The following is a 56,940-nucleotide window of genomic DNA, read 5'->3' as shown; positions in this document are numbered from 1 at the left end:
CGCTTCGCGAATTTGAGTATCTCGACTTTTTTAACTGATTGTTCGCCGGCTTACTTTCTCTCCGCTGATAAGGCGGCAGTCCTCTCGCCTCTCGAGAAAATGCTCGTTGTGTATGCCAGGGGCGGTATGGTTGTGTCAGCGCGAAACGAATTTCGGCACGACGATCCGAAATGTCGCCATAGAGATAGACGGCGGCGCTGCCGAACTTGGCCAGTTCGCGCTTGGTGACAACCAGCGGGACGGCGTCTTCGCAGACATCCTCGGCAGTCGCGTCGTCGATCACGATGAGGCTGGCATAGTCGCACGCGCGTCGCGCGGAACGCCAATCGGCAGCGTGAGCGATGATTGCGCCCGATCTGTGCGTCGCCAGACACAGACCGTTATGGCAATCGAAACCAGCAGCGAGCGAGTTCACCGGCTTTTCGCGAGATTGTCCCGACGAAACGGCCGTATCGCTTGATGCAAGGTCGGCCGCTTCAATTTCCGCGGAATCATCGAAGGACGCGTCGGTTGGTGAATTACGGCGCCCAGCCCGGCTCGACCTTTTCTTGCCGGCATCATTGATCGTATCGACCGGCTTGATCAGATATTCCGACAACAGCGCCCGCTTCCAGTTTTCGATGGTGAATTCGTTCGGCCGCGCGCGGTTGACTGCGAGATTTTCATCATCGACCGGTACGGCCACCAGTCTCGCATCTTCCGAGACGAGAATGTCTGGCGCTCGCACATCTGCCAGAAGCAGCATTCCTGCGAGCGCGAAAGGCACTGCGAGCAACCGCAGCCACGTCGAGGCCATCGTCGCAATCACCAGCGCGACGGTGAGCAATACCAGGGATCGCCCCGAAACCAGCCCGACGGCGTCGATGGGCGAGCGATCCGATATCCATTGTGAGATGACGATCATCGCCGTCAGCCCTTTGCCCATAACGTAGAAGAACGGGCCATCCAGGCCGAGCGGCATCGCCAATGAACCGGCGACAGCAAAAGGCATGACGAGGATCGATACGGCGGGCATGACGCCGAGATTGGCGAGCAGGCTGAGCGGCGAAACCCTTTGAAAATGATAGGCGCCGAATGCGGTCGTCGCGAGACCGGCGATGATCGAGGTCATGGCGAGTGCACCGACCGAGCCGATCGTGCGCTTGGTCAAACCGGCAATCAGTGACGCATTGCCCGGAGGAACAAAAGGCTTTGACCTTTGCGAACGCCTCTCCGCCCACAAGGCATAAGCGCCGACCAGAGCAGCCGTTGCCGCGAAAGACATCTGGAAGCTCGGGCCGATAACCTCATGCGGCGAAATTACAATGACGACGATGGCCGCGATCGCCAGATTGCGCATGGTCAGCGCACCGCGGTCGAACAGCAGCGCAGTCAGCATGATCGCGAGCATGATGAAGCTGCGTTGGGCCGCGACCTCGCCACCGGAGATGAAAAGATAGGAGGCAATCGCGACCAAAGCAGCGGCGGCGGCATATTTCTTGACCGGCCAGCGCGACGAAAAGCCGGGAAACAATGCGAATACCGCGCGCAATGAGCCCATCACGGTGCCGGCGACAAGCGCCATGTGCAGCCCGGAGATCGAGATGATGTGGTAGATGCCGGTGCGGCGCATCGATTCGTTGATGTCTTCGGGAATGCCGGCGCGTATGCCGACCACAAGGGCGGCTGCGATCTCGCCTTCCGGGCCGCCGATCTGACTTCTGATGCGATCCGCGATGAGGTTTCGGGCATTTTCGACCCAGATGGAAAACCGGTCACCTACCGACGGCGCTTCACCCGCCATGACGAGTTCCGGGCCGCGCAGAAAAAATCCGCTTGCGCCAATCCTGTCAAAATAGCTCTTGAAGGAAAAATCATAGCTGTCGGGCCGCACCGGCCCGGAAGGCGGCATCAGCTTGACCGCACCGCTGATTTCCGACCCGACCGCCAGCCCCGGCGGGATTTTGCGAGCCGAAACGCGAACGCGGTCCGGCGCGTAGCGCAACGTCGGCCTTGCTGTTGCCAGCACGTCGATTGTCAGTCGCACGCGGCCATTGGCCATATGGTCGATGCCTGCGACACGCCCGGTCAGTTGGGTCGAGATTTCCGAGCCGATGATCTTGGTTCCCGCACGCCATGTCTCGATCTTGGCAAGCCCCATGCCGACGACGCAGATCAACACCCCCACCGCCGCAAAACGGAGCAACTGTTGATGCGAAGGCAGCAGCAGAAGCAAAGCTGACAGGACGGCGCTGCCACCAAACATCGGCAGGAAATCCGGCTCAGCCTCGAGCCCGTAATAGATGATGGCACCGAGCGCCAGAAACACCGGAACGAGAAGAAACGGCGTGCCGCGCTCAAGTTCCAGGACGATTGCCGACGCGAAGGAGCGCGTGGCGCGTGCACGCGACGGGACAACCTGAAGCTTCCTGCGCCAGGCTGCCGGCAGAAGCGGCGGTCGAGATTTCCAAGGTGCCAGCGGTGTCGGAGCCGGTTCGGCTGATGGTAATCGCGAGGGAGGCGAAACAAGCGGCGCGTCGAGCGGATAGGCAAATTGCGCCCGCTCGCTCACCTCGCCTGTGGATGTCTCGCGCGCCATCCAGGTTTCCCCAATTCGGGGCCTGGCCGGCACGCGCGCGCCTCGCGCCGATCTCGGCTTGCCCCTGCCCCTTGCACCCCTGACCAGCCATGCTACATGAACGCTACCAAATTGCCATGCGTGCCATCTTCGGCTCTCGCCGGCCCGTCCCTGCCTTCTGGAAATCCTATGTCCGACACAGTCATTACCCGCTTCGCCCCCTCGCCCACCGGCTATTTGCATATCGGCGGCGCCCGCACGGCCCTGTTCAACTGGCTCTACGCGCGCCACACCGGCGGCACGATGCTGCTGCGCATCGAAGATACCGACCGCGAGCGTTCCACGGATGCGGCGACCGCAGCCATTCTGGACGGCCTTTCCTGGCTCGGCCTGCACTGGGAAGGCGAGCCGGTATCGCAGTTCGAGCGCGCGCCGCGCCACCGCGAGGTAGCGGAGGAACTGGTGCGCGCCGGCAAAGCCTATTATTGCTACGCCTCGCCCGAGGAGCTTACGGAAATGCGCGAAAAGGCTCGCGCCGAGGGCCGCCCGCCGCGCTACGACGGCCGCTGGCGCGACCGCGATCCTTCCGAGGCACCGGCCGGGGTGAAGGGTGCGATCCGCATCAAGGCGCCTGCCGAAGGCGAGACGATCGTGCGCGACCGCGTGCAGGGCGATGTTCGCTTTCCCAACAAGGATCTCGACGATTTCATCATCCTCCGCTCGGACGGCAACCCTACCTACATGCACGCAGTCGTGGTCGACGACCACGATATGGGCGTCACCCATATCATCCGCGGCGACGACCACCTGACCAACGCTGCGCGCCAGACGGTCATCTACAACGCCATGGGCTGGGATGTGCCTGTCATGGCGCATATCCCGCTGATCCACGGCGCGGACGGCGCCAAGCTTTCGAAACGCCACGGCGCGCTCGGCGTCGAGGCTTACCGCGCCATGGGCTACCTGCCGGCGGCGTTGCGCAACTATCTCGTCCGCCTCGGCTGGAGCCATGGCGACGATGAGGTGATGTCGCTCGACGACATGATCCGCTGGTTCGACATCGACGACGTCAACAAGGGCGCGGCGCGCTTCGATTTCCAGAAGCTGGAGGCGCTGAACGGCCTCCATATGCGCAAGATGGACGACGCAGAACTGCTCGACATCTTCATTGCGACGCTGCCTTACCTTGAGAATGCCGCGGCGATTTCCGAGGGGCTGAACGAAGACCGCAAGAAGCAGCTTCTGGCAGCACTGCCCGGCCTGAAAGAGCGCGCCAAGACATTGGTCGAGCTCGCTGACGGTGCGGCATTCCTGTTTGCCGCGCGCCCGCTTGCGATGGACGAGAAAGCTGCCGTTCTGCTCGGCGAAAAACCGCGCACGACCTTGCGTGGCGCGCTGGACGCTCTCAAAAATGTGAATGACTGGAATGCGGCCACGACAGAGGCTGCGATCCGCGAATTTGCCGTCGCCAACGAGCTGAAACTCGGCGCTGCAGCGCAGCCTTTGCGAGCCGCCTTGACCGGAAAAAGCACCTCTCCCGGCGTGTTTGACGTGCTTGCCGTGCTGGGTCGCGAAGAAAGCCTGGCACGCATTTCGGATCAAATCGATTAAGGCGTTCTGGCCTCATCGACGGGCATTGAAACCCGTCTGCTGCGGTGCAACATTAGCATCACTGCCTAACTTGGCACGCCTTGAGAAATGCGATAGCAAAAGCGCGCATTTCGATATGCCTTACATATTGCGTTGCAAGAAACCGCGTTTGACGCGGGATGGAAACGAAGGGAGTTTGCAATGACCGAATCGACAGCGAAACTGGAATTTGGCGGCAAAACCCACGAATTCAAGGTGCGAAGTGGCTCCGTCGGACCAGACGTGATCGACATCGGCGCACTCTACAAGGATACCGGCGCTTTTACCTACGACCCCGGCTTTACCTCGACGGCGAGCTGCGAGTCGGAAATCACCTTCATCGATGGCGATGAGGGCATCCTGCTGCATCGCGGCTACCCCATCGACCAGCTGGCCGAGCACGGCGACTTCCTGGAGGCCTGCTATCTACTGCTTTACGGCGAATTGCCGACCAAGGCGCAGAAGGACGACTTCGATTACCGCGTCACGCGCCACACCATGGTGCATGAGCAGATGTCACGCTTCTTCACCGGCTTCCGCCGCGACGCGCACCCGATGGCGGTGATGTGCGGTGTGGTTGGCGCACTGTCGGCCTTCTATCACGACTCGACCGACATCTCGGACCCGCACCAGCGCATGGTCGCTTCCATCCGTCTGATCGCCAAGATGCCGACCATTGCGGCCATGGCCTACAAATACCACATCGGCCAGCCCTTCATTTACCCGAAGAACGAGCTGAATTTCGCGGCCAACTTCCTACATATGTGTTTCGCGGTGCCGTGCGAGGAATACAAGGTCAATCCGGTGTTGGCGCGCGCCATGGAGCGCATCTTTATCCTGCACGCCGACCACGAGCAGAACGCCTCTACCTCGACCGTTCGCCTCGCCGGCTCTTCGGGCGCCAATCCCTTCGCCTGCATCGCTGCCGGCATTGCCTGCCTGTGGGGTCCTGCACATGGCGGCGCCAACGAAGCTGCGCTCAACATGCTGGCCGAGATCGGCCATGTCGATCGCATCCCCGAATTCATCGCCCGCGCCAAGGACAAGAACGATCCGTTCCGCCTGATGGGCTTTGGCCACCGCGTCTACAAGAACTACGATCCGCGCGCCAAGATCATGCAGAAGACGACGCACGAGGTTCTGGGCGAGCTCGGCATCAAGGACGATCCGATGCTCGACGTGGCGATGGAGCTGGAAAAGATTGCCCTGACCGACAGCTATTTCATCGAGAAGAAGCTCTATCCGAACATCGACTTCTATTCCGGCATTACGCTGAAGGCGCTCGGCTTCCCCACCACCATGTTCACGGTGCTGTTCGCCGTTGCACGCACGGTCGGCTGGATCGCCCAGTGGAAGGAAATGATCGAGGATCCGCACCAGAAGATCGGCCGCCCGCGCCAGCTCTATACCGGCTCGCCGGAGCGCGACTACGTGCCGATCGCCAAGCGCTGATCGTCCAGATATCCAGCATTAAAAAAGCGCCCTACCGGGCGCTTTTTATTTGGCTTTTTTTCTGGCGATCTCAGCCAGAACTACATCTGCGGCAATGTCGCCGGACGGTCGTTCGGTCGCCATGCGCTTTGCCACTTCGGCAAAACCATCCTTCTGCCAGGTCCGGAATGCGGTATCCGAAAACAGCGCCTCGATATGCCGGGCGAGGTTTTGCGGCCGAACATACTTGTCGTAGAATTCCGGCACGATGGGTCGATCAGCAATAAGATTTGGCAGAAGTGCCGACCACACCGTGACCATGCTTAGTATCAAACGCGCGATAGCGTCGAGCTTGTAGCTGGACACCATCGGCACGCCTGAGAGCGCAAGTTCCAGTGAAACTGTTCCGGATGCTATCAAGGCAGCGTCGGCTTCAGCGAATGCCCGCCATTTTCCGGCCGGATCGAGAATGATTTCGGGCTGCTGTTCCCAGCCGGCGACCGAAGCTTTCACCATATCCGCAGCATGCGGAACCGTCGGCAGCAGGATGCGCAATTTATGGCCACGCGCACGCAATGCAGAGACGGTCTGGCCGAAAGGCTCGATGAGCCCCTTCACCTCACCCCTTCGTGAACCGGGAAGAAGCAGCAGTGTCTTTTCGCGACCGTCCGAAAGATCGCGCGGATGCGCCTGCGCGCTGGCGGTTGCCTGAACGTTGGGGTCCTGCGTCAGCCGATGCCCGACATAGGTGCCGGGCGGGCCACCGAGGCGTTCAAGTTCGGCAGTTTCGAAAGGCAGGATGCACAGCACATGATCGACATGTGGCCGCATGGCGCGTGCCCTGCCCGGCCGCCAGGCCCAGACGCTCGGGCAGACGTAATGGACAATCGGGATGGTCGGATCGGCCGCGCGGACTTTTTTGGTGACGCGCAAGGCAAAGTCCGGGCTGTCGATCGTGATCAGGCAATCCGGCTTTTCGGCAACGATCATCTGCGCTGTCTGGCCGATGCGCCTGTACAGACGCGGCAGGTCGCGAAGAATCGCCGTGACGCCCATTAACGCGATATCACTGCCGTCGAACAGCGGCGTCAGCCCGAGCGCCTGCAGGTGCCTGCCGCCGATGCCGACAAGCTCGATTTCACGGCCAGTCGCCTTCCGCAAGGCGTGGATGATGTCCGCACCAAGGAGGTCGCCAGACTCTTCACCGGCAACGATCGCTATCTTGAGCGGTGCAGCGGTCATTTGCCTGAACCCTTGGGTAGGCCGACGACGAAGAGGCCGAGTGCGTCTGCCCGCTCGATCATCTTTGCATAATCGAGCACCAGCGAGCCGCCTGCCTCCACACCGATGCCGGCAAGGCCGGCCGCATGCGCGCCTTCGACTGTTGCCGGCCCGATCGTCGGCAGGTCTGCCCGCATCTCCTGGTCTGGCTTGGCGCATTTGACCAGAACGCCGCGCTTCTTGCCGGCTATGCGCCCATGGCCGCGCATACCGGCGACGCGGGCAAGGAGGCCGTCGGTGCCCTCTATGCCTTCCAGAGCGATGACACGGCCACCGATAGCAATAGCCCCCTGCCCAACGTCCAGCGCGCCGATAGTGCGCGCGGCCTCAAGTGCTGCATCCAGATCGCGCCAATCCGCCTTCAATGGAGCCGCGCGCGTCATCGCACCTTCGACCGCCAGCAGGTCAGGTACGATCTCATGCGCGCCCACGACCTTCATGCCGTAGGCCTCCAGCCCGCCGACCAATGCCTTCAAAAGCCCATTGTCGCCACGTGCAAGCCCTGTCAGGGCTCTCGGCAGGATCGCAAGGAGTGCGAGGCGCGGTTTGATCTTGCGCCATTCAGGACGGCGCGCGATGCCCCCAGCCAGAACGACATGGGAGACACCGTGGCGCTTCAGTGTCGGCACCAGCACTGCAAAGTCTTCAAGCTGAAGATACTCGTGTTCGCAGGATGTCAGCGCCGGATCCTGGTCCGCCTCACCCTCGATCATGGCCACGAATGGCGCGTGACCTACAGCCGTGAGACGTTCGGCGACATTGATCGGCAGTCTGCCGCTTCCCGCGACGATGCCGACCCTGTCGCCGGGCGCAAGCTTTATCTGGAGTTTTGGCTCAATCCTCGTCGGCGTCGTCATCGACGGCACCCTTCAGCGGCGGAACGGCATAGTGACGCTTGCCGCGCGCGCTGAGAAAATCGACGATTTTCATCGCGGTCGGAGAATCGGCGAACTCGACGCGTGCAATCTCCAGATTTTCACTGAGCGGGCGCGCGCGATCGAAAATCGTCTTGTAGGCCCGCCGAAGCGTCATGATGTCGGCCTTGGACATGCCCGACCGCCTCAGCCCGACGACGTTGAGGCCGCGCAGCTTGGCGCGATTGCCCATGGCAATCGCATAGGGAATGACATCGCCAACAAACATCGAGCCGCCGGCAAGAAACGCATTCTGGCCGATTCGGACAAACTGATGCACGGCACTCAAACCGCCGATGCCGACATTGTCGCCGATTTCGCAGTGACCGCCGAGAGTAGCGCCATTCGTCAGCGTGACGTTATTGCCGACGGTGCAGTCGTGGGCGACGTGCGAATAGGCAAGGAAGGTGCCGTTGTCGCCGACGATGGTTGCGCCGCGCGCATTGTCGGTGCCGACATGCATGGTCACGAATTCGCGGATGGTGCAGTTCTTGCCGATCGTCAGCGTGGTGCGGCCGCCCTTGTGGCTGGTGTTCTGCGGCGGTCCGCCAAGCACGGCCTGGGGCCATACGGTGCAACCCTCGCCTATGGTCGTTGCGCCGATGACCGTTACGTGGCTGACGAGCCTGACGTTTTCACCGACGACGACATCGCTCCCGATGTAACAGAGCGGGCCGATATGCGCTCCTGCGCCAATGCGGGCGCCTTCTTCAATGACGGAGGACGGATGAATGAATGTTTCAGTCTGCATGTATTCTCGCTGGTCAGGCCACGGGCGGCGACATCATCGCGGAAATTTCCGCTTCCGCTGCCTTTGCGCCGTCAACCATCGCTTCGCAAGCGAAACGCCAGATATTGCCTCTTTTTTTCAGCTTTTTCACATGGATGTGAAGGCGGTCGCCAGGCACGACGGGCCGCCGGAACTTCGCATTGTCTATGGTCATGAAATAGACGAGCGACGGCTTGTCGGTGTTCTGGCTCTTGATGCAGATTGCGCCCGCCGTTTGCGCCATCGCTTCGATGATCAACACGCCGGGCATGACCGGCTGCTCGGGGAAATGTCCCTGAAAGTGCGGTTCGTTGATGGTGACGTTCTTGATTCCGATCGCCGAATTGTCCTCATCGATCTCGATGATCCTGTCGACCAACAGGAATGGGTAGCGATGAGGCAGAAGCTTCATCAATCCCAGAATGTCCACGGCTTCGAGCGTGGTCGGGGCGTTGTCAGCCATTATGGTCTCACCCCTTCTTGGGCTTTGAGGACAATTTTCGAATTGCGGCAACGTCGCGCATGAATTCCATCATTGGCCGCGCCGGTAGACCGGCCCAGACTTCACCGGCCGGCACGTCATTCATGAAGCCGCTGGCAGCTGCAAGACGTGCGCCGCTGCCGATAGTGAGATGATCGGCCAGGCCAACACGCCCGCCCATCATCACGAAGTCGCCAATGGTAACGGAACCTGAAATGCCGCAATGTCCGGCAATGACGCAGCCACGACCGATGCGAACATTATGCGCGATCTGGACCAGATTATCGATCTTGGTGCCTTCGCCGATGACGGTGTCGGACATCGCGCCGCGGTCCACGGTGGTGTTGGCGCCGATCTCGACGTTGTCCTGGATGATGACGCGGCCGATTTGCGGAATGCGCTCCGGACCATTCGCGCCGCCGACGAAACCGAATCCTTCGCGGCCAACGCTCGCGCCGCTATGAATGACCACGCGATTACCCACGAGCGCGCACTGCACGCTGACATTCGGCCCGATGAAGCAATCCCGGCCGATCTGCACGGACCGCGCAATGACTGCGTTCGGCGCGATGATGGTGCCGCTGCCGATGGCGACATCCGCACCGATCACCGCACCCGGTTCGACAATGACGCCGGACTCGAGCCTGGCGCTAGGGTCAATATGAGCGCGGGGTGAAATGCCGGTCTCACCCGTCATGGGCGGCGGCGATGCCGCAGCCGGGAACAGCAGGCGTCCGATCTGAGCGAAGGCTGCCTGCGGCCTTGGCGTAACGAGAACAGCGACGCCAGGAGGCGCCTGGTCGGCTATATCGGGTGTGCAAAGAAGTATGGCGGCGTTGAGCGTTCTCAGCGGGCCGGCGTTCTTCCGGCCCTCGATAAAGACAAGCGCATCCTTCCCGCCCTCGCTCGCTGGAGCGATGGTGGAGATGGACGTTTTACCATAGCTGGAATCGACAAGCTCCGCGCCCGTCAGGCCGGCTATCTCAAGTGCCGTATAGCGGCGTGACGGCGCGAAGAAAACCGGATCGGACATGTGCACCTTCTCTTCCGGGCACGATGGCCCGGAAGTGTCGGCCCGCTTGATCAGAAGCGGGACGAGATACCGAAGCTGAAGTTCTGGACGTCGTCGTTATCTTGCTTGACGACTGGAACAGCGTAGTTGACGCGAAGCGGTCCGAACGGCGAAGCCCAGATAAGACCGGCACCGACCGAAGCGCGCCACTCCATGCTCTTGCCGGCAACGGTAACATCCGCAGCATCGATCTTGCTGCCGTAGAGCGTCGCCGCATCGGCAAAGACTGCGCCACGCAGACCGAAGCTCTCAGGAATGACCGGAACCGGGAACTGCGCTTCCAGAGAGGCGTTGAAATAGGTGGTGCCGCCGAGATGATCGCCTGTAGCGGCATCATACGGGCCGAAACCATCATATTCAAAGCCGCGAATCATGCGCTCGCTGCCCTTGAAGTGATCGAATATGCGCAGGCCATCGTCTCCGTAGCCTGCAATATGGCCACCGCCGACGCTGGCCAAGCCAACGATATCCATTTCTTCCGAAAGGGTCTGATAGTAGGAACCACGCCCCGTCAGCTTGACGAACTTGGCATCACCGCCGAGACCGGCAACTTCCGTCGTGAAGGTCGCATAGAGACCCGCATGCGGGTTCTTCATATCATCAATGGTGTTGTAGAGAATTGTTCCGGAAACCGACGACTTGTTCCAAGGACTTTCGGCAATGCCTTCTTGAATCGCGTTGGATATATCATCGCAGTTGTTCTTGGTCGGATCGTATTCGCCATCCGTCAAGCAACGATCACGGTATTTATATTTTTCCTGCGTGAAGTTGTAGGCAAGCTGCGTCGACAGAGCTTCTGTGATTGGCAGGCCGAAACGAATGGTCGCGCCGTTCGCCTCGCTCTCATACTTGTCGTAGGTTCGCGTCTGCCGGAAGATGTCGAAACCGGCGGCGATGCGACGGCCGAGAAAGTATGGCTCGGTGAACGAGACCATGAAGTCACGCGACTTGCTGCCGCCACCGGCAGACACCTTGATGTACTGACCACGACCGAGGAAGTTGCGCTCGGTGATGGAGCCTTCAACCGACGGGCCAGGCGTTTCGCCGCCCGACGTATAGCCGGCGCCGATCGAGAACTCGCCGGTCGACTTTTCAACAACATCGACGACGAGGACAACCTGATCAGGCTCAGCGCCAGGTGCCGTCGAGATCTCGACGGTTTCAAAGTAGTTGAGTGCTTCCAGCCGCTTCTTCGCGCGCTGGATGAGAACCTGGTTGAAGGCATCGCCTTCGCTGACGTCGAATTCGCGACGGATGACATAGTCGCGGGTGCGTGCATTGCCACGGATTTCGATGCGCTCGACATAGGTCTTCGCACCCTGATCAACGGTGTAGACAACCGAGATCGTGTGGTTTTCGAAGTTGCGGTCGCCGCGCGGCGTAACCTGAGCAAAGGCATAACCCTTGCCAGCCACATCTTCAGTCACGGCGATGATGGAATCTTCGACATTCTTGGCGCTGTAGACGGCGCCCTGCTTGGTCTTGAGCTGCGACTGGAGTTCAGCCGTATCGACTTCCGGGATCGAGCTTTCGACCGAAACGTCGCCGAACGTGTACTTCTCGCCTTCCTCAACCGTGATGTTGACGGTGTAGGTATTCGAGGCCTCGTCCAATTCGCCAGAGGCCGACACAACGCGGAAATCTGCATAACCACGGTTGTAATAGAAGCGGCGGAGCGCTTCCTCGTCGGCACGGAGACGCTGCTCGTCATAGACGTCGTCGCGCATCAGGAAGGACAGGATGGTCGACTTCTTGGTCGAGATAACATCGGCAAGGCGGCGATTGCTGAAGGCGTTGTTGCCGACAAAGTTGATCGCAGCGATCTTGGTGCGATCGCCTTCCTTGATGTCGAACACGACGTTGACGCGATTCTCGCCAAGATCCATGACCTGCGTGTTGACCACAACGTCGTTGCGGCCGATGCGGCGGTAGGATTCGCGAATCGCCTCGGCGTCCGCTTCCATGGTCTGGCTTGAGAACGTTCCGCGCGGCTTCAACTGAACCGTGCCGGAAAGCTGTGCGTCCTTGATCTTCTTGTTGCCCTGGAACAGGACCTGATTGACGACCTGCAGCTCGCTGACCTGCACCACCAGCGTGGAGCCGGCCTGATTGATGCGGACATCAGAGAAAAGGCCAGTTGCGAAAAGGCGCTTCACCGCCTCGTCGATATCGGCATTGGAAAATGCCTTGCCGGGACGGATCTGCACATAATCGCGGATCGTCTGGGCTTCGACGCGTTGATTGCCCCGCACGTCGATGCTGCTGATGACAGCCGCCGAAGCGACAGACACGGTGGCGAACTGCGCAACCACGGCCGCCGGCACTGCCAGCGACGCGGACAAAGCCACCGCAGACGCGGCGTTTAGAAAACTCGATGCTGCCTTCATAGGGCTATATAACCTTTTTCTCGAAGTCCCCACGGCGAGAAAACCGGACGTGCGGCTAATTTCCCATACCGTATTAACCGGATTTTCCCTACACGCAAGGCTTCTGGTTAATTTGCGTTTACTTAGCCATTCAGCGTGACATTCGCGTCACTCATATCGCCATTGATGGTAAACGCCGTCTCAATACCGCCCCTCATCGAGGCAAATTTCTTCATGATTTCAGCATCCAAAGAGATCGTTCCAGAACACGAACCCCATAAAGCCCAGAACCAGCAGCATGCCGAGGCGATAGAAGGCTTCCGTCACCCGCTCCGACACCGGCCGTCGGATGACGGCCTCAACTCCATAGAAAAGCAGATGCCCGCCGTCCAGTGGCGGAATCGGCAAAAGATTGAGAAAACCGATTCCGACCGACAAAAGCGCCACGAGTTGCACCAGCCATTCGAAACCGAGCTTGGCCGCCTTGCCGGCCATGTCGGCGATTTTCACCGGTCCGCCGAGCTGGCACTTGTCCTCACGCCCCACGACGAAGCGCTGAAAGAACTGGCCGGTTCGCGCGATGATGTTACCGGTCTCATAGACCGCCTCCAGCAAGGCGCCGGGCGGGCTGTAGCTGATGACACGCGGCTGACCCACCTGCTCGTTGTTGACCACGCCGATGACGCCGACCTTGACGTTGTTTCCAAGCGCGTCCTTCTGTTCCATGACTTCCGGCGTGGCATTGACGGTGACTTCCTTGCCATCACGCAGCATCACGAACTCGATCGCGTCGCCGGTGCGCCCTGAAACCAGGCGCTGGACATCCGCGAAGGTTTCCACGCGCGTGCCGCCAACCCTGACAAACCGATCGCCCGGCAGGATGCCTGCTCTTGCAGCCGGACTGTCGGGGCGCACTTCAGCGACCATCGGCTCGGCGACGAAGCGGCCATAGACGGAAAACATCACGGTAAAGACGGCAATCGTCAGCAGAAAATTGAACGCCGGCCCGGCGAATACGGTGAGAGCCCGCTTCCAGATCGGCTGGGTGTGAAAGGCTACCTTGCGTTCAGCGTCGGTGAGGTTGGCCGTCTCGGTAGAATCAGGCGCACTGGTGACATTCATGTCACCAACGAATTTGACGTATCCACCGAGCGGTATGGCCGACAGCTTCCAGCGCGTGCCGTGGCGATCATTGAAGCCAAAAAGCTCAGGTCCGAAGCCGATGGAAAAGGCCTGTACCCCTATGCCGCACCAGCGCCCGACTAGATAGTGCCCCATCTCGTGGACGAACACGACAACGGTCAAAACGAACAGGAACGGTATGATGGTGCCGACGAGCAGACTGTTCACGCCGAACACCGCAGGAAGTATCTCGCTCAAACCATGCCCCCAATGCCCTCAACAAGATTCGGCGAAGCCCGCGCCGTGAGTGTGTGATGTGAATCCGGGCGAATCCAAGGCATCGTGCCGAGCGAAGATCGCAGCGCGGCTTTTTCGCCTCAGGCCGGAAACAGACCGCTGGCCGGATGATCCGCGCCACCGAGAAGTGCGCCGATGACGTACAGGGCAAAGGCAGCCGCGACAAGCCCGTCGACACGGTCCATCACGCCGCCATGTCCGGGGATGAGGTTGCTCGAGTCCTTTACCCCATGGCGGCGCTTGACCCATGATTCGAACAGGTCGCCGATCTGCGAGGCGACAGAGAGCAAGAACACCACGGGAATAAGCGTCAACAGGTTGCCACCGGCAAGGAAAGCCACCGCAAGCCCTGCGACCATGCCGCAAACTGTTCCACCAATGGCTCCGCTCCAGGTCTTTCCCGGCGAAATGGACGGCGCCAGCTTGGGCCCGCCGATAGCGCGGCCGACGAAGTAGGCGAAGATATCAGTGGCCCATACGGTTGCGAATAGAAACAGGATCGCCATCAGGCCGGATCTGTCTGCATCGCGCAGGAAAGCGAGCGAAACACCCGACAAGCCTGCATAGGCTAGGCCTACCGTTGTCCATGTGCCCTGCCCGCGAATAAGCCCCGTCAGGGCTGAGGCAACGACAGCACACCCTAGGACGGCGAATACTGTGGCAGCCGGAAAACCTGCCACCAGCGCAATCAGTGCCGCAGCCAACAGGATCGCCGAAAGCGCATGATAGGCGGAGTTGGTGGAGGTGCGGGACATCGCGCACCACTCATAGAAGACTGCGGCTGCGATCGCGGCCGACAATATCCGAAACGGCAAGCCGCCCAGCCACGCCAGGAGCAGCACGACAGCGGCCATGACGATGCCGGAGATCACCCGCAGCTGGAGATTACTCATGTTAACGCCGCTCAAGATGCGACGCCTCGCGCGTCCAGGCCGCCGAATCGACGCTCACGCGCCGCATACTGCCGAAGCGCTTCTGCCAGGTGCTCCCGGGTGAAATCCGGCCAGTAGCAAGGCTCGAAAACGAATTCGCTGTAAGCGGCCTGCCAGAGCAGGAAATTGGAAAGACGCATTTCGCCGCTGGTTCGAATGACGAGGTCCGGATCCGGAATGTCGTTTGTATCCAGAGCTTTGGCGACAGTTTCGGATGTGATTTCGCCGAGTGCGATCTTTCCCGCCAGCGCATCTGCGGCGATCTTTCGGGCCGCGCGGACGATTTCGTCGCGGCCGCCATAGTTGAAGGCGATGACCAGATTGATGGCCCGGTTGTTTTCGGTGAGCGATTCGGCCTCATCAAGCAGAGCTGCAATATCCGGCTGGAGATCGGCGCGTTCGCCAACGATGCGGACGCGCACGCCATTCTGGTGCAACTCGGCAAGATCACGCCGGATGAACAGCTTCAGAAGCCCCATCAGGTCGCTGACTTCCGACTTCGGGCGCGACCAGTTCTCCGAGGAGAAGGCGTAAACCGTCAGCCACGAGATGCCGAGATCGGCAGCATTGCGCACGGTGCGACGCAACGCCTCGACGCCCGCCTTGTGCCCGGCAAGGCGTGGCAAGCCCCGCGCCTTGGCCCAGCGGCCATTTCCATCCATGATGATCGCGACGTGCGCGGGCGTTGTCATCGGTTCGCTTTCGGGCCGCCGGCTATGCCGAGCGCGCCTCAAACATGCATGATTTCGGCTTCTTTTCCTGACAGCAGGCTGTCGACCATGCTGATCGTATCATCAGTCAGTTTCTGAACCTTGTCGGACTGCACACGCGAGTCATCCTCGCTGATGTCGCCATCCTTCTGGGCTTTCTTGAGATGATCCATGCCATCGCGACGCACATGGCGCACTGCCACGCGGGCATTTTCTGCATAGTTATGCGCGATCTTGACCAGTTCCTTGCGGCGCTGCTCGTTGAGTTCCGGCAGGGGGATGCGCAAGGTCGTGCCATCCACGATCGGGTTGAAACCGAGATTGGATTCACGAATGGCGCGGTCGACGGCGCCGACCATCGACTTGTCCCACACCGAAACCGAGATCATGCGTGGCTCCGGCACCGAAACTGTCGCGACCTGCGTGAGGGGCATCGCGGTGCCATAAGCCTGGACCTGGATCGGATCGAGAAGATTGCTCGACGCGCGGCCGGTCCTCAGCGAGGCCAGATCGTGCTTGAAGGCGTTAATCGCGCCGTCCATGCGCCGCTGGATGTCGTTGAAATCTGCCCCGTTGCTCATCTTTTCTTCTCCTTGACCTCTCGATAACAAGGTCAGTCCTTGCAGTTTATACGTCGGCGACGACCGTGCAGCGGCCACCACCCTTGAGAATTTCGCCGAAACCGCCCTGCTCGTGTATCGAGTAGACGATTATCGGGATGTTGTTTTCGCGCGCAAGCGCAATTGCGGCGATATCCATGATCGAAAGCCCGCGTTTGATGACTTCGTCGTGGCTTATGCGATCGAAACGCGTCGCGGTAGGATCCTTCTTGGGATCGGCAGAGTAGACACCGTCGACCTGCGTTCCCTTGAACAGCGCATCGGCGCCAATCTCGGCGGCACGCAGGGCGGCAGCCGAATCAGTGGTGAAGAACGGATTGCCGGTGCCGCCGGCGAAAATCACGACCTTGCCTTCGTTCATGTAGGCGGTCGCCTGGCGCTGCGAGAAGCTTTCGCAGAGTTCCGGCATCGCGATTGCAGACAGGACCACAGCCTCGACGCCGAGCTTGACCAGGGAGGTGCGCAGCGCCAGCGAATTGATGACGGTCGCCAGCATGCCCATATGGTCGCCGGTGACGCGGTCGCCGCCCTTAGAGGCAACGGCGACGCCGCGGAAGATATTGCCACCGCCGATAACCACGGCCACCTCGACGCCAAGCGCCCTCGCCTCGGCAATGTCGGAGGCGATACGGTCGACCACGGACACATCGATACCGAAATGCTGCTCGCCCATCAGCGCCTCGCCCGACGCTTTCAGCAAGACACGTCGATACAAGGGTTTTGCAGTCATATTTTCCTCATCATGTCTGGTGTGGTTACGGCATTCCAAGCGAGACACGAGGTTCACGCTTCCTCCGGAAGGTGGCGATACACGAAGGGCACCGCGTTGTCACGCGATGCCCTGTTCATAACGCTATAGAAGAGTTTGAAGCGGCGTTACTTTTTCACCGCAGCAGCGACTTCGGCTGCGAAGTCGGTCTCTTCCTTCTCGATGCCTTCGCCAAGGGCGAAACGCAGGAAGCCAGTGACCTTGGCCGGAGCGCCGATTTCCTTCTCGGCAGCCTTGAGGGCAGCCTCGACCGTCAGGTCCGGATTGAGCACGAAAGCCTGCTTCAGAAGAACGACTTCCTCGTAGAACTTGCGCAGGCGGCCTTCCACCATCTTCTCGATGATGTTTTCCGGCTTGCCCGATTCGCGGGCCTGCTCGGTGAAGATCGCCTTTTCGCGGGCAACGGCGGCCGGATCGACCTCTTCGGCGGTCAGCGCGAGCGGGTTGGTCGCGGCAACGTGCATGGCAACCTGCTTCCCGAAGGCACGTGCAGCGTCCGCATTGCCGGTCGTCTCGACGGCAACGAGCACGCCGAGCTTGCCGAGATTGTCGGCGACGGCATTGTGAACGTAGGTCGCGACAGCGCCCGACGAAACCGACAGCTTGGCCGAACGGCGGAACGACAGGTTTTCACCGATCGTGCCGACAGCGTCCTTGATAGCGTCTACGACGGACTTGTCAGAACCCGGATAATTAGCAGCAGCGACCGCTTCGGTCTCGCCGCCGACTTCGAGCGCGACCGCAGCCACGTTGCGGACGATTTCCTGAAAGCCTTCGGCGCGAGCGACGAAATCGGTCTCGGAATTCACCTCGACGACGACAGCGCTGGTCGCATTGCCGGCAACGCCGATCAAGCCTTCAGCGGCGGTACGGCCGGCCTTCTTGTCGGCCTTGGCAATACCCTTGGCGCGCAGCCAGTCAACGGCAGCTTCCATGTCGCCATTGGTCTCGGCGAGAGCCGCCTTGCAATCCATCATGCCCGCGCCGGTCATGTCGCGGAGCTGTTTAACCTGTGCAGCTGAAATGCTCATTTTTGCCTCTTTGTTCGAAATGCGCGGGCGCACCACCGAACAATCGATGATGCGCCTGACGCCAGCGCGACAATCCACGCCAAATTTCAGAAAAATGAAGGCCGGAACCGGCCTTCGCGGTATTAAGCCTCGGGCGCGGAGCCTTCGGGTGCTGCAGCAGGCGTCTCGTCGAGAGCCGGCTCGACCGGAGCTTCGATCGCAGCGCCAACGTCGACGCCGAGAGCGCCCTGCTGGCGAGCGATGCCGTCGATGGCAGCCTTGGCGATCAGGTCGCAATAAAGCTGGATGGCGCGTGCCGCGTCGTCATTGCCCGGGATCGGGAAATCGATCTTGTCCGGATCGCAGTTCGAATCGAGAACGGCAACAACCGGGATGCCGAGACGCTTGGCTTCCAGGATGGCGATCGCTTCCTTGTTGGTGTCGATCACGAACATCAGGTCAGGCGTCGAGCCCATGTCCTTGATGCCGCCGAGAGCCTTGTTGAGCTTCTCGCGCTCACGATCAAGGTTCAGGCGTTCCTTCTTGGTGAAGCCCTGGGCTTCGCCGGCCAGCATTTCGTCGAGCTTGCGCAGACGCTGGATCGAGTTCGAGATCGTCTTCCAATTGGTCAGCATGCCGCCGAGCCAACGCGAGTTGACGTAGTACTGGGCCGAACGCTGTGCGGCATCGGCAACGATGTCCGAAGCCTGGCGCTTGGTGCCGACGAAGAGAACGCGGCCGCCCTTGGCGACGGTGTCGGACACCTGCTTGAGCGCCTGATGGAGCAGCGGAACCGTCTGCGACAGGTCGATAACGTGGATGTTGTTGCGGGCGCCATAGATGTAGGGCGCCATCTTCGGGTTCCAGCGGTGGGTCTGGTGGCCGAAGTGAATGCCAGCTTCCAAAAGCTGGCGCATGCTGAAATCAGGCAGAGCCATTCTTAGTTTCCTTTCCGGTTAGCCTCCACGGACAAATTGACGATCTTCCGGCCTTGTTCGAAAAGTCTCATGACTTTCGCGTTCGGGCCATAAAACGCCACCGGAGGTTTCAGCCGGATTTCTCCCGGGCAGACACCAAAGTCCGTGTGTGGAATGAGCGCGCATATAGAGGGTGAAGCCTGGAAAAGCAAGCGCGCATGGTTAGCTGCGCGCTTCAGGCCACTTCGGCGACCGGAACAGCGCGAACCTGCACCGGTATTTTCTTGCCCGCGTGAACCTTCACGCGCCTGAAAACGGTGACGATTTCCTCGCGGCTGCAGGCGACCGCTCCAAGCCTCAGAGCCCGATCCCGCTCGAAGGCGGTGATATCGTAGTGAGGCGCGGTGGTTTTCGGCGGTCCCTGGTAGGACGAGCGATGCAGACCGAGCCGTGCTGCGAAACGATGGAGTTCGGCCATGTCATCCGCCATCAGATGGCACCAGCGACGGCCCGCCCAATGCCAGATCGCATCATCGACATAGACCGCCATCAGCCGAATACGCCTACTTGTCGCATTTCTGCTTGGGAGCCGGAAACAGCGACAGGTTGACCAGCTTGCCGGTCATCGAGAATTCGCCATAGTCCATCATCAGATCGCGGGTCAGGCCATTTTCGTGCAGCTTGAAGCTGATGCGGTATTCCGGCACTTCCTCGCCGCCATCGGCAGATTGGTCGTCGAAATAGGCGATTTCGACCGGCCAGTACTTGTCCTTGCCGAGCGTCTTGAGCGCGGGCAGTTCCGGATCGCTCTTGTCTGCATCCGAATCGGTCTTCTTGCCGACGATGACAGTGGTCGTCATCACCTTGTCGGCATCCTCGGAACCATCGAACAAATTGGTTTCGTAAAATGTCTCGCCGCTGTTGGCCTTCTTGATCAGCTCTTCCAGGTGCTGGGTCGGAAACTGCGTGGCCGACAGTTCGAGATCGCTCTTTTCAGGCTTGTCGATGGCGACCTTCAGCCCGTTATCCTCACGCGTGGCGGTGCCTTTCACTTCCTTGTCAAGATTCTGGTCGACAAAGGACTTCGTAACGAAGCTGAAGGTCTTGCCCTCCGCGTCCTCGAAAGTCGTTGTCTGCTGATCCGTGACCCTGGAGTTGTCGCCTGAGTCGATCTGCGTGACGAAGCGGAACTTGACCGTATAGCCTTCACAGGGCGAACCGTTGAACTCGTAGACCATGCGTCCGGCAAGACTGGTTATGCCGGAGCGATCGGAAGCCTTGTCGAGCACGAGATCGTAAACCGCGCGATGCGGCGCCAGAGGCGTTGCGGCAAAGGCGGGCACAGCAAGCAGCGCCGACGGTGAAACAAGGGCAAGCAAGGCAAGGCGCAGTGCGCGCATGAAGACGCTCCGATCGGCGCGGTCCGGATTGGCCGCTGGAAAGATGGTCACTTTAAAAAAAGTCGTGGCGGAAGCGAGGCAAAAATAGCAGTTTGCGCGCGACAACCGATTTCCACCATTAAAGACATAGGGAAAGACGATGGGCGAAACAATCGAAAACCGGCTCAAGGATCTGGGCGTCTACCTGCCGCAGGCTGCAGCCCCTGCCGCAAATTACGTGCCCTTCATGCAGAGCGGCAAGCTCGTCTTCACCGCCGGCCAGTTGCCGCTGAAGGATGGCAAGCTCGTCGCTTCGGGTCTGCTTGGCCGCGATCTCGACACCGCCGCCGGCAAGGAAGCGGCCAAGCTGTGTGCCATCAACATCCTGGCGCAGGCAAAAGCAGCAGTCGGCGATCTCGACAAGATCAAGCGGCTGGTGAAGATCACCGTCTTCGTCGCTTCATCGCCGGACTTCACCGAGCAGCACCTCGTTGCCAATGGCGCATCGGATTTTCTGGTCGCAGCGCTCGGCGATGCTGGCAAGCATGCGCGCTCGGCGGTCGGTGTGGCGGTCCTGCCGCTGAATGCCGCCGTCGAGATCGAAGCCATCATCGAAGTCGCCTGATAGCGAGCAAAGCCATGACCGACCTTTCCTGGCTGACGGCCCGGCCGATCGCCCATCGCGGCTACCATGACCAGAACAAGACCGTGTGGGAAAACACGCTCTCCGCTTTCCAGCGCGCCGTCGACAAGGGCTTTGCCATCGAATGCGATGTGCATCTTTCGTCGGACGGCGTGCCGGTGATTTTTCACGATCAGGGCCTGGAACGCCTGACCGGCACCGACGGCTTCATCTGGCAGCGAACGGCCGGCGAACTGGCAGCCTTGCGGATCGGCGGCACCGCCGATCACGTGCCCACCCTCAAGGAATTGCTCGACCTCGTTGACGGCCGCGTGCCGCTCGTCGTCGAACTGAAGGGCATTCCCGGACGTGACGATGGGTTGGTGAAGCGCGCATGCGACATGCTGCATGGCTACAAGGGCAAAGTGGCGATCATGTCGTTCGACCATTGGCTGATCCGCCAGTTTCCGGCGCATGCGAAGAAAATACCGACCGGGCTGACCGCCTACGGCACGAAGAACCATGAGGTCGAGCCCCATTTCTCGATGCTCGCCTACGGCCTTTCTTTCACCTCCTACAGCGTGACGGAACTGCCCAACCGCTTTGTCGATTTCGTGCGGGAAAAGCTAAGCATGCCGGTCATCACCTGGACCGTCCGGGACCAGGCAATGATGGAACACACATTCGCCCATGCCGACCAGATGACCTTCGAAGGCTTCGATCCGGACGCCAATCTTACATCGTGAGCCAAAATCCTCTTGCACTGCAAAAACGGCGACGTATCTAAAGCTACATGGACAGCGAAAGCGACGGGCAGGGAAAGCAGGCGGATGGCCAATATGTCATCCGCACCGTCGACAGTATCAACGCTTTTTCCCGCGATGAATGGGACAGGTTTTCAGGCGCCTCGCGCTGCGTATCCGAAAAGCCGTACAACCCTTTCGTTTCGTTCGATTTCCTGAACATTCTCGAAGAATCCGGTTGTGCCTCACGCCGCGCCGGTTGGCAGCCGCACCATCTGCGGCTCGAAGCGCCGGACGGGACAGTTCTCGGTGCGGTCCCGTGCTACGTGAAATCGCACAGTCAGGGCGAATATGTCTTCGACCATGGCTGGGCCGATGCGTTCGAACGCGCCGGCGGGCAGTACTACCCGAAACTGCAGGCATCCGTACCGTTTACGCCCGCGACGGGACCGCGACTGCTCGCGGCACAAGGGGTGAATGCCGACGCGGCACGAGCCGCCCTCGCCTCTGGCCTGAAACTGCTGACCGACCGGCTCGGCGTTTCCTCGTCCCATGTCACCTTCGCCGAGCAGGATGACATGAGCGCGCTTGAGAATGCCGGCTTTCTTGCTCGCACCGACCAGCAATTTCATTTCTTCAATGAGAACTTCTCGAACTACGACGATTTTCTCGCCACCCTCGCCTCTCGCAAGCGCAAGGCGATGAAGAAGGAACGCCGCGAGGCACTTGCAAACGACATCTCGATCGACTGGCTGACCGGCAGCGATCTCACCGAACGTGCCTGGGACGATTTCTTTGCCTTCTACATGGATACGGGCAGCCGCAAATGGGGCCGGCCCTACCTCAACCGGAAATTCTTCTCACTGATTGGCGAGCGCATGCGTGACGACGTGCTGCTGGTCATGGCCAAGCGAGATGGCCGCTACATCGCCGGCGCGATCAACTTCATCGGCTCGGACACGCTATTCGGACGCAACTGGGGCTGCATCGAGGACCATCCGTTCCTGCATTTCGAGGTCTGCTACCATCAGGCGATCGACTTCGCGATCCACAAGGGCCTGAAGGTGGTTGAGGCCGGCGCCCAGGGCGAGCACAAGCTGGCGCGCGGCTATCGGCCGGTGACGACCCACTCGGCCCACTACATCGCCCACCCCGGCTTGCGGAACGCCATCGCCGAGTATCTCGAGCGCGAACGCCGCGAAGTCGAGCGCATGAGCGAATATCTCGAAGAGCACGGACCGTTCCGCAAGACCGACAACGATCCCGCCTCCTGAAGCAATTTTCCTGCACTCCGTATCGCCGCCTTGATTGCAGGCCCTTCATCAAACGAATATGACCGCTCTATCGGATCATGAGAGGCAGATGATGGCTTACGACGACAGCAACGTGTTCGCGAAAATCCTGCGCGGCGAGCTGCCGTCGCACAAGCTCTACGAGGATGCGGATACATTCGCGCTGATGGACATCATGCCGCGTGGCGACGGCCATTGCCTGGTCATCCCGAAAAAGCCGTCGCGCAACATTTTTGACGTGGAGCCGGATAGCCTCGCGGCCGTGATGCGCACGGTGCAGAAACTGTCACGTGCGGTGATGAAGGCATTTTCGGCCGACGGCGTGACTGTCCAGCAATTCAACGAGACGGCGGGCGGTCAGGTGGTGTTCCATCTCCACGTCCACATCCTGCCCCGCTTCGAAGGCGTGGGTTTGAAGCCACATACGGGCGCGATGGAAAAGCCTGAAATTCTGGCTGCCAATGCCGAGAAGATACGCGCCGCCCTCGCCGACAGCTAAAGCATGTAGAGCCCTGCCAGGAGGGCAAGCTCGGCTGCGATGATGCCGACGAGCACGCGCCGGCCAAGCAGCATGTAGGCAGCGAAACCGATAGCGGCCGCACCGATGCGCAAGCTGACAGGCGTGCCCGCCAACTCGCCGCTTGGAAAGATGATCAGATTGCCGATGACCGCTGCCACCAGCGCAGTGGCGACTGTGCGCACCAGAACAAGAACATCTGATTCCTCCGAGATACGGCCGCCGAAATAGACACCAAGAAAACGCCAGGCGTCCGTCGCCAGCCATCCGGCGACGAGGATGAACAGGAACGGCCACCACCAGGCGTCTATCGACCCGAACGTCATCGGGCTGCCCTTTTCCGCGTCATATGATGAAAGATATACGCACCGCCGCCGCCGATGAGGCCGGCGAGAAGCAGGTCGAAGCCCGGCCAAATCAAGTGGAAGGCCGGTCCAAGCACCAAACCCAGAACCATCGCAACGTGCCCTGCCCGCTCGCGCGCCGAGCCCCAGAGGGACATCAGAAAATACATCGGCGTGAGCAGGAAAAGGGCGGCCGCGACCGCCGGCGGCAGGCTGTCGGCCAGCAGGAAGACGACCGCCACCACGATCATGTTGAACAGGACCAGGGTCGGCCCCAATCCAGCATAGTAGCTGGTACGCATTTCACGCGGGATACCGCCAAGCCGCTCCATCGCCAGAACCCAGGAGGTTACGGCGACGAAATGGGACAGGAAATAAAGAAACCACTTCGATGTGCGAGGGCCCTTCAATTCCGGCACAAGCGCCACGACCATCGGCATGAGGCGAACCGAAGAGAGTGCGACGGCAAAGGCTGCTGCCGGCAGCGAAGCACCCGATAGAATGCCGCCGATAAGAACGACGTTGGCCGGCAGCGCCCAGACAGTACCGGTCATGAAAACGGTCTGAACCAGCGTCAGTCCCGCTTCCTTTGCCAATCCGGCAAAGCCGATATGGGCGCTGGCGAGGAGCAGGCCCGGAACGGAGAAAGCAGCCCAGACGCCGCGCAGATACCAAACCAGGCGCCCGGCAGTGTCGGCTTCGGAATCGATGGAAATTGCGGTGGCTTCGTCGGACATCGCTTTGCCGCTTAGCACATGCGAAAAGCTGAGGCGACGTGAAATACGTGGGCCAGAACATGCCGGCCGACGCCGATCAGAGTGGCAGGAGATAGCACAGACACGCCTGCTATGCTTGAGCCGGCCAATGTCCTGCGCTATTCTACCGACGTCGAAAAAGGCGGATCGGTGTGGTTAGCCCGGTCGTTTCCTGCGGGAAACTCTGTCTGGCGCTTGCGCCAAGTCCCATGACGTAGCTCTGTCGCATGGTGCGTCAGCGCAAACGTTAGGGATATGAACAATGCAACAGCAAGTCTCGGTACTCACCCTGGGCGTCGCCGATCTGGCGCGGTCACGGCGCTTCTATGTCGATGGTTTTGGCTGGCAGCCGATTTTCCAGAACGAGGATATCGTCTTCTACCAGATGAACGGTTTCGTGCTCGGAACCTGGCTGGAAACGTCGCTTTCCGCGGATATGGGGCGCAAGCTGGTCAAGCCGGGCGCCTTCGCCATGGGCCATAATGTTCCTGCCAGAAATGACGTCCAACCGACCATGGATATTCTGGTCAAAGCCGGCGGTCGCCTGCTGAAAGCCCCGACCGAGCCGCCACATGGCGGCTTCACCGGCTATGTCACCGATCCGGACGATCATGCCTGGGAAATCGCGTGGAACCCTGCCTGGGTTATCAGCCCGTCCGGCCTGGTCACCTTCGGCCTTTGAGTAATAGAGCTACCGGTCGCGCTCAAGCGCGGCCGGTTCCCTGCACCCATATCCTTTCAGATCAGAAGGTTGGATCATTTTCCTCCAGAGAAAAACATTTGCATTGCCTCTTTTTTCTGCATAGCGTGAAGCTGCCCGTTTTCAAAGCAGGGGGAGCATTGAAGCTGGGATATTCGCAGCATAGCGGACCGCCGAAGGCGGCATAATCAAAGGGAGAAAGTCCGGGAAGGTTGGGGAGGTGTCGTCACAACAACACCGAGGGGTAACAAGTAATGGAACCGGCAGAACTGCAAACCAAGATAGAGGCGCTGGAGGCGTCTCTGAAAATGGCCACGGCGGTCAACACGGAAGTATTCTACTGGTGGTGCACCGCCTTGATGCTTTCGATTCATGCGGGCTTTCTCGCTTATGAAATGGGAGCTTCACGCGCCAAGAACGCGCTTGCTTCCGGCATCAAGAATCTCGTAGCCTTCGCCTTCCTGATACCATTCTTCTATTTCGTCGGCTGGTTTATCTACAACGCCTTCCCGACCGGATTCACCATCTCGGAAGCCGGCGCGAACAACCTGCCCTGGTCGTCCGCCATGGGACCGAACCTTGCCGACAACGCAACCGGCATCTTCTGGGCCGCATTCACGCTGTTTGCCGCAACCACAGCTTCCATCATGTCGGGCGCCGTCATCGAGCGCATCCGCATCTCCGGCTTCACGATCCTGGCGATCGCGCTGGGCTCGGTGGTGTGGATTCTCGGCGCGTCGTGGGGATGGCACCCGGAAGGCTGGCTCACCGCAAGCTGGGGTCTTCATGACATTGGCGCGGCGGGCTGCGTCCACATGGTCGCCGGCTTCTTCACGCTCGGCGTGCTGATCAATCTCGGACCGCGCATCGGCCGCTTCAACGCCGACGGTAGCGTCAACGAGATCAACGGCCACAACATGCCGATGTCGCTGATCGGCCTGATGCTGATCGTCATGGGCTTCTTCGGCTTCCTTGGCGGCTGCATCATCTACACCGGCGACACCTGGATGACGATCTACAACACGCCGACAACGCTTTCGGCCTTCGCTTTCAACACGCTGATGGGCGTCGCCGGCGGCATGCTCGGGTGCTATCTCGTCACCCGCGATCCGTTCTGGATGATGTCCGGCGCGCTGGTCGGCGTCATTTCGTCGGCGCCAGGCCTCGATGTCTATTATCCGCCGCTCGCCTTCATGATCAGCTTTGCCGGCGGCTGCGTCATCCCGAAACTCAACGAATTGCTGCTCACCAAGTTCAAGATCGACGATGCAGTCGGCGCGGTCGCCGTGCACGGCTTCGGCGGCGTCTGGGGTCTCGTGGCTTGCGGCATCTTCGCGTCGGGCTATCCGAATGCCGAAGGACCTGCCATCTCGTTCCTTGGACAGGTCCAGAGCATGCTGGTGTTCGCCGTCCTCGGCTTCCTGCCGGGCTACGTGCTTTCCTATGTGCTCAAGATGTTCGGCCTGCTGCGCAGCAGCGAAGCCGCAGAACTGGCCGGACTCGACCTGGCCGAGGTTCCGGTGAAGGCCTATCCGGAATCGCGCATCCCCGCCTTTGGCGACGGCGCGCTCAGCCCTGCCGAATAATGAACGCAATCAAGTATATAAGCGGAGAAGTTTCATCATGAACAGCGCACCGATCACCGCCTGGGAAGGCGCAGAGGCTTATTTCACCTTCGCCGACAAACCGGCCTTGCTCGTAGTCTTCTGTCTCGCGGCCCTTGCCACCTGCGTCTACACCATCGTCAGCATGGTCAAGCATGAGAACTCGAGCACGAAGAAACTGAGCGGCAAATAAGCCGGCTCTACCACCTGCCAAAAAGAAACCCGCCGGCTTTCGCCGGCGGGTTTTTCGTTTCTGAGGTCAGATATCCTGGCCGCTCAGCCCTTGCGCGGCAATTGCGGTACCAGGCTGCGCTTCGTTCCGTCCTTGCCCTTGGGCGGGGACTTCGGCTTCGGCGCCGCCGCCGGTTTCTTGGCGACTGCCTTCTTGGCGGCCGGCTTCTTTGCCGGAAGCTTCTTCGGCTCTTCCTTCTTCGGCTTTACCGGCAGTTCATCGGCAAGCGATTCGAGCTTCAGGCCGGTTTCGCCGGTCTCCTTCTTCTCGACCGTCACGCGGACGGTGCCACCCTTCTTGAGCTTGCCGAAGAGAACCTCGTCGGCCAACGGCTTCTTGATGTGCTCCTGGATGACACGGCCAAGCGGCCGGGCACCCATGCGCTCGTCATAGCCCTTCTCAGCAAGCCAGGCGATGGCATCCGGCGACAGGTCGAAGGTCACGCCACGCTCCGAAAGCTGGGCTTCCAGCTGCATGACGAACTTCTCCACCACCTTGTGCACGACCGGAACCGGCAGCGTACCGAACGGGATGATCGCGTCCAGACGGTTGCGGAATTCCGGCGTGAACAGCCGGTTGATCGCCTCAACATCGTCGCCTTCGCGCTTGGTCGAGCCGAACCCGATCGCCGCGCGCTGCGCATCGGATGCGCCCGCATTGGTGGTCATGATCAGGATGACATTGCGGAAGTCGATCTGCTTGCCGTTGTGGTCGGTCAACTTGCCGTGATCCATGACCTGCAACAGGATGTTGAACAGGTCCGGATGCGCCTTTTCGACCTCGTCGAGCAGCAACACGCAATGCGGATGCTGGTCGACACCGTCGGTCAGCAGGCCACCCTGATCGAAGCCGACATAGCCGGGAGGCGCGCCGATCAGCCGCGAGACTGTGTGGCGTTCCATATATTCCGACATGTCGAAGCGGATCAGCTCGACGCCGAGCGACAGCGCAAGCTGCCGCGCGACTTCGGTCTTGCCGACGCCGGTCGGGCCGGAGAACAGGTAGGAGCCGATCGGCTTTTCCGGTTCGCGCAGGCCGGCACGTGCCAGCTTGATCGCCGAAGACAGCGCGGTGATCGCCGTATCCTGACCGTAGACGACACGCCGCAGCTCGGTCTCGAGACCGGCCAGAACCTGCTCGTCATCGGCAGAAACGGTTTTCGGCGGAATGCGGGCCATCGTCGCGATGGTCGCTTCGATTTCCTTGATGCCGATCGTCTTCTTGCGCTTACCTTCGGGCAGAAGCATCTGCGAGGCGCCGGTCTCGTCGATCACGTCGATCGCCTTGTCCGGCAGCTTCCGGTCGTTGATGTAGCGCGCCGAGAGCTCCACCGCAGCCTTGATGGCTTCGTTGGTGAACTTCACCTTGTGGAAGTCCTCATAATAGGGCTTCAGGCCCTTCATGATCTCGATCGCATCGTCGACCGTCGGCTCGTTCACGTCGATCTTCTGGAAGCGCCGCACCAAGGCACGGTCCTTCTCGAAGAACTGGCGGAATTCCTTGTAGGTGGTCGAGCCAATGCAGCGTATCGCGCCGGAGGACAGCGCCGGCTTGAGCAGGTTCGATGCATCCATCGCGCCGCCCGAGGTGGCACCCGCCCCGATCACCGTATGGATTTCGTCGATGAACAGGACCGCACCCGGATACTCTTCGAGTTCCTTGACGACCTGCTTCAGCCGCTCCTCGAAATCACCGCGATAGCGGGTACCTGCAAGCAGGGTACCCATGTCGAGCGCAAAGATCGTGGCGTCAGCGAGCACCGACGGCACATCGCCCTCGACAATGCGCTTGGCCAGCCCCTCGGCGATCGCCGTCTTGCCGACGCCGGGATCGCCGACGTAGAGCGGGTTGTTCTTCGAGCGGCGGCACAGCACCTGGATGGTGCGGTTGATCTCGGATTCACGACCGATCAGCGGGTCGATCTTGCCGGCCCGCGCCTTCTTGTTGAGATCGACGCAGTAGGCGGTAAGTGCATCCTGCTGCTTCTTCTTGCCACCCTCCTCCTGGGCGTCGCCGCCACCGGAGGAACCACCGGACTGATCGTCCTCGGCACCGCGCGGCGTCCTGCTTTCGCTGGCGCCCGGCCGCTTGGCTATCCCATGCGAGATGTAGTTTACCGCGTCGTAGCGGGTCATCTGCTGTTCCTGCAGGAAGTAAGCAGCGTGGCTCTCGCGCTCGGCAAAAATGGCCACGAGCACGTTGGCACCCGAAACCTCGTCGCGGCCCGAAGACTGGACGTGGATAACGGCGCGCTGGATGACGCGCTGGAATCCGGCGGTAGGCTTCGAATCTTCGTCGTAACCGGTGACCAGATTGTCGAGTTCTGTGTCTATGTAGGTGAGCACCGTGTGCTTCAGATCGTCGAGATCGACGTTGCAGGCACGCATTACGGCGGCCGCTTCGGCGTCATCGATCAGCGCCAGAAGCAGATGCTCAAGGGTTGCATATTCATGGTGGCGCTCATTGGCGAGTGTCAACGCCTGGTGCAGCGCCTTTTCCAGGCCTTGGGAGAAAGCCGGCATTCAGTACCTCATTTCTTCTCCATCACGCATTGCAGCGGATGTTGATTCTGACGGGCAAAATCCATGACCTGGGACACTTTGGTCTCGGCCACTTCAAATGTATAGACCCCGCATTCACCGACGCCATGATTGTGAACATGCAGCATGATGCGGGTAGCGGCTTCGCGATCCTTCTGGAAAAACCGTTCCAGAATATGGATGACGAATTCCATCGGCGTATAGTCGTCGTTGAGGATCAGAACCCGATAAAGGCTGGGCTTCTTTGTCTTGGTCTTCGTGCGCGTGATTACGGCTGTGCCTCGGCCGGGGCCATTGCCCCCGTCCTGGCCATTTTGCATATGCGCCACTCGCTTGGTCGTGGCATCCCCGCCGTTCGTCACTTGTACCATGCCTTTCGCGGGATCCTCACCCGAAGCTCGAATGTAGGTAGTCGACACCAGATTTTAAGCCCTTCTTTCTTGGTGACAATATGCTTGCTCGTTTCAGGGGCGACGATTTCAGTCAATCGTGATCGGATAACGAGCAAGAAGAACGAAAAAACCCGGCTGCGCAAGGCAACCGGGTTTATGGCAGAGCGATGAGCTCCGCGAATAGGTCAATCGCGAAAAATTACTTCGCCTTGGCAACGATCGATTCGAAAGGCTTGTAAGCCTCCTTGGCGAGATCGGCATAGAGTTCCCCGAGCTTGGTAGCCTCGGCAACAAAGCCTTCATAAGCCTGCTTGGCGTAGTCGGTCTGGATCTCGAGAGCCTTTTCCAAAGAACCCGACGACATCACTTTTTCAAGCGCAGCAGAACCACTCTCGAACGACTTCTTGGAATACTCGCCCGCTTCGGCAGCGATCGCCTGCGCGCTCTTGGAGACGGACGCAAAGCTCTTCAGGCTGTTGTCCATGAATTCCTTGCCGAATTTGCTCGTGTCTTCAAACGACTGCATCATCTGCGCATTCCCTTTCGTTGTCGGTTGGTCTGGCGCTTTTTTGTGCGATGCCGCTAATTTATTGTGCGATGCACAAAAAGTCAATCAGCATTGCCCCAACGGCAGGCAATTTGCGCGTCGTCGAAAGATAAATTTATCCTAAATCCAAAACAAAATGGTGAACGTTACGGTTACCATAAACGGATTGGTAACGCTGTGACCCTACTGTGACCGGAAAGTGAGGCAGGAGCCTTTGCCGCCTCGAGTGCAACAAAAATCCAAAGGGTGTAACAGTGCGTCAAGCGTTTGCAGGCATTGCTCTCCGAAAAGTATTCTCCGCAAAATCCGCAATCGCAGCCTTTCTCGCCATTACGATGTGCGTGGCGGCAGTCGGCTCGGCGGCGGCGGATGCGAGATATGCTGCGATCGTCGTCGATGCGAATACCGGCAAAACGCTGTTTTCGGCGAATTCGGAATCGCGACGTTTTCCGGCATCGCTGACCAAGATGATGACGCTGTACCTGACCTTCGAAGCGCTCTCGCGCGGCAAGATCAACAAGGACACCCGCGTCCCCTTCTCCGCCCAGGCATCCGCGCAGCCGCCGACGAAGATCGGTGTGAAGGCAGGCGGCTCGGTCACTGTCGAAACCGCGATCTACGCACTCGTTACCAAATCGGCCAATGACGCCGCCACCGCGCTTGCCGAACTCCTCGGCGGCTCGCAGGACAATTTCGCACGTATCATGACCGCCAAGGCGCGCAGCCTCGGCATGAACAGCACCGTTTTCCGTAACGCCAACGGCCTGCCGAACTCAGCCCAGTTCACCACCGCTCGCGACATGGCCACGCTCGGCATCGCGCTGAAAGAGCACTATCCGCAGTACTACGGCTATTTCTCCACCCGCTCCTTCACTTATGGCCGGCAGCGCATGCCGAACCACAATCGCCTGCTTGGCCGCATCAAGGGCGTGGATGGCATCAAGACCGGCTATACGAATGCTTCCGGTTTCAATCTGGTCTCGTCGGTTTCCGACGGCAACCGCCGCATCGTCGCGGTGGTGATGGGCGGCGCCAGCGGTGCTGCCCGCGACAACCACATGGCCGACCTGATCAAGAAGTATCTGCCCCAGGCTTCCAACGGCGGCAAGGGCGGCCCGCTTATCGCCAGCGCCACCACCTCGCCGATCGGTGCGATTGCCAAGGTGCTGCTGCCCAAGCATGACGCGCCGACGCCGGATACACGCCCCGGTGCCGATATCGTGGTTGCGGCCGATGAAGCGCCGGCCGTGATCAAGCGCAAGGCAGTGCGTACGCCAGAAACGGTCGCCGCTCCTGTCATGCAGGCCTATGCCGATCCTGCGCCAAGGCCACAGGCTGAGGTCGAAGAGGTCGCAGAACAGCGTACGGCTGCAGTCGATCAGGCAGTTGCCATCCAGCAGGAAGTCGATCCGGCCCATACCGCATCTGTCGGCCCGTCCGGCTGGGCGATCCAGGTTGCTTCGTCGCCGAGCCGCGAAGAAGCCCAGGCATTCCTTTCCAAGGCCAGCCAGCAGGCTCCCAAGCTTCTTTCCGACGCCGCGGCCTTCACCGTCCAGTTCGAAAAAGGCGGCGTGACCTACCACCGCGCACGCTTCGGCGGCTTCGGCACAAAGACTGCAGCGTGGGATGCCTGCGCAGCATTGAAGAAAAAGAAGATCGCCTGCTACGCAATTCAGAACAACTGAAACACTCCGGGTTGTTTCGTGTCGAAGGAGACTAATGGTGATTGGTGAGCAAGACGTCCTTGGCTTCGTTGATCCGCGCCGCCAGGAAAGACGTGCCTCCGAGATCGGGGTGCAGGCGCTGCATCAGGCGGCGGTGCGCCTTGCGGATATCCGCCGCGGTGGCCCCCGTTTCAAGACCAAGGATCTTGTAGGCCTCCTCCTTAGTCATGGCGCCAGAACCTGGCGGAATACCATGCCCGTCGCCACCGTGCGTATCCGCGTCTTCGCGCCAGACGGGAAACCGGCCATCAAGATAAGTCTCTAGCAATTGGCGGCTCTCCTGGTCACCGGAGAGGTCTGCGTAGAGTTCCTTGAGTTCCTTCAGTGACATGGTGCTCAGCATCTTCTGCTCGTGCCGGCCGGCAAGCACCATGCCTTCCAGCACGCCGCTGTCGTGATCGAGCTCCATTTCAAGTGCGGCTGTGCGCACAGTCGAGCGCTTTCCCGGCGTCTTTTTCTTTGACGCGCGCATGCGTCCCGCGGAGTACCAGGCGAAAGCTGCCGAAAGCAGCATGCCACCAAACCCCGCACGGCCGACCAACAGAAACACCACACCCATAAGCCCGACGGCGATAGGCCCGGCGAGCGTCGCCGTTCTGGCAAGGCTGGCGGGTTCGGCGCGCAGAAATATCGTGCCTGCCACCAGCAGCAGCATCGCAAGGCTCAGGATTCCAAGCAGAAGGCTCATCCGGACCTGCCGCGCAGATGTTCGATCATAAGCCGGTCCTCCTCGCGCCCGCGCGCTTCAAGCGCCTTCAGGCCACCCGTTGCAAAAACCGCGATTGCCGAGAGCAGTTTTGCCAGCATCGCCGGCGCATTGCGGTCGAATCGGAACCAGGCACCTTTCGACAGACGCGCGATTTCCTTGAAGGCCGCTTCCGCGAGATGGTCCTTGCCTTCCTGAAAGACGAAGACGGGAACGCCATGCAGGCCGAGATTTCCCGCCTTCACTGCAAGATCATCCACATCCTCCTCCATCGCATCGCCGATATAGACGAGCGCGCCAACTTTGGAGCGGCTCACCTCCTTCAGCGCATGCGAAAGAACCTTGCCGATCTGGGTATGGCCGCCCTGACAGGAGATTCGCATCATCAACCGCTTCAGCGACGCCGTATCGGCCACGAATTGCGAAGAACGGCATTCGCCGAGCCCGCGAAAATAGACGAGCTGGACATTGAGCGAACCGGCATGCTGCACGGCATCGAACATTTCGGCCTGAAGCGAGCAGGCGAGATCCCATGTCGGCTGCCGGCTCATCGTCGCATCAAGCGCCAGAATGAGGCGGCCTGAACCAGGCCCCTTCCCCACACCGAGCGCTCGCGCCTGCCGCACGAAAGCCTCGACATCCTGCGCGCTCGAATGCCTTGCAGCGGGCGCGCCGCGGTTTCCGACCGGTACTGGTGGCTTCTTTTCAGTCATGAAAGGAAGATGTGGCGGGATTGCCCGGCTTGCAAGCCGGGTTAGCGTATCATGGGTAAAAACGGCTTGATGCGCGACGTCATGGCTCGAGAGCAAAAACGGCGCTGGGGCGTATGTCGGCGTCCCGGCCAACGCCGAAATCCGGTACTCGATATTCGGCAAGCTGCCGCAACCGAGAACGAGGCAGATACGCCCGCCCCGGATCGCCGATCAGGACATCGATGCCGGCATCCAGGCATCGGTCGAGAAAAGCGGTGACGCGCTCGGCAAGTTGACTTTCGTAATAGAGGTCGCCAACGGCCACAATATCAACCAAGGGCGGCGGGCCAGGTGTGAGATCGCTTCCGATTGCCGTGATCGAGACACCATTTTCCGCCGCGTTCAGGCCGATGGTGGCAACGCCGTTGCGGTCGATTTCGGCGGCGATCACCTCACTTGCGCCGGCTTTCATCGCCGCAATGCCTACCAGCCCGGAGCCTGCCCCGAGATCCAGCACCCTCCGGCCTGTCACTATTTCGGGTCGATCGAGGAAATATCGCGCCAAGACCAATCCGCCTGCCCAGGGATAGGCCCAGTAAGGGGGTAAAGGGTCTGCATCCCCTTCGGTTTCGGTAAGGCGCCGCAACCCGCTGCCCGGATGCGCCGTGTAAAGCCTGATCTCGGGTACGAAAGGCACCGCGACGACATGCAGGTGCTTGCGGATGAAGCTCGCTGCATCGTGGTCAGCGGGTTTGACGATTGCGCCCGGCGCTTCGGAATTATCGGCGAGTGCGCTCAAAGCAGTCCGAGGTCGGCCAGTTCGCGGCGAAGTTTCGGCGGCATTTCCATCAGGCCGGAAGTGCCGGAACCAAGATCGGCCGGGGCATCGGGCGCCTTGAGATAGCGCCAGCCCTGGAATGCCCGGCGCGGCTGCCAGTCGGTGCGGATAACGGCAGGGTCAAGCACCAGATGGCAGCGCGAAATGCCCTCTTCATCGGTGAAAGGCCGGATTTCCAGAAGCCGCTGCCGGCACTGCACGTTGCTCTTGATGACCCAATAGAGCGAACCGCCGTCAATGAGTTCCGCGCCGCGCGTCGGCATCATGCGGGTCGTATGATACTGCTCGACCGGTTCGCCATTGCGCCGCCGCTCGTCCAGCCGGAATGCGATCCACTCTTCCAGATCCTCGACGCTGTCGCAGCCGACGCAGAGTTTTATGAGGTTCAGAGCCATGGCCAATGGTTTAGCGCCGACATCGGCGTCGTCAATTCAAATCGCCGTTCTCCACAGCCCGGCTGGCTCTCAGCACTCCACCACATTGACGGCAAGGCCGCCCAGGCTGGTTTCCTTGTAGCGCTCGTTCATGTCCATGCCGGTCTGGCGCATGGTCTCGATTGCAGCATCGAGCGGCACGAAGTGCGTGCCATCACCCTTGATGGCCAGCGACGCCGCCGTCACGGCCTTGACCGCTCCCAGCGCGTTGCGTTCGATGCAAGGCACCTGCACAAGACCGCCGACAGGATCGCAGGTCATGCCGAGATGATGTTCAAGCGCGATTTCGGCGGCGTTCTCGACCTGCTCCGGCGTGCCACCCATGACGGCGCAAAGCCCGGCTGCAGCCATGGCCGAAGCGGAGCCGACCTCGCCTTGGCAGCCGACTTCGGCGCCTGAGATCGAGGCGTTGGTCTTGATGATGCCGCCGACGGCGGCAGCCGTCAGCAGGAAATCGCGAATGCTCGCCTGATCGGCCTCGGGGTGGAAATGCAGCCAGTAGCGCAGCACCGCAGGCAGCGTGCCGGCAGCGCCATTGGTGGGTGCTGTGACGACGCGGCCGCCGGCGGCGTTCTCCTCGTTGACGGCCATGGCGTAGATCGACAGCCAGTCATTGGCCAGAAGCGGGTTTGGCCGGTTCTGGCGCCATTCTTCCTGCAATTTGTCATGAAGCTGGCGGGCACGGCGTCGCACCTTCAACCCACCCGGCATGATGCCGTCCTGCGACAGGCCGCGCTCGATGCAGCTCTTCATAGCGCCCCAGATAGCATCCAGGCCTGAGTCAAGCTCATCGCGAGACTGGCGCGTCTCCTCGTTGACGCGCTTCATCTCGGCAATCGACAAGCCGCTCTTGCCCGCCATTGCCAGCATTTCGACGGCATTCTTGAACGGATATGGCACTTTCGGGCCGGTCGACGTGTCGCCACGCGATTTCAGGCGCTGAAGCTCTTCCTCGGAGACGACGAAGCCGCCGCCAATCGAATAATAGATGCGCTTCAGAAGCAGCCGGTCGTTGGCATCATAGGCATAGAACGCCATGCCGTTGGCATGGCCGAGCAATGGCGTCTTCTTATCCAGCACCAGATCGCTCGCCGGATCGAAGCGATAGGACGGATGGCCGGGTGGTGCTACGCGCTTCTCCGCCGTGATTTTCTCGATGATCGCATCGGAAAGGTCAGGGTCTACGGTCGTGGGTATCTGGCCGGCAAGGCCGAGGATGACGGCACGGTCGGTGCCATGGCCGACGCCGGTATAGGCAAGCGAGCCGTGCAGGCTGGCAGCAACGCGATCGACCTTCGCGCCGGCCGGACGCGGCCAGTCATCGCTCAGGATTTCCGCCAGAAAGCGGGCCGCAGCCGTCATCGGTCCCATCGTGTGCGAGCTGGACGGACCGATGCCAATCTTGAAGAGGTCGAATACCGACAGGAACACGAGCGGCTGGTCTCCACGGACTGCAAAGCGCGGGCTGCGCTTGTCACGTCTATATATGGATGTTTGGGCGCTTTTGTCAGGCGAAGCTTGGCGCTTCCCGACCTCGATTGCTTCGCCAACGACACCTTCAAAACAAAAGAGACGCGGAAAACCGCGCCTCTCTGAAATTTCGATACTTGTCTGCCGGTGTCAGCTTGCAGCGAGAACTGCCGCCGCTTCGGCCCCGCTGACCAGCCAGAAAAGTACGATGATGCCTGCAATGCCGATCACTGCCTTGGCCGTTAGGCCCCAGCAGGATTTCTGAACGCTGTCGTCCATGATGTCTTTTTCTATCCTGTGAAATCTTGCGAGAACGGCTTTCCCGCCGCTTCTTCCCACCCCGCAGTGGGATGGCTGGATACGCTTTTGTGTTGCTGTTCGCAACTGCAAAAAAGGCAGAAGCAAGGCGGATTTCACATATCTGCCATGCATCAGCCATTCCTATTTTAATAAAATCAACGATTTATCCGGCTTTGCGCGTAAACGCTTTCGCAAGCTGTGTGACGGGATTGTGTCGCAGCCGTCATCTCGATCAGAGCTTTCCGCGGCATCACATCGCCGTGATATGTTTGCTGCATGCTCGATTCTCTTCACCTGACGGCGGCGGATTTCGCCGCACTGGCCTTCTTCCTGGTTGCATGGGTGGTGCACACGCTTGCCGCCGACGGCAAGCTGGTCAGTCGCGTTTCGCTGAGCAGGGCGATGAATGCCCAGCGCGAAGCCTGGATGCAGACGATGGCGCGGCGCGAATTGCGCATGATCGACACGAGCATCATGGTCGGGCTCCAGCAGGGAACCGCGTTTTTCGCCTCAAGCTCGCTGATTGCGGTCGGTGGCTGCTTCGCGCTGCTCGGCGCATCGGATCATGTGCTGACGGTTTTGTCCGACCTGCCTTTTTCCAGCGCTCCGTCGCGACCGATCTTTGAGATCAAGGTGCTCGGGCTGATCGTCATCCTGGCCTATTCGTTCTTCAAATTCGGCTGGTCGTACCGGCTGTTCAACTACTGCTCGATCCTGATCGGGGCGGTGCCGATGGTCCGGGACGGCCATGCCAACGAAATCGAAATGGAGACCGCAATCCGGCGCGCGGCGCGGATGAACATTCTGGCCGGGAAGCATTTCAACGCCGGCCTGCGCGGCATCTTCTTCTCGATCGGCTATCTCGGCTGGTTCGTCGATCCGATCGTATTCGCGCTGACGACGATAATCCTGTTCGCCGTGCTTCTGCGCCGCCAGTTCTTCTCGGCAGCAAGAGAGGCTGTCATGGTCGAAGCGCAGGATTATGCGGGGCCGGGAAACGGCGAGTCGATCCGCCCCGAGAACCAGTAGGCGAACAGCCCGATCCATTCGCGGATCGCCATCGTCGTGTTCTGAAGCGAATCCTGCGGGTTGTCGCGGAAGAAGCCAACACCCTCTTCACCAGAAGTGCGATAGTCCACCGGCCAGGGCAGGACCGAAAAATCAGCCTTGCGAAACAACGCCATCGATCGCGGCATATGGAAAGCCGATGTGACCAGAAGCCATGTCTCGCCGGGCTTTGGCGTCACCAGCCGCTTGGTGAAGACCGCGTTTTCGTAAGTGTTGCGCGACTGGTTTTCGAGCACCATGCGCTCGGGCGCGACGCCGAGCGCCGACAGTAGCCGAGGCGCGGTATCGGCATCGCCCTCGCCTTCCAGAACCAACGTGCCGACGCCGCCGGAGATCACGATCTTCGCATCCGGAAAACGTCGTGCCAGCACCGCTGCCTCGACAAAGCGATCGCCGGCGCTGTTCATCTCGTATCCGCCACGCGCCAGATTGATCGCGCCTTCAAGGCCGCCGCCAAGCACGACGATGCCATCGACCTTTTCCGGCAGGCTTGGGCGCTGAAAGCGCTCTTCCAGCGGGTTCATCAGCATCGCGCCGAGCGACGTCCACGTCGCCAGCCCGAGGATCAGGAAAGCGCTGACGCAGCCGGCAACCGACAAGCGGCGCCAACCGAAAAACAAGCCGATCACGCCTGCCAGAAGCAGGAAGATCGCGAGGTTCAGCGGCTGGATGAAAAACCAGAAGACTTTGGAGACTACAAAGAACATCCCGTCACCTTTTCAAAAGGATGGCGGAACAATCTCTACCACCACTTCTCCGGCTCGAACCGTCCCGCTGCCTGCTCGATGACATGGGCGGTCTGGAACAGCGTTTCCTCGTCGAAGGGCCGGCCGATAAGCTGGAGGCCGAGCGGCAGGCCGTGCGCGTCGAGCCCGGCTGGAACAGCGATGCCGGGCAGACCGGCCATATTCACGGCGACAGTGAAGATGTCCTGCATGTACATTTTCACCGGATCGTTTGCCATGTCCTGATCGGCGATGCCGAAGGCCGCCGCCGGCGTTGCCGGCGTCAGGATGACATCGACGCCGGCGGCGAAGACATCTTCAAAGTCCTTCTTGATCAGCGTGCGGACTTTCTGCGCCTGCAGGTAATAGGCATCGTAATAGCCGGCCGAGAGCACATAGGTGCCGATCATGATGCGGCGCTTGACCTCGCGGCCGAAACCGGCGGCGCGAGTCTGCTCATACATGTCGGTGATGTCCTTGCCCGGCACGCGCAGGCCATAGCGAACACCATCGTAGCGCGCGAGGTTGGACGAGGCTTCCGCCGGCGCGACTATGTAGTAGGCCGGCAGCGCGTATTTCGTGTGCGGCAGCGAGATGTCGACGATCTCGGCGCCAGCGTCCTTCAGCCAGGCAATGCCCTTCTGCCAAAGCGCCTCGATGTCTTCCGGCATGCCTTCGACGCGATATTCCTTCGGAATGCCGATCTTCATGCCCTTTATCGGGCGGCCGATCGCGGCCTCATAGTCCGGCACCGGCAGATCGACGGAGGTCGTGTCCTTCGGATCGACCGAGGCCATGGATTTGAGCATGATCGCGGCATCGCGCACGTCGCGCGTGATCGGACCGGCCTGATCGAGCGAGGAGGCAAAGGCAACGACGCCCCAGCGCGAAACGCGGCCATAGGTCGGCTTGATGCCAACCGTGCCGGTGAAAGCCGCAGGCTGGCGGATCGAGCCGCCGGTGTCGGTCGCGGTCGCGCCGGCGCAGAGCCAGGACGAGACGGCAGCGGCTGAGCCGCCGGATGAACCGCCGGGCACCAGCTGGGCGTTGTCGAGCGAGCGGGCGCTACGCGCGCCGCCCGCGGAAACGAACCCGCCATCGCCCTGATGCGTCGTCGGCATGACCACCGTATCGACGCGCGAACGCCGCCACGGATTGACGACCGGACCGTAATAGGAGGTCTCGTTGGACGAGCCCATGGCGAACTCATCCATGTTGAGCTTGCCGAGCATGACCGCACCGTCGGCCCAGAGATTGGCCGTCACGGTCGATTCATAGCGCGGCTTGAAGCCGTCGAGCACATGGCTGCAGGCCTGTGTGTGCACACCCTCGGTGCCGAACAGGTCCTTGATGCCGAGCGGAATACCCTCAAGCGCCCCACCCTCACCTTTGGCCAGCTTGTCGTCCGACGCCTTGGCCATGTCGCGCGCCTTGTCATGCGTGACCGCGACATAGGCGTTGAAAGTCTGGTTGGCGGCGTCGATCGCGCCGAGATAGGCGTCGGTCAGTTCGACGGAGGAGATATCCTTCGAGCGAAGTTTCTCGCGGGCTTCGGAAATGGTCAGTTTGGTAAGGTCGCTCATCAGGCAAGGTTCTTTTCGTAAAAACGGGAATAGCCGGAATCGGGATAGTCGAGAACCGCACCGCAGACTTGGAACCCGCCACGTTCATAGACGCGCCAGGCCGGCTCGAAGCCAGGCGCTTCGCCCGTCTCCAGCACGAGCCGCGAAATTCCCTTTTCGCGCGCCAGCGATTCAATGCTCTGCAGAAGCTTTGCGCCAACGCGCTGGCCGCGCACTTCCGGCAGTGTGAACATGCGCTTCACTTCACCCAGACGGTCGCCATGATCCTTGAGGGAAGCCATGCCGACCTGGCGACCGGCTTCATTACGCGCCACAAGCACCGTCACGGTCGGCTCGGCCATCTGCTCGACGGTCAGCTGGAACTGGAACTCCCGCGGCGTCAGCGGGATCATGTGGGCGTTGAGATCCGCCACCATGGCGCGCACATCGTCCTGCAACGGTGTCTCGATGGCAATCGTTACCGTCATCGTGGTGTTACTCCACGACCTTCGGGACAAGGAAGAAGTTTTCGTCGGTTGCCGGCGCGTTGGCGACGATATCGGCCGCCTTGTTGCCGTCGGTGACGATGTCTTCGCGCTTGCGCATTGCCATCGGCGTCACCGAGGTCATCGACTCGACGCCGGAAACATCGACCTCGTTCAATTGCTCGACAAAGCCGAGAATGGCATTCAACTCGCCGGTCATGCGCTCGGCGTCTTCCTCGGTGACGGCGATGCGGGCAAGATGGGCGACGCGCTTGACGGTGGCTTTATCGACGGACATCAAAAACTCTCCGGAAATCCGGGCTGCTAATCATGTCCGGGCTATAGCGGCGCCAAGCGCGGTGCGCAACAAGCATGTCCGCGCCATCGCCTTCGGGCGGCTAAATGTCCCTGCTTTCGCCGACCTTCGGCACGATGACATCGACGCCCGAGCCTTCCATGCCGTCGACGAATTTTTCCGCCGTTTGGTCCAGCATCGGGAATGTCGCGTAGTGGCAAGGTATGACCGTCTCGAACTTGAAGAAGCGCTGGCATGCCAAGGCCGCAACCGCGCCGCCCATGGTATAGCGGTCGCCGACCGGCACCAGGCCGATCTTCGGCTCGTGAAGCTCATTGATCAGCGCCATGTCGGAGAAAATGTCGGTATCGCCCATGTGGTAGAGTGTGCGGTCGTCGGGGAAGTGCAGGACGAGACCGCCGGGATTGCCGAGATAGACGTTCGATCCGCCTTCCCCACCGAAGGACGAGGAATGCAGTGCCTGGACGAAGGTCGTCGTGAAGCCGCCGCAATCGACAGTGCCGCCAAGATTACCGGGATTGATCTTGTCGCCGCTGGCACCCTTGCCGACGAGATACATGCAGATCTCGAAATTGGCGACGAGTTGCGCGCCGGTCTTCTTCAGGATTTCGACCGAATCGCCGACATGGTCGTTGTGGCCATGCGTGAGGAGCAAATGGGTTATACCTTCGGCTGGCCCTTCCCATCCCTTGCCCCAGGACGGATTCTGGCTGAGGAACGGATCGATCAGGATCTTTGCGCCGCCTGCTTCGACGCGAAATGCGGATTGGCCATACCAGGTTATTTTCATGAACGTCGTCTCCTCGATTTTCTCTTGCCGGGAAGATAGAAGGCAGCGCATTCATGTCAAAAGGAAAGCGGCGAGCCATTGAACATTGTCGTGATCGAAGACCTGCCGGCCCTATTGGCCAATGGCAGGACGCTTGCCGGGCTCGATCTCGGCGACAAGACGATCGGCGTTGCCGTGTCTGATCGCGGCCTGTCCTTTGCTCACCCGCGCCCGGTCATCATCCGCAAGAAGTTTTCAGTCGATGCCGCGAGCCTCATCGATCTGCTGACGAAGGAAAACACCGGTGCGGTGGTGATCGGCCTGCCGATCAACATGGACGGCAGCGAGGGGCCTCGCGCCCAGGCGTCACGCGCCTTCGTGCGCAACATAGCGCGCATGACCGACCTGCCCTTTGCTTTCTGGGACGAGCGGCTATCGACGGTCGCGGCCGAGCGCAGCCTGATCGAAATGGACATGTCGCGGGCAAAACGGAAGACGAAGATCGATTCGGCTGCGGCCGCCTTCATCCTGCAAGGCGTTCTGGACCGAATTCACGCGCTCGGTGAAGAGGGTTCGCCAAGATAACGTTCGCGTTGCGTTTTCAGCCATGCACCTATCTGGCGACGGCGGCGGAAGGCGTAGATGGCAAGCACGATAAGCGTGTCGATGATGCAGGCCTTGGCAACCATGCCGGGGATGATGGTCGGATCGATGCCGAGCGTGTCGCCATAGAGCTGGAAGACAAGATCATGAACCTGCCTGGTCAGCATGACATAGCCGAAATTGATGTTGTAAAATGACAGGCCGAACCAGCCCCAGAACAGTATGAGCGGCAGAGCCCAAAGCGCGAGGACATAACGCATCAGGCGTTCCCTCGCGGGTCGGATCGGCCGGAAATGCGCGACAGCATGGCTCCGTGGGCTGCTCCCATCGCCATAGACCGCGCCACTTCCTGGGCGTCTTCCTCTTCGGGTGAAGCCGTCAGCAATGCCGCCCAGCGCTCGGCCTGTATGGCGAGATAGGACGTGGTAATCGCCGCAAGCACGGCAGCGATTACCGGAAAGATGCCGGCATCCGCGCGCATAACCCCCAGAACCAGCATCAAGGACAGGACGCCTGCGGCGGCGGCGAAGGCCACGCGGGTCACTTCGTCCGGATCGCCCTGATCCGAGGGTTCGCACAGGAACAGCGTCAGAAATGCCCAGAGGAACAGGGCTGCCACGAGTGCAAAAGTCACCGAGAGGAAGACGCTGGAAGACGAACCGACAGTGAATGCGTTTCCCTCCGGCAAGGATATTCCGAGGATATCGAGCGCATTCGAAGCACCGCCGGCGCTTCCGAAGACGCAGACCATCGCCAGCAGCGCGAAGGCCGCTGCCCAATGGAAGGTCAAGAAGGAGCCGAGGAGATGGCGCATGGGAATCCTTTTGGTCTCCGTGCACAGTGGGGCCGGAGCATTTTCGTCGCAACGGAAACCATTTGTTAAGGTTAACAGGCAGACGCGCGCTGTTGATAACGGCAAGACATTGGCTTTATAGAACCGTCCATCGTTTGCCGCCCCGCCCTCGCCTTCAACCTGAAGCGTTCATGCTCCCGATCTTCGAAAGCATCCTGCCGATTTTCCTGCTCATCATCGGCGGTAATCTCCTGCGTCGCATGCCGCTGATCGATTCGTCGGCATGGATCGGCCTGGATCAGATCGGCTTCTGGTTTCTCTATCCGGCCCTGCTGTTCGTCACGATCTACAATGCCGATTTCAGCGGGCTTCAGCTCGATGCGATGATGGCCGCGTTGCTGATGGCATTGGTTGCAATGATCGCCATCACGCTGGCGCTGTGGCCTCTCCTGAAATCCACCGGCCTTGTTCGCAAAAACGAGTTCTCCTCGATCTTCCAGACGGCGGTGCGCTGGAACAGCTTCATCGCACTGGCGATCGCCCAGAAGATATTCCCGCCTGCCGGCATGGCGGTGGTGGCCCTGGTCATGGCCGTCATCATCATTCCGATCAACCTGACCACGGTTTTTACCGTTACGCGGTTTGCCGACCATTCCATTAACTGGCCGCGCATTGGCCGCGGCATCGTGACCAACCCGATGATTATCGGTTCGCTTGCCGCCATCCTGCTCAGGCAATTGCCTTTTCAACTCTACGGGCCGCTCAATCAGTCACTCGGCCTGATCGCCAACGCAGCACTCGGAATGGGACTTCTCGCGGTGGGTGCTGCGCTTCGTGTCAGCGATCTCTGGCAACCGCGCCTGGCATTGATCCTGCCGCTGGTGCTCAAACTGGTTGTGTTCCCAATATTGCTTGTCGGCGCGGGTCTTGCCTTCGGCATCTGCGGGTTGCAGCTCAGCTACCTCGTACTTTGCGCGGCGGTTCCGACTGCCATGAACGGCTATCTGCTGGCGCGGCAACTCGGCGGCGACGCGGAACTCTACGCCGCCGTCACCACATTGCAGACGATCGTCTCGTTCTTCACCATACCGGCCGTTCTGGCGATTACGGCTCAGTTGGCGGGATAGAGCGTATCAACGATCATGCGGGCATCGTGGCGCGCGTCGAGCATGCCGTATGTTCCGCGCCACTGGCCGGCAAGCCGGGTTTCGATGAAGGCGTCGGCAATGCGCCCCGCTCCCATCCGCTTCAGCTCGGCGGCTGCGGCTGACAGTGCAAGCTGTTCCGTCAGGATGCGCGCCGAACCTTCGTCCGACGCCGCAACCTGCATCGCGGCACGCAAAACGCCGATGGTGCCGGGTCCGCCAGCGCCGAGGTCGCGCTCTATACCGGCAAGCACATCATCGAACAGGCCCGGGGCGCGGCCGAGCACACGCAGCACGTCGAGCGCCATAACGTTACCGGAGCCTTCCCAGATCGCGTTTACCGGCACCTCGCGATAGTAACGCGCCAGCGGGGCCTCCTCGACATAGCCATTGCCGCCAAGGCACTCCATCGCTTCGTAAAGCAATGCTGGTGCGATCTTGCAGACCCAATATTTGACCACCGGCGTCATGGCGCGTGCAAAGGCGGCCTCCCCGCGGTCGCTGGCGGCCTCGTCAAACGAACGCGCCAGCCGGAACGACAGCGCCGTGGCGCCGGCGACATCCAGCGCCATATCGGCCAGAACGCGCTGCATCAGCGGCTGCTCGATCAGGCTGGAGCCGAATACCTGGCGGTGGCGGGCATGATGAACGGCTTCGGCCAGACCCGCCCGCATGATGCCGGACGATGCGACGGCACAGTCGAGACGCGTCAGCGTGACCATGTCCATGATGGTTTTTACGCCTTCGCCCGGCTCGCCAACCATCTCGCCGATGGAATTGACGAACTCGACTTCCGAAGACGCGTTGGAGCGATTGCCGAGCTTGTCCTTCAGCCGCTGGAAGCGAAATCCGTTGCCGGTGCCATCACCGAGGATGCGCGGCACGAGGAAGCACGACAGACCCTCGCGCACTTGCCCGAGCACCAGAAAGGCATCGGACATCGGCGCGGACATGAACCATTTGTGGCCGGTCAGGCGGTAAAACCCGCTGCCGACGCGTTCGGCCTTGGTGGTGTTGGCGCGCACATCCGTGCCGCCCTGCTTCTCGGTCATGCCCATGCCGAGCGTCAGCCCGGTCTTTTCGACCGGTGGCTTTTGGGCCTGATCATATTTGCGTGTGGTGACGCGCGGCGCCCATTCGCGAAACAGTTTCGGACTGGCCATCAACGCGGCGAGCGAGGCGTTGGTCATCGTGATCGGGCAGAGATGACCGGACTCCAGCTCGGACGTCAGATAGAATCGCGCTGCGCGGACCTGATGGCGCTTGCCGGTTTCGTTGGCGCCGTTTTCCCAGACCGAAGAGTGCAAACCAATGGCGACCGAGCGGCGCAGCAGCGCGTGATAGGCGGGATGGAATTCGACCTGATCGATGCGCCGGCCCTGCCGGTCATGTGTCTTGAGCTTCGGGGTTTCGGTGTTGGCGAGGCGGGCGAGATCCTGCGCTTCGGAGCTCAGAACGAAACGGCCGAGACCATCCAGATCCTTGCGGACCGGCTCCGAAAAATGTTCGGCAAGCTGTACCAGCAAGGGATCGCCCCGCCAGGCATTGCTTCCGGTCAACGGCGGGGGCTGGTTCGTTACCTCGTCGGTCACACGCTTTCCTTACATATTCTTCGGCGCGCCATGCGAATCCGAAGCAGGTTGGACGGTTTTATAACGCAAGGATTGGTAGCCGCGCGATTAAAATCCCGGGAGAAATCGCGCCAACCCACAACGACGGCTTGCAGCCGCTTTTGTGCGCGCCTATAGCACGGCCTTGAGATGACAGAAGCTTCGTCCCTGCCCCTTTATCCGCACCGCCACCTGCTCGGCATACGGGACCTGTCTCCCGTCGACATAGAGCTTTTGCTCGATCGCGCCGACGCCGCCGTGGCGATTTCCCGACGACATGAGAAGAAGACATCGACGCTGCGCGGCCGAACGCAGATCAATCTCTTCTATGAAGCGTCGACGCGAACGCAGTCGTCCTTCGAACTGGCCGGCAAGCGCCTCGGCGCCGATGTCATGAACATGTCGGTGGCAAGCTCTTCGGTGAAGAAGGGCGAAACGCTGATCGACACGGCGATGACGCTGAATGCGATGCGGCCGGATATCCTCATTATCCGCCATGCTTCGGCCGGTGCTGCCGCCCTTCTGGCGCAGAAGGTCGGCTGCTCCGTGGTGAATGCAGGCGATGGCGCTCACGAGCACCCGACACAGGCGCTACTCGATGCGCTGACCATCCGCCGCGCCAAGGGCAACCTCTCCCGGCTGACGGTGGCGATCTGCGGTGACATTCTTCACTCGCGCGTCGCGCGCTCCAATATTCTTCTCCTCAATGCGCTCGGTGCGCGAGTGCGCGTCGTCGCCCCATCCACGCTGCTGCCGTCCGGCATCGCGCAGATGGGCGTGGAAGTCTGCGCGAAAATGGCCGAGGGATTGAAAGACGCCGACGTGGTGATGATGCTGCGCCTGCAGCGCGAGCGCATGGAAGGCGCCTTCGTGCCTTCGGTGCGCGAATATTTCCGGTACTTCGGGCTCGACGCGGAAAAGCTGAAGGCAGCAAAGCCAGATGCGCTGGTCATGCACCCCGGCCCGATGAATCGCGGCGTCGAGATCGCTTCCGAGATTGCAGACGGGCCGCAAAGCGTCATCCAGGAACAGGTGGAGATGGGCGTCGCCGTGCGCATGGCGGTGATGGAAGCACTCCTAGATCCTCGTCGCAACCGCGAGGGGGTATCGGCATGAGCGTCACCGTTTTCCAGCGTGCTCGCATCATCGATCCGTCACGCGGCCTGGACGAGGTCGGGACGGTCATCGTCAACGGCAAAAAGATTGCCGCAGCGGGTGCATCAGCGCTGAACCAGGGCGCGCCGGAAGGTGCCACGATCATCGATTGCGCCGGCAAGGCGATCATTCCCGGATTGGTCGACGGCCGCGTCTTCATCGGCGAGCCCGGCGGCGAGCACCGCGAGACGATCGCGTCGGCGAGCGTGGCTGCTGCGGCAGGTGGCGTGACTTCAGTCATCATGATGCCGGACACCGACCCGGTTATCGACAATGTCGCACTGGTTGAATTCGTGCTGCGAACTGCGCGCGATACGGCATCGGTCAATGTCTTTCCGGCGGCTGCCATCACCAAGGGTCTCGAAGGCCGCGAGATGACCGAATTCGGCCTGCTGCGCGAAGCCGGCGCGGTTGCCTTCACCGATGGCCGGCACACGATTTCCAACGCGCTGACGATGCGCCGCGCGCTGACCTATGCGCGCGACTTCGGCGCGACCATCGTGCATGAGACGCAGGACAAGGACCTCGCCGGCTCCGGCGTTATGAACGAGGGGCTCTATGCGAGCTGGCTCGGTCTTTCCGGCATTCCGCGCGAGGCCGAGGCGATCCCGCTGGAGCGCGACCTGATGCTGGCGCGGCTGACGCGCGGCAACTACCACGCCGCCAAGATTTCCACGGCGATGTCGGCGAATGCGATCACCCGGGCCAAGGCCGACGGCGCCAAGGTCACCGCCGGCGTCTCGATCAACCACCTGTCGCTCAACGAGAACGATGTTGGCGAATACCGCACCTTCTTCCGCCTGTCGCCGCCGCTGCGCACCGAGGACGACCGGCTGGCGATGATCGAAGCCCTAAGAGACGGCACCATCGATATCGTCGTTTCCTCGCACGATCCGCAGGACGTGGACACCAAGCGCCTGCCTTTCGCCGACGCCGCCGACGGCGCGATCGGGCTGGAAACGCTGCTGGGTGCCGCACTTCGCCTCTATCATAACGAGGATCTGCCGCTGTTGCGCGTGATCGAGGTGCTTTCGACCGCACCGGCAAAACTGTTCGGCCTGCCAGGCGGTACGCTGAAACCGGGAGCGGCAGCCGATCTGGTCCTCGTCGATCTCGACGAGCCATGGATCGTGCGTGAGGATGCCATCCGCTCGCGCTCGAAAAACACCTGCTTCGAAGGCGCTCGCCTGCAAGGCAGGGTCTTGCAAACAATGGTTTCGGGCCGCACAGTGTTTACGGGTTAGAGCCGGAACACAACAACGCATGCGCTCCGGCTTGGAGGGGAAACAATGGCTGATCTGTCATCGTGGCAGCTACCGCTGTCCTATCTCATTGCAGCACTTGTCTTCGGCTATCTGCTCGGCTCGATCCCCTTCGGCCTTTTGATCACGCGCGCTGCCGGACTTGGCGACGTTCGCAAGATCGGCTCCGGCAATATCGGCGCGACCAATGTTCTGCGCACCGGCAACAAGAAACTCGCCGCCCTCACCCTCGTTCTCGATGCCCTCAAGGGCACGGCTGCGGTTCTCATCGCCGGCCTTTATGCGCCGGAAGCGGCATTGGTTGCCGGCTTAGGCGCTTTTCTCGGCCACCTCTTTCCGGTCTGGCTTGGTTTAAAGGGCGGCAAGGGCGTGGCGACCTATCTCGGCGTACTGATCGGCCTCGCCTGGAAGGCCGCGCTGGTCTTTGCTGTCGTCTGGCTGCTGATCGCCTTTGTCACGCGCTACTCGTCGCTGGCCGCACTCATTGCGGCGATCGCAGTGCCGATCGCGCTTTATTTCTTCGGCGCTCATGCCGTGGCGGCATTGTTCACGGTCATGAGCCTGATCGTCATCGTAAAACACCGGGCAAATATCTCCCGGCTGCTTGCCGGAACCGAATCACGCATCGGAGCCAAGGGATGAATGTCGCAGCCGGTCCCCGCCTCAGCGACCGGCAACGGCTCAACTGGCTACGGCTCATCCGCACGCCGAATGTCGGTCCGGCGACTTTTCGCGACCTGATCAATCGTTTTGGTTCGGCCGAGACAGCCATAGAAATGCTGCCGGAACTGATGATGTCGGGCGGTGCAAACCGCATCGCGCGCATCCCTTCCATCGCTCAGGCGGAAGCGGAAATGGACGTTGCGCGAAAGCACGGTGCGCGGTTCGTCGGCATCGGCGAAGCCGACTATCCACCTGTTCTGCGCCGCATGGACAACCCGCCGCCACTGCTCGCGGTCAAGGGCACAGGTGCGGTGTTCGGACTGACGCCGATCGCAATTGTTGGCGCGCGCAACGCTTCGCTGGCCGGAATCAAGATGGCGCGCATGCTGGCCGACGGGCTCGGCCGCGAGGGTTACTCGATCATCTCCGGCCTTGCCCGCGGCATCGACACGGCGGCGCATCAAGGCGGCCTCGCCACCGGTACGGTCGGCGTGCTCGCCGGCGGGCTGGATCGTCCCTACCCGCCTGAAAACATCGGGCTCTGCGAGGAGATCGCGCAAAATGGCGGCGCGGTGGTTTCCGAAATGCCGTTCGGCTGGGAGCCACGCGCGCAGGATTTTCCTCGCCGCAACCGGATCGTCGCCGGTATGGCGCTCGGACTGGTGGTGGTGGAAGCGGCCAAGCGCTCCGGCTCGCTGATCAGCGCGCGCCTCGCCGGCGAAATGGGCCGGCTGGTCTTCGCAGTGCCCGGTTCGCCGCTCGATCCTCGTGCGGCCGGCACCAACGGCCTTCTCAAGGACGGCGCGACCCTTGTGACGGAGGTCAACGACATCATCTCGGCGATTGCGCCTCTGATTGGCGCCCCATTGCCGCTGCCACCCGAATTCGACGAACCGCCGGATTTTTCCGCGACGCCGCCACCGCTGGACGACGACCGCGCCCGCGTCGTCGAAGCGCTGGGACCCGTGCCGGTCGGCGTGGACGAAATCATTCGCCATACCGGGCTGCACCCGGCCAAGGTTTTCATGATTCTTCTTGAGCTTGATCTGGCCGGCCGGCTGGAGCGTCACTCAGGTGGCTCGGTGTCTCTTGTCCTGCTGGACCCGTGACGGGCGTTCGCCGCGTATGATGTCGCTGGTTTCGACATAGGCCATTTCGATCAGGTAGGCGAGCATATCGCAGCGTTCCGACTCGGCCATGGTACGAAGCTGGCCGAGCATCGATTGCATGTAATCCAGCGTATCGGTGCGTCGTGTTGTAAAGACATGACCCATCGGCAATACTCCTGGTATCGCGCGAAGCGTACTTCGCGGAGCTGAATGTTTGCGACTTACAAAACTCTTGGAACGATGCAACCCCTGGTAACATCAAATATATTACAGCTATCTTAAATTGCAACCCATGCGATACATCTTGCAGGAGTTGTACAACTCGCAATAAGGCCGATTTTGCCACCCGCCCCTTGACCGGACGGCAAACGGCAGCCATGTGACGAGCCAATTGAAAATATCTGTCGTGCGCCGCAGCTTGATTTGGGCGCCACTCTGGAAATACGAGCCCTCATGGACGTTGTCGTCGTCGAATCGCCGGCTAAAGCGAAAACAATCAACAAATACCTCGGTCGGAACTACAAGGTTCTGGCTTCCTATGGCCATGTCCGCGATCTTCCGGCCAAGGACGGATCGGTAAAGCCCGACGAAGATTTCGCCATGTCCTGGGCGGTCGACGGTCCTTCGGCCAAGCGGTTGACCGAAATCGCCAATGCGGTGAAAGCCGCCGATGGCCTGATCCTGGCGACCGACCCTGATCGCGAGGGTGAAGCGATCTCCTGGCACGTTCTGGAGGTGCTGAAGCAGAAGCGCGCATTGAAGGACAAGCCTGTCAGCCGCGTCGTCTTCAACGCCATCACCAAGCAGTCGGTGCTGGAGGCCATGGCCAATCCACGCCAGATCGACGCGCCGCTGGTCGATGCCTATCTGGCGCGCCGTGCACTCGACTATCTCGTCGGCTTCACCCTTTCGCCGGTTCTGTGGCGCAAACTGCCCGGGGCTCGCTCGGCAGGCCGCGTGCAGTCTGTGGCGCTTCGTCTGGTCAGCGACCGCGAAGCCGAGATCGAGCGCTTCATCCGCGAGGAATACTGGCAGATCGCCGCCATGCTCGGCACGCCGCGCAACGACAAGTTCGAGGCGCGGCTCACTGCGTTCGAAGGCAAGAAGCTGCAGAAGCTTGATATTTCCTCGCAGGCCCAGGCCGAAGATATCAAGGCGATGCTGGAAGGCGCGAGCTTCAAGGCATTGACGGTCGAGGCCAAGCCGACCAAGCGCAATCCCGGCCCGCCCTTCACGACATCGACGCTGCAGCAGGCGGCATCGTCGCGCCTCGGCTTTTCGGCGGTGCGCACCATGCAGGTTGCACAGCGTCTCTATGAAGGCATGGACATCGGCGGCGAGACGGCCGGCCTGATCACCTATATGCGAACCGACGGCGTGCAGATGGCGCCCGAAGCGGTGACGCAAGCACGTGAGGCCATCGTCAAGGAATTCGGCGACAAATACCTGCCGGAGAAGCCGCGCTTCTATTCCGTCAAGGCCAAGAACGCTCAGGAAGCCCACGAAGCGATCCGCCCGACCGACTTCATGCGCACGCCGAACTCCGTGCGCCAGTATCTCGATGCCGACCAGTTCAGGCTGTACGACATGATCTGGAAGCGCGCGATCGCCAGCCAGATGCAGCCGGCCGAGATCGAACGCACGACGGCCGAGATCGAGGCGACCAATGGCAGCCGCATCGCCGCCTTGCGCGCCGTCGGCTCGGTCATCCGCTTCGACGGCTTCATCGCCGCCTATACCGACCAGAAGGACGAGGATTCGGAGGACGAGGAAAACAAGCGTCTGCCGGAAATCCGCGCCGGTGAAGCGCTCGACCGTGATGCCATTCTCGCCACGCAGCATTCGACCGAACCGCCGCCGCGCTATTCGGAAGCCTCGCTGATCAAGAAGATGGAAGAGCTCGGCATCGGCCGTCCTTCCACCTACACGGCGATCCTGAAGACGCTCGAAGACCGCGAATACGTCACCATCGATAAGCGCCGGCTGATCCCGCAATCCAAGGGACGGCTGTTGTCGGCCTTCCTGGAAAGCTTCTTCGAAAAATATGTCGAGTATGATTTCACCGCGGCACTCGAGGAAAAGCTCGACGAGATTTCCGACGGCAAGCTCGCGTGGAAGGACGTGCTGCGCGACTTCTGGAAGGACTTTTCGGCCTCCGTCGACGACATCAAGGAACTGCGCGTCACCGACGTGCTCGACGCGCTGAACGAAGAACTTGCGCCGCTGGTGTTCCCGGCGCGCGAGGACGGTTCCAATCCGCGCATCTGCCCGAAATGCGGCACCGGCAACCTGTCGCTGAAGCTCGGCAAATATGGCGCCTTCGTCGGCTGCTCGAACTATCCCGAATGCGGTTTCACGCGCCAGCTTGGCGACGCCGTCAATGGCGATGGCGAATCTGCCGGCGGTGAAGACGGCAACAGGGTGCTGGGCACAGACCCTTACACATCCGAAGAGATCACGCTGCGCAGCGGCCGCTTCGGCCCGTATATCCAGCGTGGCGAAGGCAAGGAAGCCAAACGTTCCAGCCTACCGAAGGGCTGGACGCCGGCAAGCATCGACCACGAAAAGGCGCTGGCGCTGCTGGCTCTGCCGCGCGATGTCGGAAAACATCCCGAAAGCGGCAAGATGATCTCGGCGGGGCTTGGGCGCTACGGTCCCTTCGTGCTTCATGACGGCACTTATGCCAATCTGGAAAGCATCGAGGACGTGTTCTCGATCGGCCTCAACCGCGCCGTTTCGGTGATTGCCGAAAAGCAGTCGAAGGGTAAGGGCGGCCGCAATGGCGGCACACCTGCCGCGCTCAAGGAGCTCGGCGAGCATCCGGACGGCGGCGCAATCACCGTGCGCGACGGTAAATACGGGCCTTACGTCAATTTCGGCAAGATCAACGCGACGCTGCCTAAGGGCAAGGATCCGATGACCGTGACGGTCGAGGACGCCCTGGCATTGATTGCCGAGAAGGAAGCCAAGGGCGGCGGCAAGAAGCCGGTACGGGCCAAGGCCGCAGCGACCAAGAAGGCGCCCGCAAAAAAAGCACCAGCTAAGAAGCCGGCAGCGAAAACAAAGGACTAGCACGCTTTGGCAAGGAAAATCTCCGGACGCAAAGGCGCGATCGGCAAGGACGGGTCCCCTGGCCCGTCTGCATCCGGAGACAAATCCAAGGATTTTCGTCCGACGCGCGACGACATCCTGCGCTACATCGCCAACAATCCTGACAAGAGCGGCAAGCGCGAGATCGCCAAGGCGTTTTCGCTCAAGGGCGAAGACCGCATCTGGCTGAAGGACATGCTGCGCGATCTCCAGGACGAGGGTGCGCTGGAGAAGGACCGCAAGCGGCTGGTTCGCCCCGGCGCCCTGCCCCATGTCGCCGTGCTCGACATTTTCGCGCGCGATGCCGATGGCGGCCTGCTCGGACGCCCGACCGATCAACCGGAAGACGCGCTGCCGACGGTGGTGTCCATCAAGATGTCGCGCGGCAGCGGCCCGACTGCAGGCATCGGCGACCGCGTGCTGGCAAAGACCTTCTCGACCCATGCCGAAACCGGCCCGGCCTACACCGCACGGGTGATGAAGATTTTCGAGAAGCGCAAGGACGCCGTGCTCGGCGTCTTCCGCGTGCTTCAGGACGGAACGTTCCGCATCGAACCGGTCGAGCGCCGGCAGCCGGAATTGACCGTCGAGAAGGAATACCAGAACGGCGCCCAGAATGGCGATCTGGTTGAGGTCGAGCCGCAGCGCGCCACGCGCTACGGGCTGCTGCGTGCCAAGGTTCTGAATGTCGTCGGTTCGCTGACCAGCGAAAAGGCGGTCTCGATGATCGCCATCCACGCGCACGAGATCCCGCATATCTTCCCGTCCGAAGTACTGGCCGAAGCCGAAGCCGTGAAACCGGCGACGCTTTCAGGCCGCGATGACTGGCGCGAAGTGCCGCTGATCACCATCGATCCGGCTGATGCCAAGGATCATGACGACGCGGTTTTCGCCGAACCCGACACGGACGAAAGCAACCCCGGCGGTGTCATTGCCATTGTCGCCATCGCCGATGTCGCCGCCTATATCCGCTCCGGCACGGCACTCGATCGCGAAGCCCTGAAGCGCGGCAATTCGGTCTATTTCCCCGACCGCGTCGTGCCGATGCTGCCGGAACGCATCTCCAACGACCTCTGCTCGCTGAAGGAGAAGGTCGATCGGCCTGCACTTGCCGTGCGCATGGTCTTTTCCGCCGAAGGACGCAAGATCCGCCACTCCTTCCACCGCATCATGATGCGGTCAGCCGCCCGCCTCGCCTACAGCCAGGCACAGGCAGCAATTGACGGCGTGACGGACGACACGACCGGTCCGATACTCGAGCCGATCCTGAAGCCGCTGTGGGCCGCCTATGGCGTCTTGAAGCGGGGCCGCGATTCGCGCCAGCCGCTGGAACTGGACCTGCCCGAGCGTAAGATTCTGCTGAAGCCCGACGGTACGGTCGACCGGGTCATCGTGCCGGACCGGCTCGACGCCCACAAGCTGATCGAAGAATTCATGATCCAGGCCAATGTCGCGGCCGCCGAGACATTGGAAGCCAAGAAGCAGAGCCTGGTCTATCGCACCCATGATGCGCCCTCATTGGTAAAGCAGGAATCGCTGCGCGAATTCCTGGCCACGCTGGGCCTGTCGCTGGCGCGCGGCGCACAGATGAAACCGGCGCAGTTCAACCAGATACTCGACCAGGTGAGAGGCGCCGAGAACGAGGCGCTGGTCAACGAGGTCGTGTTGCGTTCCCAGAGCCAGGCGCTGTACTCACCTGAAAACCTTGGCCATTTCGGCCTCAATCTGCGGCGCTATGCGCATTTCACCTCGCCGATCCGCCGCTACGCCGACCTTATCGTCCACCGTGCCTTGATTGGCGCGCTGGGGCTCGGCGCCGACGGTATTTCGCGCGGCGAAGAAGAGCGGCTTGAGGATATTTCGGCGCTGATCTCGGCGACCGAGCGCCGCGCCATGGCCGCCGAACGCGACACTGTCGACCGGCTGATTGCCGGCTATCTTTCCGGCCAGATCAACGAAACGTTCGACGCCCGTATCTCCGGCGTCACCAAGGCGGGGCTATTTGTCCAATTGCCGCAGTTCGGCGCAGATGGTTTCATACCGGTGTCATCTTTGGATGGCGACTACTATATCTACGACGAGGCTGCCCGAGCGCTTTTTGGAGATCGCACCGGAAAAGGCTATCAGCTGGCAGACCGGGTTGAAGTTCGCCTCATCGAGGTAGCACCCTTGGCAGGCGCCATGCGCTTCGAAATGCTGACCGACCCGAAACCTTTGCCGGGGTCAAAAAGGTCCTTCCACAAGGCCAAGGCGCAAAGACCGCGGGGCCGCGCATCACAACAGTCGCGCGGACCGGCCCGCAACAGGAGACGTTGATGGAACAGCAGGTTTTCGGTGGGGCGCACCAGGTGGATCGTCCGGCGCGACCGCTCTGGACGGCGATCAAGCGTGGTCTTCTGTGCCGCTGCCCGCATTGCGGGGAAGGCAAGCTGTTCGAATCATTCCTCAAGCCGGTGGACAGATGCGCGCATTGCGGGGAGGAAATGTTTCATCACCGTGCCGACGACCTGCCGGCCTATCTCGTCGTCGTCATTGTCGGCCACATCATCGTCGGCGCCTTCATGGGCGTGGAGGCCACGAGCACGCTTTCAACCTGGCAGCATCTGGCCATCTGGGTGCCTTTGACGATCATCATGGCGCTTGCCCTGCTGCGACCGGTCAAGGGCGCTGTCGTCGGACTGCAATGGGCGCTCTATATGCACGGGTTCGGCGAAGAAGAAGACTACATCGAATCTCACCCCGAGGCCTGAAATTCGACTTCTGGAGCAATGCTCAGTCCTTTGGAATAATTCCGTCTGGCTGCAGATTGTCCTAAAGGGGATTTCATGGACGGAATGACGAAAGCACAAGTGGACAAAGCCGAAGGTCGGGACTTCGCGCTCGGCGCGGGCCCGAAAAGGCCGCGCGACGCCGCGACCCTGATGCTGCTCGACCGAAAGGGCAACGATGTCTTCGTGCTCATGGGCCGGCGGCACGCCAGCCACGCCTTCATGCCGGGAAAATTCGTCTTTCCGGGCGGTCGCACAGACCCGGCCGACAGCCGCATACCCGTGACCGACAGCCTGCACCCCGACGAAGCGGCGAAACTCATTGGCACCGTTGCCAGTGGCAGCGCCACGCGGGCTCGCGCGATCGCGCTGTCAGCCATCCGCGAAACCTATGAAGAAGCAGGCTTGCTGATAGGCCACAAGGCGCCGTTCGCCACCGGCAAGGCTGACTGGCAGGGTTTCGTCGAACATGGCGTGCAGCCCTCCCTCAAGCCGCTGCGCTTCATCGCCCGCGCGATCACACCTCCCGGAAGAGTGCGCCGTTTCGACACGCGCTTCCTCTCCGCCTGGCGCAGCGACGTCGCTGTTGAGTTGCCGGACGGCGGACCGACCAATGAGCTGGAAGAACTCATGTGGCTGCCGCTGCCCGAGGCGCGGCAAGCCGATATTCCAGCCATCACCAAGACAATCCTCGAAGAACTTGAACAGCGATTGGCGCAGGATCCCTTGCTTCGCCCCGGCGGGGCCGTGCCCTTCTATCGCATGATCCGCAAACGCTTCGTCCGCGAAATTCTCTGACAAATTCTGGGCTCCCGCATAAAATGACTGCCAATTCCCAATCGCCGGAAGACGACGTGCCAATGCGCTGGCTGTCGATTTCGGCAGCCATTGCCTCGATCAGCGTTGTCGGCATCGCCATCGGCCTCGGAATGCCGCTTCTCAGCATCATATTGGAAACGCGCGGCCACTCGGCATCCATGATCGGGTTGAATACGGCAATTGCCGGCCTGGCTTCGATTGCGGCTGCGCCCATGGCGACGCCGCTTGCGGTGCGTTTCGGCGTCGTCTGGACGATGCTCGCCATGATCTTTCTCGGCGCGCTGGCCTTC

The 56,940-nt window shown here is 60.9% G+C and carries 58 protein-coding genes (2 of these 58 only partly in view); 22 read left to right on the top strand and 36 right to left on the bottom strand.

Annotated elements, in window-relative coordinates:
* On the bottom strand, positions 1–2,578 hold the 5' portion of the coding sequence (locus tag BM413_RS21810) for a ComEC/Rec2 family competence protein (RefSeq protein ID WP_091916827.1). It extends 11 nt beyond the left edge of the window; the window shows 2,578 of its 2,589 coding nt (coding positions 1–2,578); its start codon is at positions 2,576–2,578; its stop codon lies off the left edge, out of view.
* 168 nt (positions 2,579–2,746) lie between these two features.
* Between BM413_RS21810 and gltX the strand changes: the two genes are divergently transcribed.
* Both gltX and gltA read left to right on the top strand, forming a co-directional pair.
* The gene (gltX, locus tag BM413_RS21805) at positions 2,747–4,168 is read left to right on the top strand and encodes a glutamate--tRNA ligase (protein ID WP_091916825.1); all 1,422 of its coding nucleotides are present in this window, start codon (positions 2,747–2,749) and stop codon (positions 4,166–4,168) included.
* A 180-nt stretch (positions 4,169–4,348) separates the two neighbouring features.
* Complete coding sequence (gene gltA, locus BM413_RS21800; protein WP_091916823.1) at positions 4,349–5,638, top strand: citrate synthase; 1,290 nt, start codon at positions 4,349–4,351, stop codon at positions 5,636–5,638.
* Positions 5,639–5,683: 45 nt separating this feature from the next.
* Here the strand turns inward: gltA and lpxB are convergent, their stop codons facing one another.
* The 15 genes from lpxB to BM413_RS21725 all read right to left on the bottom strand — a co-directional run bounded on the left by lpxB (position 5,684) and on the right by BM413_RS21725 (position 20,277).
* Entirely contained in the window at positions 5,684–6,859 is a 1,176-nt protein-coding gene (gene lpxB / locus BM413_RS21795) for a lipid-A-disaccharide synthase (RefSeq protein ID WP_091916821.1), read from the bottom strand.
* Complete coding sequence (gene lpxI / locus BM413_RS21790; protein WP_091916819.1) at positions 6,856–7,755, bottom strand: LpxI family protein; 900 nt, start codon at positions 7,753–7,755, stop codon at positions 6,856–6,858. The genes lpxB and lpxI overlap by 4 nt, the downstream gene beginning before the upstream one ends.
* Entirely contained in the window at positions 7,733–8,563 is an 831-nt protein-coding gene (gene lpxA / locus BM413_RS21785; RefSeq protein WP_091916817.1) for an acyl-ACP--UDP-N-acetylglucosamine O-acyltransferase, read from the bottom strand. The genes lpxI and lpxA overlap by 23 nt, the downstream gene beginning before the upstream one ends.
* 13 nt (positions 8,564–8,576) lie before the next feature.
* Complete coding sequence (gene fabZ / locus BM413_RS21780; protein WP_091916815.1) at positions 8,577–9,044, bottom strand: 3-hydroxyacyl-ACP dehydratase FabZ; 468 nt, start codon at positions 9,042–9,044, stop codon at positions 8,577–8,579.
* 7 nt (positions 9,045–9,051) lie between these two features.
* Positions 9,052–10,095 carry a UDP-3-O-(3-hydroxymyristoyl)glucosamine N-acyltransferase gene (gene lpxD / locus BM413_RS21775; protein ID WP_091916813.1) on the bottom strand — a complete coding sequence of 348 codons (1,044 nt, stop codon included), beginning with the start codon at positions 10,093–10,095 and terminating at the stop codon, positions 9,052–9,054.
* Positions 10,096–10,145: 50 nt separating this feature from the next.
* Positions 10,146–12,521 (bottom strand): outer membrane protein assembly factor BamA, encoded by a 2,376-nt coding sequence (gene bamA, locus BM413_RS21770; protein WP_091916811.1) that lies wholly within the window; start codon positions 12,519–12,521, stop codon positions 10,146–10,148.
* Between the two features lie 219 nt (positions 12,522–12,740).
* Complete coding sequence (gene rseP / locus BM413_RS21765) at positions 12,741–13,880, bottom strand: RIP metalloprotease RseP (protein ID WP_091916809.1); 1,140 nt, start codon at positions 13,878–13,880, stop codon at positions 12,741–12,743.
* Between the two features lie 119 nt (positions 13,881–13,999).
* Positions 14,000–14,812, bottom strand: coding sequence for a phosphatidate cytidylyltransferase (locus tag BM413_RS21760; protein ID WP_091916806.1), 813 nt, complete (start codon positions 14,810–14,812; stop codon positions 14,000–14,002).
* An 11-nt stretch (positions 14,813–14,823) separates the two neighbouring features.
* Positions 14,824–15,585: an isoprenyl transferase gene (locus tag BM413_RS21755; RefSeq protein WP_280141848.1), complete on the bottom strand. Its 762-nt coding sequence runs from the start codon at positions 15,583–15,585 to the stop codon at positions 14,824–14,826.
* Entirely contained in the window at positions 15,582–16,142 is a 561-nt protein-coding gene (gene frr / locus BM413_RS21750) for a ribosome recycling factor (RefSeq protein ID WP_091916801.1), read from the bottom strand. The genes BM413_RS21755 and frr overlap by 4 nt, the downstream gene beginning before the upstream one ends.
* A 46-nt stretch (positions 16,143–16,188) precedes the next feature.
* Entirely contained in the window at positions 16,189–16,911 is a 723-nt protein-coding gene (gene pyrH, locus BM413_RS21745) for a UMP kinase (protein WP_091916799.1), read from the bottom strand.
* A gap of 146 nt (positions 16,912–17,057) precedes the next feature.
* Complete coding sequence (gene tsf / locus BM413_RS21740) at positions 17,058–17,981, bottom strand: translation elongation factor Ts (protein ID WP_091916875.1); 924 nt, start codon at positions 17,979–17,981, stop codon at positions 17,058–17,060.
* Positions 17,982–18,103: 122 nt separating this feature from the next.
* Entirely contained in the window at positions 18,104–18,898 is a 795-nt protein-coding gene (rpsB, locus tag BM413_RS21735) for a 30S ribosomal protein S2 (protein ID WP_091916797.1), read from the bottom strand.
* Positions 18,899–19,112: 214 nt separating this feature from the next.
* Positions 19,113–19,427, bottom strand: coding sequence for a DUF4031 domain-containing protein (locus BM413_RS21730; protein WP_091916796.1), 315 nt, complete (start codon positions 19,425–19,427; stop codon positions 19,113–19,115).
* A 13-nt stretch (positions 19,428–19,440) separates the two neighbouring features.
* Entirely contained in the window at positions 19,441–20,277 is an 837-nt protein-coding gene (locus BM413_RS21725; protein WP_091916873.1) for a cell envelope integrity EipB family protein, read from the bottom strand.
* 139 nt (positions 20,278–20,416) lie between these two features.
* On the opposite strand from BM413_RS21725, the gene BM413_RS21720 reads away from it, so the two are divergent.
* From BM413_RS21720 to BM413_RS21705, 4 genes are all read left to right on the top strand, one after another.
* The gene (locus BM413_RS21720) at positions 20,417–20,881 is read left to right on the top strand and encodes a RidA family protein (RefSeq protein ID WP_091916795.1); all 465 of its coding nucleotides are present in this window, start codon (positions 20,417–20,419) and stop codon (positions 20,879–20,881) included.
* Entirely contained in the window at positions 20,881–21,624 is a 744-nt protein-coding gene (locus BM413_RS21715; protein WP_175544392.1) for a glycerophosphodiester phosphodiesterase, read from the top strand. Before BM413_RS21720 ends, BM413_RS21715 begins: the two co-directional genes overlap by 1 nt.
* Before the next feature lie 47 nt (positions 21,625–21,671).
* Entirely contained in the window at positions 21,672–22,895 is a 1,224-nt protein-coding gene (locus tag BM413_RS21710) for a GNAT family N-acetyltransferase (RefSeq protein WP_091916793.1), read from the top strand.
* An 88-nt stretch (positions 22,896–22,983) separates the two neighbouring features.
* Positions 22,984–23,412, top strand: coding sequence for an HIT family protein (locus BM413_RS21705; protein ID WP_091916792.1), 429 nt, complete (start codon positions 22,984–22,986; stop codon positions 23,410–23,412).
* On the opposite strand, the gene BM413_RS21700 is transcribed toward BM413_RS21705, so the two are convergent.
* Complete coding sequence (locus BM413_RS21700; RefSeq protein ID WP_091916791.1) at positions 23,409–23,756, bottom strand: AzlD domain-containing protein; 348 nt, start codon at positions 23,754–23,756, stop codon at positions 23,409–23,411. The two genes, BM413_RS21705 and BM413_RS21700, sit on opposite strands and share 4 nt — an antisense overlap.
* Complete coding sequence (locus tag BM413_RS21695; protein WP_091916790.1) at positions 23,753–24,511, bottom strand: AzlC family ABC transporter permease; 759 nt, start codon at positions 24,509–24,511, stop codon at positions 23,753–23,755. Before BM413_RS21695 ends, BM413_RS21700 begins: the two co-directional genes overlap by 4 nt.
* Positions 24,512–24,791: 280 nt before the next feature.
* Here BM413_RS21695 and BM413_RS21690 point away from each other — a divergent pair, with 280 nt between their 5' ends.
* From BM413_RS21690 to BM413_RS33210, 3 genes are all read left to right on the top strand, one after another.
* Entirely contained in the window at positions 24,792–25,211 is a 420-nt protein-coding gene (locus BM413_RS21690) for a VOC family protein (protein WP_091916789.1), read from the top strand.
* A 272-nt stretch (positions 25,212–25,483) separates the two neighbouring features.
* Positions 25,484–26,815, top strand: coding sequence for an ammonium transporter (locus BM413_RS21685; RefSeq protein ID WP_091916788.1), 1,332 nt, complete (start codon positions 25,484–25,486; stop codon positions 26,813–26,815).
* A gap of 37 nt (positions 26,816–26,852) precedes the next feature.
* Complete coding sequence (locus tag BM413_RS33210) at positions 26,853–27,026, top strand: hypothetical protein (RefSeq protein WP_162931625.1); 174 nt, start codon at positions 26,853–26,855, stop codon at positions 27,024–27,026.
* Positions 27,027–27,109: 83 nt separating this feature from the next.
* Here the strand turns inward: BM413_RS33210 and clpA are convergent, their stop codons facing one another.
* The 3 genes from clpA to BM413_RS21670 all read right to left on the bottom strand — a co-directional run bounded on the left by clpA (position 27,110) and on the right by BM413_RS21670 (position 30,526).
* Positions 27,110–29,587, bottom strand: a complete 2,478-nt coding sequence (clpA, locus tag BM413_RS21680; protein WP_091916787.1) for an ATP-dependent Clp protease ATP-binding subunit ClpA — start codon at positions 29,585–29,587, stop codon at positions 27,110–27,112.
* A gap of 8 nt (positions 29,588–29,595) precedes the next feature.
* Positions 29,596–29,925 carry an ATP-dependent Clp protease adapter ClpS gene (gene clpS, locus BM413_RS21675; RefSeq protein ID WP_091916871.1) on the bottom strand — a complete coding sequence of 110 codons (330 nt, stop codon included), beginning with the start codon at positions 29,923–29,925 and terminating at the stop codon, positions 29,596–29,598.
* A 271-nt stretch (positions 29,926–30,196) separates the two neighbouring features.
* Complete coding sequence (locus BM413_RS21670; protein ID WP_091916786.1) at positions 30,197–30,526, bottom strand: phasin family protein; 330 nt, start codon at positions 30,524–30,526, stop codon at positions 30,197–30,199.
* A 272-nt stretch (positions 30,527–30,798) separates the two neighbouring features.
* Between BM413_RS21670 and BM413_RS21665 the strand changes: the two genes are divergently transcribed.
* Positions 30,799–32,229: a D-alanyl-D-alanine carboxypeptidase gene (locus BM413_RS21665; RefSeq protein WP_244537953.1), complete on the top strand. Its 1,431-nt coding sequence runs from the start codon at positions 30,799–30,801 to the stop codon at positions 32,227–32,229.
* 31 nt (positions 32,230–32,260) lie between these two features.
* Here the strand turns inward: BM413_RS21665 and BM413_RS21660 are convergent, their stop codons facing one another.
* From BM413_RS21660 to BM413_RS34015, 6 genes are all read right to left on the bottom strand, one after another.
* Positions 32,261–32,956, bottom strand: a complete 696-nt coding sequence (locus BM413_RS21660) for a DnaJ domain-containing protein (protein ID WP_091916784.1) — start codon at positions 32,954–32,956, stop codon at positions 32,261–32,263.
* On the bottom strand, positions 32,953–33,687 hold the full coding sequence (locus BM413_RS21655; RefSeq protein WP_091916783.1) for a vWA domain-containing protein: 735 nt from the start codon (positions 33,685–33,687) through the stop codon (positions 32,953–32,955). Before BM413_RS21655 ends, BM413_RS21660 begins: the two co-directional genes overlap by 4 nt.
* 79 nt (positions 33,688–33,766) lie before the next feature.
* Positions 33,767–34,465, bottom strand: a complete 699-nt coding sequence (locus tag BM413_RS21650; RefSeq protein WP_244537952.1) for a class I SAM-dependent methyltransferase — start codon at positions 34,463–34,465, stop codon at positions 33,767–33,769.
* Positions 34,462–34,899 (bottom strand): DUF1489 family protein, encoded by a 438-nt coding sequence (locus BM413_RS21645; RefSeq protein WP_091916782.1) that lies wholly within the window; start codon positions 34,897–34,899, stop codon positions 34,462–34,464. Before BM413_RS21645 ends, BM413_RS21650 begins: the two co-directional genes overlap by 4 nt.
* Before the next feature lie 69 nt (positions 34,900–34,968).
* Positions 34,969–36,369 (bottom strand): L-serine ammonia-lyase, encoded by a 1,401-nt coding sequence (locus BM413_RS21640; RefSeq protein ID WP_091916781.1) that lies wholly within the window; start codon positions 36,367–36,369, stop codon positions 34,969–34,971.
* Positions 36,370–36,558: 189 nt separating this feature from the next.
* Positions 36,559–36,687 carry a hypothetical protein gene (locus BM413_RS34015; RefSeq protein ID WP_280141847.1) on the bottom strand — a complete coding sequence of 43 codons (129 nt, stop codon included), beginning with the start codon at positions 36,685–36,687 and terminating at the stop codon, positions 36,559–36,561.
* A gap of 297 nt (positions 36,688–36,984) precedes the next feature.
* Between BM413_RS34015 and BM413_RS21635 the strand changes: the two genes are divergently transcribed.
* Positions 36,985–37,737: a DUF599 domain-containing protein gene (locus BM413_RS21635; protein WP_091916780.1), complete on the top strand. Its 753-nt coding sequence runs from the start codon at positions 36,985–36,987 to the stop codon at positions 37,735–37,737.
* Here BM413_RS21635 and BM413_RS21630 read toward each other — a convergent pair.
* The 5 genes from BM413_RS21630 to BM413_RS21610 form a co-directional block, all read right to left on the bottom strand.
* Positions 37,689–38,483 (bottom strand): YdcF family protein, encoded by a 795-nt coding sequence (locus tag BM413_RS21630; RefSeq protein WP_091916779.1) that lies wholly within the window; start codon positions 38,481–38,483, stop codon positions 37,689–37,691. The genes BM413_RS21635 and BM413_RS21630 overlap by 49 nt on opposite strands.
* Positions 38,484–38,518: 35 nt before the next feature.
* Positions 38,519–40,084, bottom strand: coding sequence for an amidase (locus tag BM413_RS21625; protein ID WP_091916778.1), 1,566 nt, complete (start codon positions 40,082–40,084; stop codon positions 38,519–38,521).
* On the bottom strand, positions 40,084–40,551 hold the full coding sequence (locus BM413_RS21620; RefSeq protein WP_091916777.1) for a GNAT family N-acetyltransferase: 468 nt from the start codon (positions 40,549–40,551) through the stop codon (positions 40,084–40,086). Before BM413_RS21620 ends, BM413_RS21625 begins: the two co-directional genes overlap by 1 nt.
* A gap of 7 nt (positions 40,552–40,558) precedes the next feature.
* A complete protein-coding gene (gatC, locus tag BM413_RS21615) occupies positions 40,559–40,846 on the bottom strand; it encodes an Asp-tRNA(Asn)/Glu-tRNA(Gln) amidotransferase subunit GatC (protein ID WP_091916775.1) in 288 nt (95 codons plus the stop codon).
* Between the two features lie 100 nt (positions 40,847–40,946).
* Complete coding sequence (locus BM413_RS21610; protein WP_091916773.1) at positions 40,947–41,654, bottom strand: metal-dependent hydrolase; 708 nt, start codon at positions 41,652–41,654, stop codon at positions 40,947–40,949.
* A gap of 78 nt (positions 41,655–41,732) precedes the next feature.
* Between BM413_RS21610 and ruvX the strand changes: the two genes are divergently transcribed.
* Positions 41,733–42,218, top strand: a complete 486-nt coding sequence (ruvX, locus tag BM413_RS21605) for a Holliday junction resolvase RuvX (RefSeq protein ID WP_091916770.1) — start codon at positions 41,733–41,735, stop codon at positions 42,216–42,218.
* Here ruvX and BM413_RS21600 read toward each other — a convergent pair.
* Positions 42,185–42,496 (bottom strand): DUF6105 family protein, encoded by a 312-nt coding sequence (locus tag BM413_RS21600; protein ID WP_091916767.1) that lies wholly within the window; start codon positions 42,494–42,496, stop codon positions 42,185–42,187. The genes ruvX and BM413_RS21600 overlap by 34 nt on opposite strands.
* Positions 42,496–43,050 (bottom strand): hypothetical protein, encoded by a 555-nt coding sequence (locus BM413_RS21595; RefSeq protein ID WP_091916765.1) that lies wholly within the window; start codon positions 43,048–43,050, stop codon positions 42,496–42,498. The genes BM413_RS21600 and BM413_RS21595 overlap by 1 nt, the downstream gene beginning before the upstream one ends.
* A gap of 170 nt (positions 43,051–43,220) precedes the next feature.
* Between BM413_RS21595 and BM413_RS21590 the strand changes: the two genes are divergently transcribed.
* Positions 43,221–44,156, top strand: a complete 936-nt coding sequence (locus BM413_RS21590; RefSeq protein WP_091916763.1) for an AEC family transporter — start codon at positions 43,221–43,223, stop codon at positions 44,154–44,156.
* Here the strand turns inward: BM413_RS21590 and BM413_RS21585 are convergent.
* On the bottom strand, positions 44,141–45,766 hold the full coding sequence (locus BM413_RS21585; protein WP_091916761.1) for a DNA alkylation response protein: 1,626 nt from the start codon (positions 45,764–45,766) through the stop codon (positions 44,141–44,143). The genes BM413_RS21590 and BM413_RS21585 overlap by 16 nt on opposite strands.
* 168 nt (positions 45,767–45,934) lie before the next feature.
* Here BM413_RS21585 and BM413_RS21580 point away from each other — a divergent pair, with 168 nt between their 5' ends.
* The 4 genes from BM413_RS21580 (at position 45,935) to dprA (ending at position 49,973) form a co-directional block, all read left to right on the top strand.
* Positions 45,935–46,900: an aspartate carbamoyltransferase catalytic subunit gene (locus BM413_RS21580; RefSeq protein WP_091916759.1), complete on the top strand. Its 966-nt coding sequence runs from the start codon at positions 45,935–45,937 to the stop codon at positions 46,898–46,900.
* Entirely contained in the window at positions 46,897–48,183 is a 1,287-nt protein-coding gene (locus BM413_RS21575) for a dihydroorotase (protein ID WP_091916758.1), read from the top strand. The genes BM413_RS21580 and BM413_RS21575 overlap by 4 nt, the downstream gene beginning before the upstream one ends.
* A gap of 75 nt (positions 48,184–48,258) precedes the next feature.
* Positions 48,259–48,843 (top strand): glycerol-3-phosphate 1-O-acyltransferase PlsY, encoded by a 585-nt coding sequence (gene plsY / locus BM413_RS21570; protein WP_091916867.1) that lies wholly within the window; start codon positions 48,259–48,261, stop codon positions 48,841–48,843.
* Positions 48,840–49,973 (top strand): DNA-processing protein DprA, encoded by a 1,134-nt coding sequence (dprA, locus tag BM413_RS21565; protein WP_091916757.1) that lies wholly within the window; start codon positions 48,840–48,842, stop codon positions 49,971–49,973. Before plsY ends, dprA begins: the two co-directional genes overlap by 4 nt.
* On the opposite strand, the gene BM413_RS21560 is transcribed toward dprA, so the two are convergent.
* Positions 49,935–50,138 (bottom strand): hypothetical protein, encoded by a 204-nt coding sequence (locus BM413_RS21560; protein WP_091916756.1) that lies wholly within the window; start codon positions 50,136–50,138, stop codon positions 49,935–49,937. The genes dprA and BM413_RS21560 overlap by 39 nt on opposite strands.
* A 288-nt stretch (positions 50,139–50,426) precedes the next feature.
* Between BM413_RS21560 and topA the strand changes: the two genes are divergently transcribed.
* The 5 genes from topA to BM413_RS21535 all read left to right on the top strand — a co-directional run.
* Positions 50,427–53,045, top strand: coding sequence for a type I DNA topoisomerase (gene topA / locus BM413_RS21555; RefSeq protein ID WP_091916755.1), 2,619 nt, complete (start codon positions 50,427–50,429; stop codon positions 53,043–53,045).
* 39 nt (positions 53,046–53,084) lie between these two features.
* The gene (gene rnr, locus BM413_RS21550) at positions 53,085–55,379 is read left to right on the top strand and encodes a ribonuclease R (RefSeq protein WP_244537955.1); all 2,295 of its coding nucleotides are present in this window, start codon (positions 53,085–53,087) and stop codon (positions 55,377–55,379) included.
* Positions 55,379–55,813 carry a DUF983 domain-containing protein gene (locus BM413_RS21545; protein ID WP_091916754.1) on the top strand — a complete coding sequence of 145 codons (435 nt, stop codon included), beginning with the start codon at positions 55,379–55,381 and terminating at the stop codon, positions 55,811–55,813. Before rnr ends, BM413_RS21545 begins: the two co-directional genes overlap by 1 nt.
* Before the next feature lie 75 nt (positions 55,814–55,888).
* Positions 55,889–56,629 carry an NUDIX hydrolase gene (locus tag BM413_RS21540; RefSeq protein ID WP_091916753.1) on the top strand — a complete coding sequence of 247 codons (741 nt, stop codon included), beginning with the start codon at positions 55,889–55,891 and terminating at the stop codon, positions 56,627–56,629.
* A 23-nt stretch (positions 56,630–56,652) separates the two neighbouring features.
* Positions 56,653–56,940: the beginning of an MFS transporter gene (locus BM413_RS21535; protein ID WP_091916752.1), read on the top strand. The gene runs 897 nt beyond the window's last position; only the first 288 of its 1,185 coding nucleotides appear in the window; it begins with the start codon at positions 56,653–56,655; the stop codon falls past the right edge of the window.

This window comes from Mesorhizobium sp. YR577 (genome assembly GCF_900116595.1).
Classification (GTDB): domain Bacteria; phylum Pseudomonadota; class Alphaproteobacteria; order Rhizobiales; family Rhizobiaceae; genus Mesorhizobium_M.
Note: the sequence above shows the minus strand (reverse complement) of the source record. Positions and strands in the feature narration are given on the sequence as shown.

Coding starts and splice junctions, on each gene's coding strand:
- gltX (WP_091916825.1), top strand. CDS start 2,747: ATGTCCGACACAGTCATTACCCGCTTCGCCCCCTCGCCCACCGGCTAT.
- gltA (WP_091916823.1), top strand. CDS start 4,349: ATGACCGAATCGACAGCGAAACTGGAATTTGGCGGCAAAACCCACGAA.
- lpxB (WP_091916821.1), bottom strand. CDS start 6,859: ATGACCGCTGCACCGCTCAAGATAGCGATCGTTGCCGGTGAAGAGTCT.
- lpxI (WP_091916819.1), bottom strand. CDS start 7,755: ATGACGACGCCGACGAGGATTGAGCCAAAACTCCAGATAAAGCTTGCG.
- lpxA (WP_091916817.1), bottom strand. CDS start 8,563: ATGCAGACTGAAACATTCATTCATCCGTCCTCCGTCATTGAAGAAGGC.
- fabZ (WP_091916815.1), bottom strand. CDS start 9,044: ATGGCTGACAACGCCCCGACCACGCTCGAAGCCGTGGACATTCTGGGA.
- lpxD (WP_091916813.1), bottom strand. CDS start 10,095: ATGTCCGATCCGGTTTTCTTCGCGCCGTCACGCCGCTATACGGCACTT.
- bamA (WP_091916811.1), bottom strand. CDS start 12,521: ATGAAGGCAGCATCGAGTTTTCTAAACGCCGCGTCTGCGGTGGCTTTG.
- BM413_RS21760 (WP_091916806.1), bottom strand. CDS start 14,812: ATGAGTAATCTCCAGCTGCGGGTGATCTCCGGCATCGTCATGGCCGCT.
- frr (WP_091916801.1), bottom strand. CDS start 16,142: ATGAGCAACGGGGCAGATTTCAACGACATCCAGCGGCGCATGGACGGC.
- pyrH (WP_091916799.1), bottom strand. CDS start 16,911: ATGACTGCAAAACCCTTGTATCGACGTGTCTTGCTGAAAGCGTCGGGC.
- tsf (WP_091916875.1), bottom strand. CDS start 17,981: ATGAGCATTTCAGCTGCACAGGTTAAACAGCTCCGCGACATGACCGGC.
- rpsB (WP_091916797.1), bottom strand. CDS start 18,898: ATGGCTCTGCCTGATTTCAGCATGCGCCAGCTTTTGGAAGCTGGCATT.
- BM413_RS21730 (WP_091916796.1), bottom strand. CDS start 19,427: ATGGCGGTCTATGTCGATGATGCGATCTGGCATTGGGCGGGCCGTCGC.
- BM413_RS21725 (WP_091916873.1), bottom strand. CDS start 20,277: ATGCGCGCACTGCGCCTTGCCTTGCTTGCCCTTGTTTCACCGTCGGCG.
- BM413_RS21720 (WP_091916795.1), top strand. CDS start 20,417: ATGGGCGAAACAATCGAAAACCGGCTCAAGGATCTGGGCGTCTACCTG.
- BM413_RS21710 (WP_091916793.1), top strand. CDS start 21,672: ATGGACAGCGAAAGCGACGGGCAGGGAAAGCAGGCGGATGGCCAATAT.
- BM413_RS21705 (WP_091916792.1), top strand. CDS start 22,984: ATGATGGCTTACGACGACAGCAACGTGTTCGCGAAAATCCTGCGCGGC.
- BM413_RS21700 (WP_091916791.1), bottom strand. CDS start 23,756: ATGACGTTCGGGTCGATAGACGCCTGGTGGTGGCCGTTCCTGTTCATC.
- BM413_RS21695 (WP_091916790.1), bottom strand. CDS start 24,511: ATGTCCGACGAAGCCACCGCAATTTCCATCGATTCCGAAGCCGACACT.
- BM413_RS21690 (WP_091916789.1), top strand. CDS start 24,792: ATGCAACAGCAAGTCTCGGTACTCACCCTGGGCGTCGCCGATCTGGCG.
- BM413_RS21685 (WP_091916788.1), top strand. CDS start 25,484: ATGGAACCGGCAGAACTGCAAACCAAGATAGAGGCGCTGGAGGCGTCT.
- BM413_RS33210 (WP_162931625.1), top strand. CDS start 26,853: ATGAACAGCGCACCGATCACCGCCTGGGAAGGCGCAGAGGCTTATTTC.
- clpA (WP_091916787.1), bottom strand. CDS start 29,587: ATGCCGGCTTTCTCCCAAGGCCTGGAAAAGGCGCTGCACCAGGCGTTG.
- clpS (WP_091916871.1), bottom strand. CDS start 29,925: ATGCAAAATGGCCAGGACGGGGGCAATGGCCCCGGCCGAGGCACAGCC.
- BM413_RS21670 (WP_091916786.1), bottom strand. CDS start 30,526: ATGATGCAGTCGTTTGAAGACACGAGCAAATTCGGCAAGGAATTCATG.
- BM413_RS21660 (WP_091916784.1), bottom strand. CDS start 32,956: ATGAGCCTTCTGCTTGGAATCCTGAGCCTTGCGATGCTGCTGCTGGTG.
- BM413_RS21655 (WP_091916783.1), bottom strand. CDS start 33,687: ATGACTGAAAAGAAGCCACCAGTACCGGTCGGAAACCGCGGCGCGCCC.
- BM413_RS21645 (WP_091916782.1), bottom strand. CDS start 34,899: ATGGCTCTGAACCTCATAAAACTCTGCGTCGGCTGCGACAGCGTCGAG.
- BM413_RS34015 (WP_280141847.1), bottom strand. CDS start 36,687: ATGGACGACAGCGTTCAGAAATCCTGCTGGGGCCTAACGGCCAAGGCA.
- BM413_RS21635 (WP_091916780.1), top strand. CDS start 36,985: ATGCTCGATTCTCTTCACCTGACGGCGGCGGATTTCGCCGCACTGGCC.
- BM413_RS21630 (WP_091916779.1), bottom strand. CDS start 38,483: ATGTTCTTTGTAGTCTCCAAAGTCTTCTGGTTTTTCATCCAGCCGCTG.
- BM413_RS21625 (WP_091916778.1), bottom strand. CDS start 40,084: ATGAGCGACCTTACCAAACTGACCATTTCCGAAGCCCGCGAGAAACTT.
- BM413_RS21620 (WP_091916777.1), bottom strand. CDS start 40,551: ATGACGGTAACGATTGCCATCGAGACACCGTTGCAGGACGATGTGCGC.
- gatC (WP_091916775.1), bottom strand. CDS start 40,846: ATGTCCGTCGATAAAGCCACCGTCAAGCGCGTCGCCCATCTTGCCCGC.
- BM413_RS21610 (WP_091916773.1), bottom strand. CDS start 41,654: ATGAAAATAACCTGGTATGGCCAATCCGCATTTCGCGTCGAAGCAGGC.
- BM413_RS21600 (WP_091916767.1), bottom strand. CDS start 42,496: ATGCGTTATGTCCTCGCGCTTTGGGCTCTGCCGCTCATACTGTTCTGG.
- BM413_RS21595 (WP_091916765.1), bottom strand. CDS start 43,050: ATGCGCCATCTCCTCGGCTCCTTCTTGACCTTCCATTGGGCAGCGGCC.
- BM413_RS21590 (WP_091916763.1), top strand. CDS start 43,221: ATGCTCCCGATCTTCGAAAGCATCCTGCCGATTTTCCTGCTCATCATC.
- BM413_RS21580 (WP_091916759.1), top strand. CDS start 45,935: ATGACAGAAGCTTCGTCCCTGCCCCTTTATCCGCACCGCCACCTGCTC.
- BM413_RS21575 (WP_091916758.1), top strand. CDS start 46,897: ATGAGCGTCACCGTTTTCCAGCGTGCTCGCATCATCGATCCGTCACGC.
- dprA (WP_091916757.1), top strand. CDS start 48,840: ATGAATGTCGCAGCCGGTCCCCGCCTCAGCGACCGGCAACGGCTCAAC.
- BM413_RS21560 (WP_091916756.1), bottom strand. CDS start 50,138: ATGGGTCATGTCTTTACAACACGACGCACCGATACGCTGGATTACATG.
- topA (WP_091916755.1), top strand. CDS start 50,427: ATGGACGTTGTCGTCGTCGAATCGCCGGCTAAAGCGAAAACAATCAAC.
- BM413_RS21545 (WP_091916754.1), top strand. CDS start 55,379: ATGGAACAGCAGGTTTTCGGTGGGGCGCACCAGGTGGATCGTCCGGCG.
- BM413_RS21540 (WP_091916753.1), top strand. CDS start 55,889: ATGGACGGAATGACGAAAGCACAAGTGGACAAAGCCGAAGGTCGGGAC.